This window comes from Xanthomonas sp. MUS 060, assembly GCF_000963215.1.
Lineage (GTDB): Bacteria > Pseudomonadota > Gammaproteobacteria > Xanthomonadales > Xanthomonadaceae > Xanthomonas_A.
Genome location: NZ_JZIM01000019.1, coordinates 1 through 48,366 on the forward strand (window position 1 = coordinate 1; position 48,366 = coordinate 48,366).

At 62.0% G+C, this 48,366-nt stretch carries 32 protein-coding genes and 4 pseudogenes; 26 read left to right on the forward strand and 10 right to left on the reverse strand.

Annotation, left to right across the window (positions count from 1 at the left end; all coding sequences use genetic code 11):
• Window positions 1–494: 494 nt before the first annotated feature.
• The 8 genes and pseudogenes from XANALMUS060_RS14135 to XANALMUS060_RS20615 all read left to right on the forward strand — a co-directional run bounded on the left by XANALMUS060_RS14135 (window position 495) and on the right by XANALMUS060_RS20615 (window position 11,649).
• Window positions 495–2,705 (forward strand): TonB-dependent receptor, encoded by a 2,211-nt coding sequence (locus XANALMUS060_RS14135; RefSeq protein WP_045738981.1) that lies wholly within the window; start codon window positions 495–497, stop codon window positions 2,703–2,705.
• 50 nt (window positions 2,706–2,755) lie between these two features.
• The gene (locus tag XANALMUS060_RS14140) at window positions 2,756–3,757 is read left to right on the forward strand and encodes a nucleoside hydrolase (protein WP_045738982.1); all 1,002 of its coding nucleotides are present in this window, start codon (window positions 2,756–2,758) and stop codon (window positions 3,755–3,757) included.
• Window positions 3,758–3,830: 73 nt separating this feature from the next.
• The gene (locus XANALMUS060_RS14145; protein WP_045738983.1) at window positions 3,831–4,487 is read left to right on the forward strand and encodes an HAD family phosphatase; all 657 of its coding nucleotides are present in this window, start codon (window positions 3,831–3,833) and stop codon (window positions 4,485–4,487) included.
• 192 nt (window positions 4,488–4,679) lie between these two features.
• Complete coding sequence (locus XANALMUS060_RS14150; RefSeq protein WP_045738984.1) at window positions 4,680–7,568, forward strand: TonB-dependent receptor; 2,889 nt, start codon at window positions 4,680–4,682, stop codon at window positions 7,566–7,568.
• 19 nt (window positions 7,569–7,587) lie between these two features.
• A complete protein-coding gene (locus XANALMUS060_RS14155) occupies window positions 7,588–8,532 on the forward strand; it encodes a glycerophosphodiester phosphodiesterase family protein (RefSeq protein WP_045738985.1) in 945 nt (314 codons plus the stop codon).
• A 97-nt stretch (window positions 8,533–8,629) separates the two neighbouring features.
• A pseudogene (locus XANALMUS060_RS22160) lies at window positions 8,630–8,858 on the forward strand (transposase); the annotation flags it as partial.
• Between the two features lie 286 nt (window positions 8,859–9,144).
• Complete coding sequence (locus tag XANALMUS060_RS14165) at window positions 9,145–11,343, forward strand: methyl-accepting chemotaxis protein (protein WP_200894058.1); 2,199 nt, start codon at window positions 9,145–9,147, stop codon at window positions 11,341–11,343.
• A gap of 150 nt (window positions 11,344–11,493) precedes the next feature.
• Window positions 11,494–11,649 carry a hypothetical protein gene (locus tag XANALMUS060_RS20615; RefSeq protein WP_161795427.1) on the forward strand — a complete coding sequence of 52 codons (156 nt, stop codon included), beginning with the start codon at window positions 11,494–11,496 and terminating at the stop codon, window positions 11,647–11,649.
• A 207-nt stretch (window positions 11,650–11,856) separates the two neighbouring features.
• Here XANALMUS060_RS20615 and XANALMUS060_RS14170 read toward each other — a convergent pair whose 3' ends face one another.
• Window positions 11,857–12,339 (reverse strand): peroxiredoxin, encoded by a 483-nt coding sequence (locus XANALMUS060_RS14170; protein WP_045738987.1) that lies wholly within the window; start codon window positions 12,337–12,339, stop codon window positions 11,857–11,859.
• A 169-nt stretch (window positions 12,340–12,508) separates the two neighbouring features.
• Between XANALMUS060_RS14170 and XANALMUS060_RS14175 the strand changes: the two genes are divergently transcribed.
• Window positions 12,509–12,976 (forward strand): Hsp20/alpha crystallin family protein, encoded by a 468-nt coding sequence (locus tag XANALMUS060_RS14175; protein ID WP_045738988.1) that lies wholly within the window; start codon window positions 12,509–12,511, stop codon window positions 12,974–12,976.
• A gap of 134 nt (window positions 12,977–13,110) precedes the next feature.
• Complete coding sequence (locus XANALMUS060_RS14180; RefSeq protein ID WP_045738989.1) at window positions 13,111–13,992, forward strand: DnaJ C-terminal domain-containing protein; 882 nt, start codon at window positions 13,111–13,113, stop codon at window positions 13,990–13,992.
• Window positions 13,993–14,242: 250 nt separating this feature from the next.
• Here XANALMUS060_RS14180 and pilH read toward each other — a convergent pair whose 3' ends face one another.
• Window positions 14,243–14,626, reverse strand: coding sequence for a twitching motility response regulator PilH (gene pilH / locus XANALMUS060_RS14185; RefSeq protein WP_045738990.1), 384 nt, complete (start codon window positions 14,624–14,626; stop codon window positions 14,243–14,245).
• 77 nt (window positions 14,627–14,703) lie between these two features.
• Entirely contained in the window at window positions 14,704–15,708 is a 1,005-nt protein-coding gene (locus XANALMUS060_RS14190) for an acryloyl-CoA reductase (RefSeq protein ID WP_045738991.1), read from the reverse strand.
• Between the two features lie 140 nt (window positions 15,709–15,848).
• Between XANALMUS060_RS14190 and hflK the strand changes: the two genes are divergently transcribed.
• The 5 genes and pseudogenes from hflK (at window position 15,849) to XANALMUS060_RS14215 (ending at window position 23,906) form a co-directional block, all read left to right on the forward strand.
• Window positions 15,849–17,000 carry an FtsH protease activity modulator HflK gene (gene hflK / locus XANALMUS060_RS14195; RefSeq protein ID WP_045738992.1) on the forward strand — a complete coding sequence of 384 codons (1,152 nt, stop codon included), beginning with the start codon at window positions 15,849–15,851 and terminating at the stop codon, window positions 16,998–17,000.
• A complete protein-coding gene (locus XANALMUS060_RS14200) occupies window positions 16,997–17,863 on the forward strand; it encodes a protease modulator HflC (RefSeq protein ID WP_045738993.1) in 867 nt (288 codons plus the stop codon). The genes hflK and XANALMUS060_RS14200 overlap by 4 nt, the downstream gene beginning before the upstream one ends.
• 299 nt (window positions 17,864–18,162) lie before the next feature.
• Entirely contained in the window at window positions 18,163–19,455 is a 1,293-nt protein-coding gene (locus XANALMUS060_RS14205; RefSeq protein WP_045739007.1) for an adenylosuccinate synthase, read from the forward strand.
• A gap of 362 nt (window positions 19,456–19,817) precedes the next feature.
• Window positions 19,818–21,494, forward strand: a pseudogene (locus XANALMUS060_RS14210) (phospholipase C, phosphocholine-specific); the annotation flags it as partial.
• Window positions 21,495–21,800: 306 nt separating this feature from the next.
• Entirely contained in the window at window positions 21,801–23,906 is a 2,106-nt protein-coding gene (locus XANALMUS060_RS14215) for a phospholipase C, phosphocholine-specific (RefSeq protein WP_235430512.1), read from the forward strand.
• A gap of 276 nt (window positions 23,907–24,182) precedes the next feature.
• Here XANALMUS060_RS14215 and XANALMUS060_RS14220 read toward each other — a convergent pair whose 3' ends face one another.
• Complete coding sequence (locus XANALMUS060_RS14220; RefSeq protein WP_045738994.1) at window positions 24,183–26,495, reverse strand: TonB-dependent receptor; 2,313 nt, start codon at window positions 26,493–26,495, stop codon at window positions 24,183–24,185.
• A gap of 272 nt (window positions 26,496–26,767) precedes the next feature.
• On the opposite strand from XANALMUS060_RS14220, the gene rimK reads away from it, so the two are divergent.
• The 5 genes and pseudogenes from rimK to XANALMUS060_RS14250 all read left to right on the forward strand — a co-directional run bounded on the left by rimK (window position 26,768) and on the right by XANALMUS060_RS14250 (window position 31,461).
• A complete protein-coding gene (gene rimK / locus XANALMUS060_RS14225; RefSeq protein WP_045738995.1) occupies window positions 26,768–27,643 on the forward strand; it encodes a 30S ribosomal protein S6--L-glutamate ligase in 876 nt (291 codons plus the stop codon).
• Window positions 27,644–28,177: 534 nt separating this feature from the next.
• Complete coding sequence (locus XANALMUS060_RS14235; protein WP_045728928.1) at window positions 28,178–28,855, forward strand: response regulator transcription factor; 678 nt, start codon at window positions 28,178–28,180, stop codon at window positions 28,853–28,855.
• A pseudogene (locus XANALMUS060_RS14240) lies at window positions 28,848–29,168 on the forward strand (two-component sensor histidine kinase); the annotation flags it as partial. The gene XANALMUS060_RS14235 and the pseudogene XANALMUS060_RS14240, both read left to right, overlap by 8 nt.
• A gap of 288 nt (window positions 29,169–29,456) precedes the next feature.
• Window positions 29,457–30,134: a response regulator transcription factor gene (locus tag XANALMUS060_RS14245; protein ID WP_045728928.1), complete on the forward strand. Its 678-nt coding sequence runs from the start codon at window positions 29,457–29,459 to the stop codon at window positions 30,132–30,134.
• Entirely contained in the window at window positions 30,127–31,461 is a 1,335-nt protein-coding gene (locus tag XANALMUS060_RS14250; RefSeq protein ID WP_045727008.1) for a HAMP domain-containing sensor histidine kinase, read from the forward strand. The genes XANALMUS060_RS14245 and XANALMUS060_RS14250 overlap by 8 nt, the downstream gene beginning before the upstream one ends.
• 66 nt (window positions 31,462–31,527) lie before the next feature.
• Here the strand turns inward: XANALMUS060_RS14250 and coaE are convergent, their stop codons facing one another.
• Genes coaE through XANALMUS060_RS14265 form a run of 3 tightly spaced genes read right to left on the reverse strand, consistent with a single transcriptional unit; the run spans window position 31,528 to window position 34,305 of the window.
• Window positions 31,528–32,151 carry a dephospho-CoA kinase gene (gene coaE, locus XANALMUS060_RS14255; protein ID WP_045738998.1) on the reverse strand — a complete coding sequence of 208 codons (624 nt, stop codon included), beginning with the start codon at window positions 32,149–32,151 and terminating at the stop codon, window positions 31,528–31,530.
• Window positions 32,152–32,163: 12 nt separating this feature from the next.
• A complete protein-coding gene (locus XANALMUS060_RS14260; RefSeq protein WP_045738999.1) occupies window positions 32,164–33,027 on the reverse strand; it encodes an A24 family peptidase in 864 nt (287 codons plus the stop codon).
• Between the two features lie 6 nt (window positions 33,028–33,033).
• Window positions 33,034–34,305 carry a type II secretion system F family protein gene (locus tag XANALMUS060_RS14265; RefSeq protein ID WP_045739000.1) on the reverse strand — a complete coding sequence of 424 codons (1,272 nt, stop codon included), beginning with the start codon at window positions 34,303–34,305 and terminating at the stop codon, window positions 33,034–33,036.
• A gap of 358 nt (window positions 34,306–34,663) precedes the next feature.
• Between XANALMUS060_RS14265 and XANALMUS060_RS18810 the strand changes: the two genes are divergently transcribed.
• Together XANALMUS060_RS18810 and pilB are read left to right on the forward strand one after the other, a co-directional pair.
• Window positions 34,664–35,104, forward strand: coding sequence for a pilin (locus XANALMUS060_RS18810; protein ID WP_045739001.1), 441 nt, complete (start codon window positions 34,664–34,666; stop codon window positions 35,102–35,104).
• Window positions 35,105–35,344: 240 nt separating this feature from the next.
• Window positions 35,345–37,072, forward strand: coding sequence for a type IV-A pilus assembly ATPase PilB (gene pilB / locus XANALMUS060_RS14275; RefSeq protein WP_045739002.1), 1,728 nt, complete (start codon window positions 35,345–35,347; stop codon window positions 37,070–37,072).
• A gap of 147 nt (window positions 37,073–37,219) precedes the next feature.
• Here pilB and XANALMUS060_RS14280 read toward each other — a convergent pair whose 3' ends face one another.
• Window positions 37,220–38,608: a sigma-54 dependent transcriptional regulator gene (locus XANALMUS060_RS14280; RefSeq protein WP_045739003.1), complete on the reverse strand. Its 1,389-nt coding sequence runs from the start codon at window positions 38,606–38,608 to the stop codon at window positions 37,220–37,222.
• Between the two features lie 92 nt (window positions 38,609–38,700).
• The gene (locus XANALMUS060_RS14285) at window positions 38,701–40,314 is read right to left on the reverse strand and encodes an ATP-binding protein (RefSeq protein ID WP_045739004.1); all 1,614 of its coding nucleotides are present in this window, start codon (window positions 40,312–40,314) and stop codon (window positions 38,701–38,703) included.
• 291 nt (window positions 40,315–40,605) lie between these two features.
• On the opposite strand from XANALMUS060_RS14285, the gene sucC reads away from it, so the two are divergent.
• Both sucC and sucD read left to right on the forward strand, forming a co-directional pair.
• On the forward strand, window positions 40,606–41,769 hold the full coding sequence (sucC, locus tag XANALMUS060_RS14290; RefSeq protein WP_045739005.1) for an ADP-forming succinate--CoA ligase subunit beta: 1,164 nt from the start codon (window positions 40,606–40,608) through the stop codon (window positions 41,767–41,769).
• Between the two features lie 26 nt (window positions 41,770–41,795).
• The gene (gene sucD, locus XANALMUS060_RS14295; protein ID WP_045739006.1) at window positions 41,796–42,668 is read left to right on the forward strand and encodes a succinate--CoA ligase subunit alpha; all 873 of its coding nucleotides are present in this window, start codon (window positions 41,796–41,798) and stop codon (window positions 42,666–42,668) included.
• A 263-nt stretch (window positions 42,669–42,931) separates the two neighbouring features.
• On the opposite strand, the pseudogene XANALMUS060_RS14300 reads toward sucD, so the two are convergent.
• Window positions 42,932–43,489, reverse strand: a pseudogene (locus tag XANALMUS060_RS14300) (ABC transporter transmembrane domain-containing protein); the annotation flags it as partial.
• A gap of 575 nt (window positions 43,490–44,064) precedes the next feature.
• On the opposite strand from XANALMUS060_RS14300, the gene XANALMUS060_RS17610 reads away from it, so the two are divergent.
• Window positions 44,065–45,108, forward strand: coding sequence for a condensation domain-containing protein (locus XANALMUS060_RS17610; protein WP_161795428.1), 1,044 nt, complete (start codon window positions 44,065–44,067; stop codon window positions 45,106–45,108).
• A gap of 43 nt (window positions 45,109–45,151) precedes the next feature.
• Window positions 45,152–48,223 carry an amino acid adenylation domain-containing protein gene (locus tag XANALMUS060_RS18820; RefSeq protein ID WP_255352379.1) on the forward strand — a complete coding sequence of 1,024 codons (3,072 nt, stop codon included), beginning with the start codon at window positions 45,152–45,154 and terminating at the stop codon, window positions 48,221–48,223.
• Window positions 48,224–48,366 lie beyond the last annotated feature (143 nt).

The window sequence follows — 48,366 nt, forward strand, 5'->3', positions numbered from 1 at the left end:
GGCCAGGGCGGTTGCGAGGCGGGCCTTCATTCCCATAGTGACGATCCTTTATTCAATCCATTGTGGTGGTTCGCACCATCCGGTTTACAGCGCGGCGCGCTCAATCGGACTATATACGCATCCTGGCCCGACCCATGGTAGTGGGCGCGGAGTTGACTGCTCAAGTCATGACCTGGTTCGGTGAACTTACAGCTGAGCTTGACCTGTTCCGCGTCCAGACACGGTCAAGGCCAACGAAGGTCGCAGTAGCGCATGGGCGCGCGATTGTGTTCAGTGAGGTGTCGCTGCCAGCGGCATAGCGGCGCCGTCGCAGGTGTCTACCGACCAAGCATGGGACAAGGGTGGCTACAGGGGCGTGTGGAGCTGCGGCAATCCTGTTCAATAGCAGGCAGATGCGCATGCGGGCAGATGCGCATCACCTGTGCGTTGTGTTAATTGTTGTGCGGCGCGACCAAGCTCCGCGACGCGCTCCCGTCCCCCACTCCGGAGTTTCCATGTCCGCCAGTCGTTCGCTGCGCGCCAGCGCACTTGTCGTTTCCGCTTTTTCGTTCTCTGCTTCCGCGCAGCAGGCGGACAACAGCGATGGGGTTGCCCGCTTGGATGCGGTCAAGGTCACCGTCGAGCGGCGGACCGAGGATGCCAAGGATGTGCCGGTGTCGGCCAGCGTGTTGCGCCCTGAGTACCTGGATACGATCGCCACCAGTGGCGCGGACGTGCGCGTGTTGGCGGGCAAGGCGCCCAGCCTCAATGTCGAGTCCTCCAATGGCCGCGTGTTCCCACGGTTTTACATCCGTGGCTACGGCAATACCGATTTCAACATCTATGCCTCGCAGCCAGTGTCGCTGATCTACGACGACGTGGTCGCCGAGAACGCATTCTTGAAGGGCTTTCCGATCTTCGATCTGCAGAGCTTGGAAGTGCTGCGCGGTCCCCAGGGTACCCTGTTCGGCCGCAACACGCCTGCGGGTGTGGTGAAGTTCAACTCGGTCAAACCGATCCTCGGTGCCAACGATGGCTATGCCAGTCTGTCTTATGGCACCTACGGCACGATGAACATGGAGACGGGTCTGAGTGTCGCGCTGGGCGAGCGGTGGGCGGCGCGCCTCTCGGCGCTGGGTCAGCGTCGTGGCGACTGGGTCGACAACACGGTCGATGACCGTTCGTTCGAAGGCTACATGGATTCGGCGGTGCGCCTGCAACTGCTGTTTCAGCCGGGCGAAACATTCAGTGCGCTGTTCAATGCACATGCGCGCCATCTCGACGGCACTGCGCGGCTGTTTCGCGCCAATATTTTCCAACCGGGCAGCAATCGGCTGATCGCTGGTTTCGACCCGGACAAGGTCTCCATCGACGGCAAGAACACTCAGCAATTGCAGACCGACGGCGGTAGCGCCAACCTGACCTGGACCTTGGGCGATCTCGTGCTGCATGCGATCACCGGCTACGAGGGCATCGGCAAGTACTACAGCCGTGGCGACATCGACGGCGGCTATGGCGCGGTATTCGCGCCGCCATCCGGCCCAGGGACGATCCCGTTTCCGGTGGAGACCGCTGGCGGCATCAAGCGCCTGGAGCAGTACACCCAGGAGCTGCGTGCCGAGTCGCAGTATGCCGGTCCGCTCAATTGGCAAGCTGGCTTGTACTACTTCCAAGATGCGGTGGAAGGGGAGAACTACAGCTACGACACGCTTGCCGGCGGTTCGTTGTCCAGCTATCAATTGACTCGCCAGCGCAATACCTCGTGGGCGGCGTTCGGCTCGTTGCATGATGCTGTCAGCGAGCGTCTGGATGTGCGTGTCGGCCTGCGCTACACCGACGACAGGAAGCGGTTCGACGTCCTTGCACTGGATCGCGTCGTCCTGCAGCAGCCATCCAGCGGCAGCACCGACAACGCCAAATTCACCGGCGACCTCGGTGCCACCTATAAAATTGATGAGAACGTCAACGTCTATGCGCGTGCAGCGCGTGGTTTTCGCGGTGCCAGTTTCGGCGTGCCATCGGCGACGGCGCCATTGACCGTGGCCGCACCGGAGACCGTGGATTCCTATGAGGTCGGTATCAAGTCCGATCTGTTCGACAAGCGCGCGCGCTTGAGTTTCGATATTTACGATTTCAACGTAAAAAAACAGCAATTGACCGCGGTGGGCGGCACTTCCAACGACATCCGCTTGCTCAACGCCAATACCTCCAAGGCGCGTGGTGCCGAGTTCGATAGCGAGGCGATGTTGGGCCAGAACCTGCGTGTGACTCTGGGCGGAGCTTACAACTGGACACGCATCGAAGATCCGACGCTGTCGGTCGGCGTGTGCCGCACCTGCACCGTCACCGATCCGCTCAATGCTGCCGGGCGTGCGTTGATCAACGGCAACGTGCTGCCACAATCGGCCAAATGGATGGGCAACGCTACCTTGCGCTACGGTATCCCGGTTGGCGATGACGCCGAGGTTTTTTTCTTCACCGACTGGTCCTATCGCAGTGCGATCAACTTTTTTCTGTATGACTCGCGCGAGTTCGTCGGTCAGCCGCTATTGGAGGGCGGCATCAAGGTCGGATATCGCTGGGAGGGTGGTGCCTACGAAGCTTCGGTGTTCTGTCGCAACTGCACCAACCAGATCCGCGCTACCGGTGCGATCGATTTCAATAACCTCACCGGCTTCATCAACGACCCGCGCATCGTCGGCGCACAGTTCCGCGCCAACTTCTGATGTGTGACGTCGTCGTTTTGTGAGCCACTCTTAATTGAGGACAGACGCGTATGCGTGTTATGAAACAATGGGCGGCGCTGGTGCTGCTGAGCGTGGTGGCGTGTGCCATTGCGGTGTCGGTTGCGATGGCCGCGCCGGTGCAGAAAGTGGTCGTGTCCACCGATATCGGCGACGACATCGACGATGCCTTCGCGCTGGCGCTGCTGTTGCGCAGTCCGGAATTGCAAGTGCTCGGCATCGCCTCGGCCTGGGGCGACACCGACTTGCGCGCGCAACTGTTGCAGCGTCTCCTGCGGCAGGCTGGCCGCCGCGATATTCCGCTGGCGATCGGGCAGCGCACCACCAGCACGGTTGCCTTCAGTCAGGCGCGTTGGGCGGCCAAGGGCATGCTACCGCGCGCTGCGGCGGATGCGGTGCAGTTCATCCTGGCGCAGGCGCGGCGCCATCCCGGCGAGGTCACCTTGCTGGTACTCGGGCCGTTGACCGATGCGGCGCGCGCGCTACAGCGCGATCCGGTGGGTTTCGCCCAACTCAAACAGGTGGTGCTGATGGGCGGTTCGGTGCGCGTGGGCTATGGTAAATCGCGCTATCGCCCGTCCAATCCACCGGTGCCCGAATACAACATCGTTTCCGATATCGCGGCGGCGCAGCGTGTATTCGCCGCGGGCGTGCCGATCGTGATGTTTCCGCTGGATGCGACCCAGGTGACGCTGGAAGAGCCGGAGCGGATCGCGTTGTTCGCCCATGGCACGCCGTTGACCGATGCGCTGACCCAGCTTTACTACCAGTGGCGCGATACCGACCAGCCCTGGTCCAGCGCCACACCGACGCTGTTCGACGTGGTGCCGGTGGCGCAGTTGCTGGCGCCTGATCTTTGTCCGACCGTGCCGCTGCGCATCGTCATCGACGATCAGGGCAATACGCGGCAGATGCCGGTGAGCAGCACAACCGCCACCGCCGGATCCGCTGGCGGCACGGCCAATGCGCAGGTGTGTCTGGCACTGGATCGCTCGCGGCTGATCGCGTGGTACATGCAGCGCATGTTGCACTGATTGCATCCGCTGCGCTGGCGTCGCCCGTGCGTCGCCGATGTGTGGGTGTCCTGATTCGTTTTTGGAGTCTGTTATGTCGTTATCTGTTTCGTCCGCTGCGTCCGGTATCGATACGGTCGTGTTCGATCTCGGGGGTGTTCTGATCGATTGGAACCCGCGCTATCTGTATCGGCGTCTGTTCGCGCAGGAGGCGCAGATGGAGCATTTCCTGCGCGAGATCTGCAGCCCGCAGTGGAACGAGCGTCAGGATGCGGGCCGCTCGTGGGCCGAGGCGGTCGCCGAACTCAGCGCGCTGCATCCGGCACATGCGCCGATGATCGCGGCCTACCACGCGCGCTGGCCTGAAATGCTGGGTGGTGCGCTGGAGGAGACGGTGGCGGTGCTGGAAGAGCTGCGTGGCTGCGATGTGCGCTTGTACGCACTGACCAATTGGTCGCACGAGACCTTCCCCATTGCGCGCGAACACTATCCGTTCCTGGATTGGTTCGAGGGTGTGCTGGTGTCCGGCGAGGAGCGGCTGGTGAAGCCCGATCCGGCGATCTTCGCGTTGCTGTGCGAACGCTATGCGATCGAGCCGGCACGCACCGTGTTCATCGACGACGCGCCGCGCAATGTACACGCCGCGACCAAGATCGGGATGCAGGCGCTGCAGTTTCGCGATGCGGCCACGCTGCGTGCTGCGTTGATCGCATTGGGCTTGCCGCTGCGCGCCTGCGACCCGATGGCATGAGCCTGGCGGTGTCGGTGCCGCGACCCGGGAAGATCAGTCACTGACCCCATCGCGTTGTAGATCGCGTGCTTTGGCCTGCGCTTGGCACCGGTCCGTGCGGTTGAGTATGTGACGGTTGATATCAAACTGTCATATTTTTGGAATTAAATGCCCCGTTTTACTCGACCAAATTCAAATTTCCGGGGCTTTGCAATGAAATCACTCCACCACCGGCAACGGGTATTCTTCGTTTGTGTGCTCGCGGCCAGTTGCCATGCCGCGCTTGCGGCGGAGGTGCTCAGTGTTACTCCAGCAGGCTCTGCCTCGGCGGATGCGGCCACCTCCCACGATGCTGCTGACAATACCGCCGCCGCACCCGAGTCCGACGCAACCAAGACCCTGTCCAGCGTCGTGGTGACCGGTGTGCGCAAGGCCAATGCCGCCGCCATCGAAAGCAAGCGCGAGGCCACCAACATCACCGACGTGGTCAGTTCCACCGACGTGCGCGCGTTGCCGGATACCACCATCGTCGAAGCGCTGCGCCGTATTCCCGGCTTGTCGGTGTTGCCGGCGACCGATAACGAGCATCCGCGCGACGAAGCCGCCACGCCGGTGCTGCGCGGTCTCGGTCCGTCCTACAACAACGTCACCATCGATGGCCTGACCGTGGCCTCCCCGGGGACGCCGAATGGAACGCTTGGTTCGATCACCCGCGGCGTGCGCCTGGATATTCTGCCGGCCTCGATGGTCAGCGAATTGCAGGTCGTCAAGACCTTCACTCCCGACCTGGATCCCAACGCCACCGGCGGTGCGATCAACCTCAAGACCCGCAGTGCGTTCGAAAACGGCGGCAAGCCGTTCTTCACTGCCGAGGCTTCGCTGGGGCATGCCAACGACGTGGGCAAGCCGCGCGATCAGGACGATCCGGGGTATCGCCTGCTCGCAACGGGTAGCCGCACCTTCGGCAGCGAAGGGCAGTACGGCCTGACGTTGTCGGGCAACTATCAGACACTGAGCAGCTACACCGAAACCCACATGACCACCGACACGGTGCATTACGGGTTCTACGACAGCAATGGCGTACTGCAAAGCGGCACCAATCTGGGCAATGGCTGGGCCGTGCCGCAGCAGGACAAATACTGGTACGTGATGGACAAGCGCGACCGCTACGGCCTCACCGGCAAGTTCGAGGCGCATGTGAGCGAGTCGCTGCAGGCTTACGCGCTGGCCGGCTATTACTATTTCCGCGACAACATGGAGCGCAACGAGGTCATCATCGACCCGCGCAACCGCAACAACGTGTACAACCAGACCGCCACGTCCGGCACGTATCCGGTGGGTGACGTGGAGGTCGGTTACTCCAATCAGATCACCACCACCCGCACCAAACTCGGCCAGACCGGTTTCGAGTGGCGTCCGGATGATCGACAGGTGCTGTCTGCGCGCGGTTCCTGGTCCGATGCGACCTATGCCGAGCCGATCAGCATGATCAAGTACGTCACCGGCGCTTCGCGTCCGGCCGCCGTGCCCACGGGGCAGACTGGCCCTGGCGTGACGGTGGTGCCGAATGCGGCGTATGGCTTCAACTACGACACCTCGGGCTTGAATCAGCGCTTCCCGATCGCGCCGCAGTCGTACTACAACTACAACAACTACAGCCTGCTGTATTGGCGTCCTGACTACCAGCGCAATGCGCGCGACAAGGTGCTCACCGGGCGTCTGGACTATGCCTTCAATCGCGGTGAGATGGACCGTGGATTCGGTTTCGGTACCGGTGTGAGCTATACCCGCGACGAGCCGGGCTTCAACATCTACCGCGACGAATACCAGCCTAATCGCACAGCGCCGCCGCTGAAGATTTCCGACGTGCTGGCCCCGTCCAACGCGCCGATGCGCTACCTTGGCCTGAATTTGATCACCATCGATCCGGTCAAGGCAAACAGTATCTTGAAATCGACGCCGCTGAGTGCGTTCAACAGCACCGACCAGAGTGCTTTCAGCAACCAGGATAATTTCAGCCATAGCGAAAAGATCTTCGGAACCTACGGCTTGGTGAGTTATCGCGCCGATGCGTTCGACGTGGAAGCGGGCCTGCATTACGACCATACCGACCAAGCCACGGTCGGTCGCGAGCGCGAATTGGATGCGGCCAGCGGCAAGTACGTCTATGTGGATGCGCCGACGAATTCGCACTACGCCTACCTGTTGCCGTCGGCGATCATGACCTACCATCTCAGTGATCGCCTCGATCTGCGTGCCGGCGCCAGCCGCACGCTCGGTCGCCCGCCTTACGACGCCTACGCCGCGCGTACCTCGATCGGCTTCGTCAATAGCAACGACATGGGCAATCCCAATGCCCAGGGCGTGACGGTGACCATCGGTAATCCCAATATCAAACCGCGCATCTCGACCAATCTGGACCTGTCGCTGGAATGGAGCCTGCCTGACGACTACGACGGCATGCTCGCCGCCGCCGTGTTCGACAAACGCATCCAGGACGAGATCTTCACTCTCTCGCGCATCGACCAGTTCAACTTCAACGGCACCACGTATTCCAACGTGCTGATCAGCACGCCGGCCAACGCGTCCAAGGCGCATGTGCGTGGCCTGGAACTGAGCGCAGTGTTGAACACCTTGTTGCCGGGCGTGCCAGCGTTGTCCGGCCTGGGCGCCAGTGCCAACCTGGCATTGCTCAATGGCGGCATGGATGTGCCGTTCAACACCGGCACCGCACCGAACATCCTGCAGAGCACGCGCTCGGTCGATAACATGGTCGGCCAGCCCGACTACACCGCTAACGCCTCGCTGTTCTACACCGTCGGCGGCCTGGAATTGCGCGCAGCCTACAACCGTCAGGGCAAGGCGTTGCGTTCGATCGTCAGCAACATTCCTTGGCAGGATCTGTACTGGGCGCCGCGCTCGCAGTTGGATCTGTCGGCGACGTGGGCGGTCAGCAAGCAACTCAGCGTGGTGGGGCAGGTCAGCAACGTCACCCACAGCCGCCTCACCAGTTTCACAGGTCCAAGCGAAAACCTGTTGAAGGACAGCTATTCGATGCCGACCACGTACTGGATCGGCCTGCGCTTTACCCCATCGTTCTGATGCTGGTCGGAGAGTTTCAATGAAAGCTCATGTTTTTCGTGGCGGTCTGTTGGCCGCCCTGCTGACCGCCGCCGTTCCGGCCGTGGCCGGCGGTATCGCGCCGATCCAGGCGCGCCTGGCCAATCCGGAAGGCGGTATCTTCGTCGTCGCCCATCGGGGGTGCCATAACCCCGCGCCCGAGCACGGCTTCGCCGGCCATGCGCCGGAAAACTCGCTGAGCGGTCTGGAGCGTTGCGTGACGGTGGGCGTGGACATGCTCGAAACCGATATCCGTCGCGCTGGCGATGGCACGTTGGTGATGTTCCATGACGCCACGGTGGATCGGACCACCAACGGGAGCGGCAAGGTCGCCGAGATGACCTGGCCGCAACTGTCGAAGTTACGCTTGCGCGATGACGAAGGCGGTGCCGATGCCGCGCTCACCGATCAGCATCCGGTGACGCTGGAGCAGATGTTGGCTGCAGCCAAAGGCCGGATCATGCTCAATCTCGACGTCAAGGCGCCGATCTATGCCGAGGTCGCCGATGCAGTGCGACGCGCTGGCATGGAGCGCGAGGTGGTGCTCAAGACCGAGGTTGGCGTGCATAGTCAGCCGCTGGCCTCGCTACCGCCGTTTGATCGGGTGAACTTCACCCCGGTGCTGCTCAATCCACCTGGTACCGACGATCTACTGCAGACCATGCGCACCCAGATCGGTGGCAAGGTGCGTCCGGTGGCGATTGAGCTGCCGCGCATGTCGGTCGAGCAATTGACGCCGCTGGCGGCGCTGGCCAAGCAGCAGCGCGTGCGCTTGCTGGTCAATAGCTTGTGGGACGGCTTTGTGGCCGGCGTCGGCGGCGATGCCGATGCGTTGCGCGATCCCGATGCTGTCTGGGGACGGCTGTACCGCGCCGGCGTGGGTGCGCTGCAAACCGACGAGCCGGAAGCGTTGCTGCGTTATCGCGCCTCGCTCAAGCCGCACTGAGCATTCGCGACATTGACCGCCGCGGGATATCTCGCGGCGGTGCTTTCAGCGCGGAGAGCCTGTTCAACGTTTCCCTGCGAACGATGAGCATGCGTGGATGAGAAAGCGCTATCGGAGCGACATCAGCCGCGCACAATTGGCGATCATCCAAGCATTGCTGGAGAGCGCTCGCCGGTAGACAAGTCCACAATGAGTGGACGTGTAAGTGGTGTTGTGTGGAATGTTGTATCTGCTCAATAGCGGCTGCCATTGGCGCATGCTGCCCGAGGCGTTCGGCAAGTGGCGCGTTGCATTCGCACTTTGCCATCTGGAGCGAGCCGTGTGAGTGAACAGCCTGCTGGAGCAGGCTCAGAAAATCAGGTTGGCGAGGCCCTGAAGCAACAGATGCAGGGTCGCTCACCCGTGACAGGCGTCGCCTGACATCGATTGTGACGGCATACCGTTCGGTTCATCGTCTCTGCCGCTGCAGAAGTTCGTAATTGCAGACCCGATCACGGTTAACTTGCGCTTTCGGCGTCGCACGGGAGTCAAGTTTGAAGCGCTCGCGGTCGATATTAAGTCTGCATGCACATTGGCATCGCTATCAGGACCGCTATGAATCCCGTCGGTTTCTTGCGTCTTCGCATCGCCAATTTGTCGATGGCGCGCAAGTTCGTGGTGTTATGCACGCTGCTGGCAATCGGCGTGATCCTGCTTGCGGTCGCTGCCGCACGTCTGCAGTACCTGGATCTGGTGGAAGCGCGCAAGCAGACTGTCAAGACGGAGGTCGACATGGGCGTGAGCGTCATCGCGCACTATGCCGACAGGGCCAAGCGCGGCGAAATGACCGAGGCGCAGGCGCAGACTGCGGCCAAGAACACGCTTGCCGATATCAAGACCAACGGTGGCACATACTCATTTTTAATCATCGATCCGCAGATGCGCATCGTGATGCATCCAAGGCGCAAGGTCGGCACCGACATGAGCGGCTATAAGAGCGATGCCGGTGAATATGTGTACCGCGATATCAGGGCATCGGTCGCTCAGGGCAACGGCTTTACCTATTACAGCGCGTCCAAACCTGGCCAGAAGCAGCAATTGCCGAAGATCAGCTACGCCAAGCTCTACCCGCAGTGGAACTGGATATTGGTGATGGGCGTATACGCCGAAGATATCCAGCTAGAGGCGCTGGGCTTCACCAAGATCCTCACGATCATCGGTGCTGCGCTGGTTGTGCTGATGGTGGGGCTGTGCTGGCTGATCGCCAGCGCCATCGTCACCCCGTTACGCGCGGCCACGCGCACCGCCGAGGCCATCGCTTCTGGCCGTTTCGACAACGCCATCAAGGTGGAGTCGCGCGACGAGACCGGGCAGCTGATGACCAGCATGCAGCAGATGCAGACTCAGTTGCAGCGCTTCAACGGCGAGATGCAGACCCTGGTGCACCTGCAGCAGGGCGAGGACATCGGCCACCGGATGCCGGAGGATTTCCCCGGTGACTACGGCACGCTGGCGCGGGGCATCAATACCGCGTTGTTCGAACACTTGGATGCGATCATCGAGGCGATGGCGATCATGGGCGAGTACGGCCGCGGCGACTTGCGCCGCGACATGCGCCGCCTACCTGGCCAGCGCGCCGCGCTGAACGAGGCACTGGATGCGGTGAAGGCCAACTTGTCGGCGATCAACGGCGACATCGCGCGCCTGGCCGATGCGGCCGCGCGGGGCGATTTCTCCGCACGAGGCGAAGAAGGGCATTACCAGTTCGCGTTCGCGGAAATGGTGGGAGCGCTGAACCGGCTGATGCGGCAGGCCGAGAGCGGTCTGGCCGATGTGGGCCGGATCATGGGCGCTATCGCTGACGGGGACCTGTCGCAGCGAGTGGATGCACGCTACGAGGGCGCGTTCGGTCAGCTGGCCGATGCCGCCAACCGCACCGCCGCGCAGCTGACAACCATCGTACACGGCATCCAGCGCTCGGCTGAGTCGATCAATACCGCCGCTGGCGAGATCGCCAGCGGCAATAGCGATCTGTCGGTGCGCACCGAGCATCAGGCTGCGAGCCTGGAAGAAACTGCCGCATCGATGGGAGAGCTGACCTCCACGGTCAAGCAGAACGCCGACAATGCGCGCCAGGCCAACCAGCTGGTGCTGGGCGCCGGCGAAGTGGCCCAGAGCGGCGGCCGCGTGGTCGAGGATGTAGTCACCACGATGGCCTCGATCAGCGCGGCCTCCTCGCGCATCGCCGATATTATCGGGGTCATCGATGGCATCGCGTTCCAGACCAATATCCTGGCGCTCAATGCTGCGGTGGAAGCGGCGCGTGCTGGCGAGCAGGGTCGCGGCTTCGCGGTGGTGGCCTCGGAAGTGCGCTCGCTGGCGCAGCGTTCGGCGGCCGCGGCCAAGGAGATCAAGACCCTGATCTCCGACTCGGTGCAGGAAGTGGCACATGGCTCCACCCTGGTCGCGCGCGCCGGCAACACCATGGCCGAGGTAGTGGCCTCGGTGAAGCGGGTCACCGACATCATGGGCGATATTTCTGCGGCCAGCGTCGAACAGAGTTCGGGCATCGAGCAGGTCAGCAAGACGGTGATCCAGTTGGACGAAAGCACGCAGCAGAACGCAGCGCTGGTGGAGGAAGCCACCGCAGCGGCGAAGAGCCTGGAAGACCAAGCCATGGACCTGACCCGTGCGGTAGCGGTGTTCCGCCTCGCCGATGGCACGCAGCCGTTCGCCACGGCCTTGTCGTTGAATGCGTCGGTAGGTCCGATCGCCGCCGCGCGTGCGCCGCTCAAGAAAGCGCCCGCGTCAGTGGCGTCGTCGACCGTGTAGCCACTGCCGCGCAGCAAGTCCGGCACGCTCGCGGAAAGCTCGGGCTGGAAAGCGTTCTGGGCCTGCTCCACGGCAGCCGCACAGTCACTGGCCAGCAACGAAGTCGATGCGGCAACGCATCGGCTTCGTCGTTTCTGCACGAGGGATCACTTGCGCTGCGGCATTGTCACCAGCACGCTGATGCTGGTGGTGATGGCAGCGGCAAAGCGTCAGGATCGGTTGGCTGAGTTCATCGGCCGTCACGTGATGGGACCACGGCGGCTGATCATCGACGAGATCGCTTACCTGCCGCTGCGCCACGATTAGCCAAACCTGTTTTCCAGGTCGTCGCTAAACACTATGAAAAAGACGCGTTGTTGCTGATCGGCAAGCTTGCCGTTTGGAGCGTGTGACCAGGCGTTTGCGGGTGACACCATCAAGTCGAGTCAGGTTGAAATTGCTGTCGACACGCTGCGAAGCGACGGCATGCTCGCGCAGGGTTGGCTGGCGCGTGTTATGCGCTAGCAGAAGGGGTCAGTCAGGAAGATGCTGCAGCACGTAGTCCGCAGCGGAGACTTTGAACTCGCCCGGTGCCTCGACGAACAGCGCGCGCACCACGCCGTTTTCGGCATACAAGGCGAAGCGGCGCGCGCGCATGCCCATGCCGTAGTGGCTGGCGTCCAATTCCAGGCCCAGCGCCTTGCTGAAGTCACCGTTGCCATCGGAGAGCATCTGCAGCCCGTCCGGGACCAATTGGTTCTTGCCCCAGGCCTGCATCACGAACGGATCGTTGACCGCCATGCAGTAGACCTCGATGCCGCGTTTGTGGAACTCTTCGAAATGCTCCACATAGCCGGGCAGATGCTTTTCCGAGCAGGTTGGAGTGAAAGCACCGAGGACGGCGAACAACAGCACGCGGCGTCCATCGAAGAGTGTGCGGGTATCGACCTGTTCGACGCCATCGTGGATGCGCTGTAGTACTGCGTCGGGAATGCGTTCTCCAGTTTGTATGGTCATGGCAGCCTCCTTAAGATGAACCGAGTCTAGAAATGCAGATGGGAAAGCGGTGTCAACGGCTTGAAAAACCGTCACGCACACTTACCTGAGGTGCATGGGCGGCGGGCCTGTCCCGTCTCCCCTAACCGCCCCCTTGGGGTGTGCCTTATTCACGTTTCAGGAGACCACGATGAGCATTGTCCGTTATCGCCAGTGGCCGGCCCAGGCCGCATTCCAAAACGAGATCAAGCAGGTATTCGACCGTTTCTTCGATCCTAATGGCGGTACCGACGAATCGGCCGTCGTCACCGCGCAGTGGGTGCCGCGCGTGGACATCAAGGAGGAGCCGGAGCGCTTTGTGCTGTACGCCGATTTGCCAGGCATGGACCCGTCGGAGATCGAGGTGTCGATGGACAAGGGCATCCTTTCCATCAAGGGCGAGCGCAAGAGCGAATCGTCTGCCGACAGCGAGCATTTCTCGCGGATCGAGCGCCGCTATGGCAGCTTCCACCGTCGCTTCGCACTGCCGGACAGTGCCGATCCCGACGGCATCTCGGCCAGCGGCTACCATGGTGTGCTGGAAGTGCGGATTCCCAAGCGTCCGGCGAGTACGCCGCGCCGTATCCAGGTCGATACCGGGGCCACGATCATGCAGTAAGCGCACGCGCACGTTGGCGTCGCTACGGCGTCGCCGCGCTGCTGCGCTCGGCCAGTAGAATGGCCGGGCGATGACGCAACGTATGCAACCGGCCCGTTGCCGCAAGGCGGCGGGCCGACTCTTTGAGGTGATAGATGCAATTCAAGGATTACTACGCGACTCTGGGCGTTGAGCCCAGCGCGGGCGATGCCGAGATCAAGACCGCATACCGGCGGCTGGCACGCAAATATCATCCCGACGTCAGCAAGGAGCCCGGAGCGGAGGAAAAGTTCAAGGCGATCAACGAAGCCTTCGAGGCCTTGCGCGATCCGCCCAAACGCGCCGCCTACGACCAGTTGCGTGCGCAGGGCTACCGGCCGGGCCAGGAATTCCATGCGCCACCTCACTACGGTGGCGGTGCCGGCTTCGATGTCGAGGAAGTATTCGGCAATGGCGGAGCAGCTGGCGGTTTCAGTGATTTCTTCGAGAGTCTATTTGCTCGCCAACAGCGCGCACGCCAGGGCGGCGCTGGGCCAGGTCCGGGCGCACCGCGTGGCGATACCCGCGCCAAACTGGCGGTGCCGCTGGAGGCCGTGCATGCCGGCGATAGCGTGCGTATCACCATCAACGGCAAGCAATTGGACGTGCGCGTGCCCAAGGGTGTGCGCCCTGGTCAGGTGATCCGCTTGAGCGGGCAGGGTAACGGCGGCAGCAACCTGTTGCTGGAGATCGAGTATGCAGCGCATCCGCAGTTCGAGGTGGATGGGCGCAATATCCTGCACACCTTGCAGGTGACGCCGTGGCAGGCGGCGCTGGGGACCAGCATCAGCGTGCCGACGCTCGGCGGCGCGGTGGAGTTGAAAATTCCGCCGGACTCCGATGCGGGCCGCAAGCTGCGCCTGCGCGGTCGCGGTCTGCCAGGGACGCCGCCGGGCGACCAGATCGTCGAATTGGAAGTGTCCGCGCCGACGCCGGAAACCGAAGCGCAGCGCAAGGCCTATCGCGCGTTGGCCAAGGCGTTCGGCGAGAAGGCGTAATCGCCGGCACACGCGATTGGGTTGTGCGTGCGTGTGCATGCCTGATGCTGACGATTCGGGATGTTCACCGAGTGCGCGACCCGCTCGCGTTTTTCTTCTCGCATGCGGCAACGCTGCTGTTGCAAGATACAGAAGGGCGGATAACCGCAGGCAGTGCCGTGTTGCCTTTGTTCAAAAATCAGGCGCGGAAATTTTCGCCAGCTCGCGCGACAGCCCTGCTATCCATTGGTGACGTAATCGGTGCGTGCGCTCACCGCTGGGGTGCATCATCGCCGCTGAAGACCTGTTCGATCACGTCATGCAGCTCGTGCTCGGAGAACGGTTTGGTGATGTAGCCGCGCGCACCTTGGCGCATCCCCCACAGGCGGTCGGTATCTTGGTCTTTGGTAGTGACCAGGATGACCGGGATGTTCTGCGTGGTCGGCTCGCGACGTAACATGCGGGTGGCCTGGAAGCCGTTGAGGTTGGGCATCACCACGTCCATCAGCACCAAGTCTGGCAGTGTCGCTTTGGCCACTTCCACTCCGGCGGCGCCGTCGGGAGCTGTGATCGTCTCGTGGCCCAATTTTTCGACGATGCGCTGAATGCCCAACAACTGCGATGGCGAGTCGTCGACGATCAAAATACGTGCCATGTTGCTCCCCCTTGGATGCTCCGAGTGTAGTGGTGGCGGCGCGGATGCGGAAAGCCTGCTTCGTCACAAACCTGCGCTCACGCTGTTGGATCCAGCCGTACCACCGTGCGCCCGAACGACTGGCCGGCGAGCATCGACGCGAATACTTCCGGCAGCTCGGCCAGCTCCACCTCGCGGGTGCAGATGGCATCCAGGTGGCGCGGCTTCCAGTCGCTGCCCAGGTGCTGCCAGATGCGCTCGCGCAGGTCACGCGCGGTACCTGCCGAGCCGATGCCCAGCAGCGAGACGCCACGCAGGATGAAGGGCATCACCGTCATGTTTAGCTCCGCAGCCGCTGCCAAGCCGGCGCAGGCGACATTGCCGTAGGGTGCGGTTTGCGCCAGCAGGCTGGTCAGCATCGCTCCGCCGACGTTGTCCAGGCCGCCGCCGAAGCGTGTCGATTCCAGCGGGCGGGTGGTCTGCAGGACATCGCGGTCGAGCACTTGGGTGGCGCCGAGGGCTTTCAGCGCATCGGCGCGCTCGGCTTTGCCGCTGACCGCGTGCACCTCGAAGCCGGCGCGGCTGAAGATGTCGATTGCCAGCGAGCCGACCCCACCGCTGGCGCCGGTCACGCACAGCGGGCCGTGCGCCGGGGTCTGCCGGTTGTCGAGCAGGCGCAGCAGCGCCAGCGCCGCGGTGAAGCCTGCGGTTCCCAGCACCATGCTTTCGCGCAGGCTCAGTCCCGCCGGCAGCGGCACCACCCACTTGGACTCCAGGCGTGCATATTCGCTGTAGCCACCGTCGCGGGTTTCGCTCAGGCCGCAGCCGGTGACCAACACCGCATCGCCCTCTTTGAACGCCGGGTCGTTGGAAGCAACCACGTATCCGGCCACGTCGATGCCGCCGACCAGTGGAAAGCGCCGCAGGATCTTGCCCTGGCCGGTGCCGGCGAGCGCGTCCTTGAAGTTCACCGAGGACCAGGCGGTGCGGATCACCACATCGCCGGGGTTGAGCTGGTCCAGTGCGAGCGAGGCAATGCCGGCGCGGTGGCCGGCCGCGTCCTGGTGGATGCGGAAGGCGGAGAACTGAGTGGGAATGGGCATGAAGCACCTCGGTCGGTCCGCAGGAATGCACCAAGATACCTTCTGGTAATGCCGGTTCTGCCGCATCTTGTAGAATCAACGCCTGATCACCGGTGAGCGGCGCGGACCGACCCGCCGGCACCTTCCTTTTTGGAGCATGCATGGCCTGGAATACACCTGGCGGCAATGGCGGAGACGGCCCGGACAATCGTGGGCGCGGTCCCTGGGCACCGCGTGGCGGCAATGGCGGGCGTAAGTGGGGTGGGTTGCCCGGTCCGTTGAAGGAGCTGTTCGGCGACGGCGGGGGTATCGGTATCGGCCGTTGGGTGCTGGGTGTGGCGGTGGTGGCGCTGTTGTTCAGCAGCTTCCAGTTGATTGGCGAGCAGCAGCGCGGCGTGGTGCTGCGCTTCGGTCAGTTCTCGCGGATCCTGATGCCTGGCCCCAACTTCAAGCTGCCCTGGCCAATCGAGAGCGTGCGCAAGGTCGATGCGACCCGGATCAAGACCTTCGACAGCCAGTTGCCGGTGCTGACCGGTGACGAGAACATCGTCAATGTGTCGCTCAACGTGCAGTATCGGGTCGAGGATCCACGTACCTATGTGTTCGGCGCGCGCGATGCCGATCAGGTGCTGCAGCAGGCCGCGCAGAGCGCCGTACGCGAGCAGGTTGGACATTCGGACCTCAATACCGTACTCAACAACCGTGGGCCGATGGCCGTCGCCGCGCGTGATCGCCTGCAGTTGGCGCTGAAGGCCTATCATACTGGCCTGATCGTGACCGGCCTGACCATGCCCGATGCGCGTCCGCCGGAAGCGGTGAAGCCGGCCTTCGACGAGGTCAACGGCGCCCAGCAGGTGAAGGAGCGGCTCATCAACGAAGCCCAGGCCTACGCCGCCAAGGTAGTGCCGGAGGCGCGGGGCTTGGCCGCGCGCACTCGGACCGTGGCCGAAGGCGACAAGGACGCGGCGATTGCCCGCGCACAGGGCGATGCTGATCGCTTCACCCTGTTGCAGAAGCAGTATCAGAATGCTCCCGAGGTCACCCGCAAGCGGTTGTGGCTGGAAACGGTGCAGCAGGTGCTGGCGGAGAACCGCAAGGTCATCGGTGGCGATGTTCGCCCGATGGTCTACCTGCCGATGCCAGCCGAAGCTGGCAAGGCGGCATCGGCCACGGCGGCGCCGGCAGCCCAGCCGACCACGCTACCGCAGGAATTCCTGATGCCGACGTTGAACACTCGTTCGGCCGAGAGCATCCGCGATCCGGAGCGCACGCCGCGTCCGGCTGGCCGTGAGGATGGGGAGATGCAGCAATGAAAAGCTCCGTGTGGGCGGGTGTCGCCGTGATCGCGCTGTTCGCGTTGTTCAGCGCGGTGTTCGTGGTGCCAGAAGATAAGACCGCGATGGTGTTGAACCTGGGCCGGGTGGTTCGCTCCGACCTCACGCCGGGGTTGCACTTCAAGCTGCCGCTGGTGGAATCGGTGCGCATGTTCGATCGCCGTTTCCAGGTGCTCGATACCACGCCGGCGCGTTATTTCACCGCCGAGCAGAAGGATGTCAGCGTCAGCTTCTTCGCCATCGGCTATATCTCCGACGTGCGTGCGTTCTACCGCGCCACCACCGGTGGCGACGAAAAAGTGGCCAACACCTTGCTGGCGCCGATCATCACCGATTCGCTGCGCAATCAGATCAACTCGCGCACCTTGCAGCAATTGGTGTCGGGTGATCGTAGCGAACTGATCGCCAAGCAACTGGTGGCGATCAACGCGGCGAGCAAAACGCTGGGTATGCAGATTGTCGACCTGCGCATCAAGCAGATCGATTTGCCGACCGATAGCCGGGTCATCAACGATGTCTACGAGCGCATGCGCGCGCAGCGCAAGCAGGAAGCGGCGAAGTTGCGTGCCGAAGGCGAAGAACAAGCGCTGACCATTCGTGCTCAGGCCGACCGCGAGAGCACGGTGTTGGTTGCCGAAGCCGAGCGCGACGCGCAGAAATTGCGTGGCGAGGGCGATGCGCAGGCCGCTAACCTTTATGGCAAGGCCGGCGCGGCCGATCCGGCGTTCTATGCCTTCTACCGCAGCCTGGAGGCGTACCGTGGCGCCATGGCCGACGGGAATGGGGTGATTGTGTTGGACAAGAACGATCCCTTCCTGCAGTACTTCAAGAGCGATCACTGAGCGACGCAATCCCGCCTCGGCTAGTGCAGCGCGGATTGAACGTTTTGATCGCGTCTGCGTTGGGGCTGAATGTCCCGGGCGAGGGGCTGGTGAGCGTCACCCGAAACCCGGATAATGCACAAAAGCCGGCCGGGCTCGCTCCATGACGAGCGCCTCGACCGGCTTTTTCCGTGTGTGGGTCAGTCGTTGCCGGATCGCTTCCCGATGGAGCGATCGTGCCGGTGGCGGTCACTGCCCCGTGCGGCCACTACATTCGCGCGGCCCCGCTGGCCGTGCCGCAAACCAGGAGTTACCCAGCCATGGGTCAGTCAGTTGTCGTGCTCGGCGCCCAGTGGGGCGATGAAGGCAAAGGCAAGATCGTCGATCTTCTCACCGAGGAAATCGGCGCCGTCGTCCGTTTCCAAGGCGGCCACAATGCCGGCCATACCCTGGTCATCAACGGCAAGAAGACCGTTCTGCACCTGATTCCGTCCGGCATCCTGCGCGAAGACGCGCTGTGTCTGATCGGCAACGGCGTGGTGATCTCCCCGGCGGCGTTGCGCAAGGAGATCGAAGAGCTGGAGACCTCTGGCGTGGAAGTGCGGTCGCGGTTGAAGATATCCCCGGCCGCGCCGCTGATCATGCCCTATCACATCGCCCTGGATCAGGCCCGCGAGAAGGCCGCTGGCGGCAAGGCTATCGGCACCACCGGGCGTGGTATCGGTCCGGCCTACGAAGATAAGGTGGCGCGTCGCGGCATTCGCATCGCCGACCTGCATTACACGCCGCAACTGGAGGAATTGCTGCGCACCGCGCTGGATTACCACAACTTCGTGCTGACCAAGTACCTGGGTGTGGAAGCGGTCGATTTCCAGAAGACCCTCGACGAAGCTTTGGCCTTTGGCGAGTACGTGCAGCCGATGAAGTCCGACGTCGCCGGCATCCTCCACGACCTGCGCAAACAGGGCAAGCGCGTGTTGTTCGAGGGTGCGCAGGGCGCGCTGCTGGATATCGACCACGGCACCTACCCCTACGTCACCAGCTCCAACACCACGGTGGGCGGTGCGCTGGCCGGCACTGGTGTGGGCGCGCAGGACATCGACTACGTGTTGGGGATCGCCAAGGCCTACGCCACGCGCGTCGGTGGTGGTCCATTCCCGACCGAACTGGACGACGCAATCGGCCAGGGGATCCGCGACCGTGGTGCCGAGTACGGCGCCTCCACCGGCCGTCCGCGCCGTTGCGGCTGGATGGACATCGTCGCGCTGAAGCGTGCCGTGGCCATCAACGGAATCTCCGGCCTGTGCATCACCAAGCTCGATGTGCTCGACGGCATGGACAAGCTCAAGATGTGCATCGCCTACGAATATCACGGCAAGCGCACCGAGTATGCGCCGTTGGACGCTCAGGGCTGGGAAGAGTGCACTCCGGTGTATCTGGAGTTCCCAGGCTGGAACGAGAACACCCACGGCATCACCGTGTGGGAAGAACTGCCGCCTGCCGCCCGTGCCTATCTGCGCGCGCTGGAAGAACTGGCGGGCTGCCCGATCTCAATCGTCTCCACCGGCCCGGATCGCGACCACACGATGGTATTGCAGGATCCGTTCGCCTGATCTGTTCGGCTGATCCGCGTGCGCGGATCAGCGCGACACCACGCGCCCCGCGTCTGCGGGGCTGCGCTGCATCGACCGCGCCGCAGATGCGCAGCGCGGTGTGAGTGGCGATCCCTCTGTGCGCAAAGCGCGAGGATGCGGGCGACGCGTCGCGCGGGTTTGCCCATGCCGGCCACGCTCTTCGGCGGTCGATGCGGTCGTTCCACTGTTCGTCTGCTCACTGTCAACGTTATTTCATCCGCCGCCACTAGGCTGGCCGATGCCTGAGCGTTTGCTCGTTGTCGGTATGGGTTGCCGTGGTCGAATACAGCCGTCGTCGTTTCCTTGCGCGTGCGTCCCTGGCCCTGGGGGCCGGAGCGGCCATGCCGCTGTTGCCTGGAGCCATCCGCAGTGCGTTGGCGGTGCCGCCAGCGCGGGTCACCGGCACGTTGCAGGACGTGCAGCATGTGGTGATCCTCATGCAGGAGAACCGCTCCTTCGACCATTACTTCGGCTGCTTGCGCGGAGTGCGTGGTTATGGCGATCCACGGCCGTTGCGCCTGCCCAGTGGCCGGCCGGTCTGGTACCAACCCGAGCCGGGTGCTGCAGACCGCCACGTGCTGCCGTTTCGTCTCAACAGCCAGACCACCAGCGCACAGTGGATGAAGGATCTCAACCACGACTGGAAGGGCGCGCACGACACCTGGAAACATCACGATGCCTGGATCGCGCAGAAGAGCGCGATGAGCATGGGCCATTTCCAGCGCGAGGACTTGCCGTTCTACTACGCGCTGGCCGACGCCTTCACCATTTGCGACGGCTACCACGCCTCTTTGTTTGGTCCGACCAATCCCAACCGCATGTACATGTTCACCGGCACCAGCGGCCTGAGCGTCGGCAACGATGGCGAGCAGGCGGTGAACAATCGCGACGATGGCAACTGGACCGCGGATATGGCGCGCGACAATCCGCGCTTTCCCGGCTACACCTGGACCACCTACGCCGAACGCTTGCAGCAGGCCGGCATCCGTTGGCAGGTGTATCAGGAGTTCGACAACTACGGCGACAACAGTCACGCGTATTTCGCCAGCTTCCGCAACCTGGATCGTGCTTCGTCGTTGTACCGTCGCGGGCGTGCCTGGGCGCCGGGTTCCAGTGCCGACAACGCCAAGGCGTCGCGTGGCGAGCATCTGCTCGCCGCGTTCGCACGCGATGTGCGCGCCGGCACTTTGCCGCAGGTGTCCTGGATCGTCGCGCCGTACCTGCTCAGTGAGCATCCAGAATCCACGCCGGCGTATGGCCAATCGTTGAGCGCGCGTCTGCTGGAGATTCTGGCCGGATCGCCCGAGGTCTGGTCCAAGACGGTCTTCCTGATCAACTACGACGAGAACGATGGCTTCTTCGACCACGTGCCGCCGGCATTGCCGGCGATCCGTGCCGAGCTTGGGGCCAGCAATGTGGACCTGCACGGCGAGGACTATCACGGTGTTCCGGTTGGACTGGGGCCGCGCGTGCCGATGTTGGTGGTGTCGCCGTGGAGCCGCGGTGGCTGGGTGAATTCGCAGGTATTCGACCACACCTCGGTGATCCGCTTCCTGGAGCGTCGTTTCGGTGTCATGGAACCCAACATCAATCCCTGGCGTCGCGCGGTCGCTGGCGATCTGACTTCGACGTTGGACTTTGCCGGTCACGATGCGGCACCGGTCGCGTTGCCGCAAACCCGCGACTTCATCGCCCGCATCGATGCCACTGCGACGCTGCCGCCGCCGCAACGTCCTGCGCAGCAGGCGCTGCCGGTGCAGGAGCCGGGGCAGCGCCCGGCGCGCGCGCTGCCCTACGATGTCGATGTGCGCTTGCAGGTACAAGCGCATGCTCAGGTGTTACGCATGCGCAACCGGGGTGCCGCCGGCGTGGCGCTCAATGTCTATGCCGATGACGGTGTTGCCGGCCCCTGGTTCTACACCTTGGCCGCCGCTAGCGAGCTGCAGGACACGCGCGCGTGGCGCGGCGATGTCGCCGATGCCGGGTATGCGCTGCGCGTCCATGGCCCGAACGGTTTCGATGGTATTGCAGGATCCGTTCGCCTGATCTGTTCGGCTGATCCGCGTGCGCGGATCAGCGCGACACCACGCGCCCCGCGTCTGCGGGGCTGCGCTGCATCGACCGCGCCGCAGATGCGCAGCGCGGTGTGAGTGGCGATCCCTCTGTGCGCAAAGCGCGAGGATGCGGGCGACGCGTCGCGCGGGTTTGCCCATGCCGGCCACGCTCTTCGGCGGTCGATGCGGTCGTTCCACTGTTCGTCTGCTCACTGTCAACGTTATTTCATCCGCCGCCACTAGGCTGGCCGATGCCTGAGCGTTTGCTCGTTGTCGGTATGGGTTGCCGTGGTCGAATACAGCCGTCGTCGTTTCCTTGCGCGTGCGTCCCTGGCCCTGGGGGCCGGAGCGGCCATGCCGCTGTTGCCTGGAGCCATCCGCAGTGCGTTGGCGGTGCCGCCAGCGCGGGTCACCGGCACGTTGCAGGACGTGCAGCATGTGGTGATCCTCATGCAGGAGAACCGCTCCTTCGACCATTACTTCGGCTGCTTGCGCGGAGTGCGTGGTTATGGCGATCCACGGCCGTTGCGCCTGCCCAGTGGCCGGCCGGTCTGGTACCAACCCGAGCCGGGTGCTGCAGACCGCCACGTGCTGCCGTTTCGTCTCAACAGCCAGACCACCAGCGCACAGTGGATGAAGGATCTCAACCACGACTGGAAGGGCGCGCACGACACCTGGAAACATCACGATGCCTGGATCGCGCAGAAGAGCGCGATGAGCATGGGCCATTTCCAGCGCGAGGACTTGCCGTTCTACTACGCGCTGGCCGACGCCTTCACCATTTGCGACGGCTACCACGCCTCTTTGTTTGGTCCGACCAATCCCAACCGCATGTACATGTTCACCGGCACCAGCGGCCTGAGCGTCGGCAACGATGGCGAGCAGGCGGTGAACAATCGCGACGATGGCAACTGGACCGCGGATATGGCGCGCGACAATCCGCGCTTTCCCGGCTACACCTGGACCACCTACGCCGAACGCTTGCAGCAGGCCGGCATCCGTTGGCAGGTGTATCAGGAGTTCGACAACTACGGCGACAACAGTCACGCGTATTTCGCCAGCTTCCGCAACCTGGATCGTGCTTCGTCGTTGTACCGTCGCGGGCGTGCCTGGGCGCCGGGTTCCAGTGCCGACAACGCCAAGGCGTCGCGTGGCGAGCATCTGCTCGCCGCGTTCGCACGCGATGTGCGCGCCGGCACTTTGCCGCAGGTGTCCTGGATCGTCGCGCCGTACCTGCTCAGTGAGCATCCAGAATCCACGCCGGCGTATGGCCAATCGTTGAGCGCGCGTCTGCTGGAGATTCTGGCCGGATCGCCCGAGGTCTGGTCCAAGACGGTCTTCCTGATCAACTACGACGAGAACGATGGCTTCTTCGACCACGTGCCGCCGGCATTGCCGGCGATCCGTGCCGAGCTTGGGGCCAGCAATGTGGACCTGCACGGCGAGGACTATCACGGTGTTCCGGTTGGACTGGGGCCGCGCGTGCCGATGTTGGTGGTGTCGCCGTGGAGCCGCGGTGGCTGGGTGAATTCGCAGGTATTCGACCACACCTCGGTGATCCGCTTCCTGGAGCGTCGTTTCGGTGTCATGGAACCCAACATCAATCCCTGGCGTCGCGCGGTCGCTGGCGATCTGACTTCGACGTTGGACTTTGCCGGTCACGATGCGGCACCGGTCGCGTTGCCGCAAACCCGCGACTTCATCGCCCGCATCGATGCCACTGCGACGCTGCCGCCGCCGCAACGTCCTGCGCAGCAGGCGCTGCCGGTGCAGGAGCCGGGGCAGCGCCCGGCGCGCGCGCTGCCCTACGATGTCGATGTGCGCTTGCAGGTACAAGCGCATGCTCAGGTGTTACGCATGCGCAACCGGGGTGCCGCCGGCGTGGCGCTCAATGTCTATGCCGATGACGGTGTTGCCGGCCCCTGGTTCTACACCTTGGCCGCCGCTAGCGAGCTGCAGGACACGCGCGCGTGGCGCGGCGATGTCGCCGATGCCGGGTATGCGCTGCGCGTCCATGGCCCGAACGGTTTTCTGCGCGAGTTCCATGGCGACGGCCTCACCGATGCCGGTTTGCATGCCGAGATCGATTACGACGTCGCGGCACAATGTCTGCTGTTGGAGTTGGGCAATGCGGGCGCGCAGTCGAGCACGTTGCGGGTTCGTGATGGCTATCGGGATGGTGCGCAGCAAACCCATGTGCTGGCTCCGGGTGAGCGCCGCGTGCTGCGTTTCCCGTTGCAGGCGCAGCACCATTGGTACGACCTGCTGGTCACCAGCGAGGTCATGCCAGCGTGGCGGCGACGTTTGGCCGGACATATCGAAACCGGACATCCGAGCATGAGCGATCCGGCCATCGGGCGCGTTGCCGTCGCCTGACGCGTCGCTGGTGCGCGTGCGGCGTGGGCAGGGATGTCATGGCCGAGTTGTTTGCAATGTGTCAGTGCGTCTGCGTAAAAGCCTGGACGATGGACGATGATGCGGTGCCCGTGGTGGGCGTGGTGATCGTGTCGGTGCGTGTCGTGATTCGCAGGGCGATCGACATCGCGCAGTTGCAGTCGCATGTGTGCCGTCATCCGTCCCCATGCAAACGAAACGCCGCCGCTGCTTGCGCAACGGCGGCGGTATCGCCTTCCTTGGCGTTGTGCGTATCGCTTAGAACTTGCCGTTGAAGGTGACGAAGAGCTGCCTCGGTGCGCCGGCCATCAAGGTCTGGTTATAGCCATTGGGGTCGGAGACCACGTAGCCGTTGGTGCCGACGGTGGCGAAGTAGCGCTTGTCCAACAGATTGGTGACGTTGGCGCTCAGCCCCAGGTTCTGGAACATGCCGACTTGGCCGAAGTCGTAACCGACGCTCATGTCGAAGCGCCAGTAGCTGGGGACCGACGAATCGTTGAGGTAGCTGATGTAGCGGCGGCTGGTGTATTTGCCGTCCAGCGACGCATGCCAGCCGGCGTTCTCGTAGGCCAGGCTGCTGGAGAACATCCATTCGGGGATGCCGACCACGTGCTTGCCGGAGGTCGCCACCACGCCACCGTTGAGGTAGTCGTCCTGATAAGTGGAGTTGTCGTAAGACAGCGAGTTCAGCCAACGCAATTGCTCGATCGGACGCCAGATCACCGCCAGGTCAGCGCCCTGGCTGCGTACCGAACCGACGTTGTTGAGCGTGGCCGAGCAGGTCTGGATCGCGCTGCACGGCGAGGTCACCAGCAAGCGGTTGTCGAACATGGTGCGATACAGCGCCAGCGATGCTTCGACGCCGCCACCGCGCACGCGGTAGCCCATTTCATAGGTCTGCGCGGTTTCCGGTTTCAGCGATCCCTTGATGGCATTGAACGCGTTCTGCGATTCCTGGAACGGGGTGAAGCCGAAGCCGGCCATGTTCTTGTTGTAGGAGGCGTAGACCTCCTGGTGATCGTCGATCTTGAAGTTCGCGCCGACTTGCGGCAGCAAGTTCGAGTCTGCCTTGATCTGGCCAGCGGCGTTGGCCGTGGACGGCACCAACGAATGCGCGGTGGTGTCCACGATCAGTTTCTTGGCGCCGAAGTTCAGAGTCAGGCGTTCGTCGAGCAGGTGCAGCGTATCCTGCGCGTAGACCATGCGAGTGTCGGTGTCGTAGTGCTGGTCGAAGCCGCGCGCAAACGGCGTGCCGTGCTGGTTGAAGTAATACAGGTCGGTGAATGGACCATTGAGCAGGAAGTAATTGCGTTCCTGCACGGTCTTGGCGTTTTGGTACCAGCCGCCGATCTCGATCTCGTTGCCGCTCACGGTGAAGTTGAGCGAGCCGGTGACACCGCGTCGGTTGAGATGGTAGTCGGTGGTGCGCATCGATAGCGGGATGGTCGCCGAGGACGCCGCGTACGGCGTGGTCCATTGGCCTTCGCCATTGTTGTTATGCGTATAGCCGGTGAGGTTTAGCGTGGCGCTGCCGCCCAGGTTGAAACTACCGCTGAGCGCGGCCAGGTTGTCGCGGCGCAGGCCGGCGCCGGAGTAATAGGACGCATCGGCCTTGTCGTAGTCGGCAGGCAGGCCATTGAGTGAAGCCGGGTAGCTGCCCTGGCCGTTGAGCGCGTTGGCGATCTGCACGGCGCTGTTCCAGTCCGGCATCAGGTAGTCCCAGTTCCAGCCAAGCACTTTTTGCGAGGTCAGCGACAAATCCATGATGTCGTATTCCTTGCGGTGCGAGCTGTCCAGGAACAGGCTGACCCGGTTGCCGTCGCCCCACTGGTACAGCGCCTTGGCGTTGGCCTGGTTGTATTCGTTATTGCCGTAGCCTTTCCATTTGTCTGCTTCGCCGTGTACCACCGAGGTGTACAGCGAGAACCCATGGAGGTCGCCGGTGTCGCCACGCAGGTAGGTGCGGCGGGTACTGTCCGAGCCGATGGTCTGGCTGAAGCGGATGCCGGCCTCGGCGTCTGGATCGGCGGAGAAGTAACGCACGGTGCCGCCGAGATTACTGCTCGACGCGGTGCCCAGCGCGCCAGCGCCCTGCGCCAGTTCCACCGATGCCACGTTTTCGGAGATGATCGCGCGAGTCACTTGCAGGCCGTCGGTGACCCCGTAGCTCATGTTGCCCAGCGGTAACCCGTCCAGGGTGAAGCCCAGGCGGCTCTGGTCGAAACCGTGCAGGCTGATCGCGGTGGACCACTCGTAGGCACCCCAGGCGTCGGCCGACTGGAACTGCACGCCGGGGAGCTTGTCCAGCACCTTCAGTGCGCTGGTGCCGGGCGTGGAAATTTGGATGTCCTGGCGGGTGATGCGCTGCACCTGGCGGGTGGTGCCGGTGGAGGCGACCGTGATCGCATCGAGCATCTTCGCATCGCTGCCGCTGTCCACGTTGGTGGAGGCATCTGCGGTGGCGGTGGCTGGTGCTGGCGCGGTATCTGCAAGCGCGGCGAAAGCCGGCAGAGCGGACGCGACGGCGAGCACCAGCGCATGCGGGCGCAAGGATCGGGAAGTGGACAGCATCGAGAGTCACCAATCATGTAGGGAAAGACGTGCCGGACTTGTTGCGTGATGCGCGGGCAGCCCGTGCCATGCCGACATACGGCTGGCAGCTTACGGTGAACGGATTCTGTGAACGTTTCGGGACCGTTCTGTGTCGCCTTCAGGACAGCGGGCGAAGGTCAGTGGACGAGGGCGGCCGATGCTGCGTGTCCTGGCTGCGCCCTGGTTGCGGCGGTCACAGTGTTGTCGGCGCGACGTTATGATGCCCGGCCTGCCACTGTCACCGCGCCTCGATGAAGCTCGCCATTCTGTCCCGCAACAGTAAGCTGTACTCGACGCGGCGTCTGGTCGAGGCTGGGCGCGAGCGCGGGCACACGGTGCGGGTGTTGGATCCATTACGTTGCTACATGCGTATCGCGCCGGGCGCCTTCACCATGCACTACAAAGGCAAGCCGATCACCGGCTACGACGCGGTGATCCCGCGCCTGGGCAATTCCGTGACCCGCTATGGCACCGCCGTGTTGCGGCAACTGGAAATGATGGGGGTGCGTACTCCCAATCCATCCGATGCGATCTTGCGCGCACGCGACAAGTTGCGTGCGCACCAGTTGTTGGCTGCCAAGGGCATCGACATGCCGATGACCGTGTTTGGCGACAACCCCGACGACACCGGCGATCTGCTCTCCATGCTGGGGCCCCCGCCGCACGTGGTGAAGTTGAACGAAGGTACCCAGGGCACCGGGGTGATCCTGACCGAAAAGGCCAGCGCCTCGCGGGGGGTGGTCGAGGCGTTGCGCGGGTTGTACGCCAATTTCCTGGTGCAGGAATTCATCGCCGAGGCCGAGGGTGCCGATCTGCGCTGTTTCGTGGTGGGCGATCAGGTCGTGGCCGCGATGCGTCGGACCGCGCCGGAAGGCGACTTCCGTTCCAACCTGCATCTAGGCGGCACGGCCGAGCGCTACAGTCCCAGCCGCAGCGAACAGGAGGTCGCGGTCCGCTCGGCCAAGGCACTGGGGCTTGGGGTGGCCGGGGTCGATCTGATCCGCTCGCAGCGGGGGCCGCTGGTTCTTGAGATCAATTCCACGCCGGGCCTGGAGGGCATCGAATCGGTGTGCGGACGGGATATCGCCGACAAGATCATCGCGCATCTCGAAGTTGAAATTAGTTAATAGAATCAATAATTTATCTTGATTTGTGATCATCATTTCTGACTTAACGCCGGTTTAATTCCGTGCTGCGTATGCTTCCCCTTACCGCAGCTCTGCCCTCCTCAGCAGGAACGGTAATCGGGATAGATACTTTTGGCCCAGGTGGCATCGTCCCCTGGGCCTTTTTCTTGGGCGCGATCGGCGTGTAGTGGCATTGGGTGCGGTCATGCCTGCGGCGCGCGACGACAGTGCGACCGGACTGGAGGCATTTGAGGTGCCTGGAGAGGGTGGTTCGGCAGGCGAGGCCAGTGCCCGTGGAGCGATGCCGGAGATGAAAGGTGAGGCGCTCATGAACGTGAACGAAGCGTTCGCGCGGGAACTCCGTACAATCGGGCTGAGTGTTTGAGCGCGACCAATGTGGTGTGCGCTGCGGCTTCGTTGCGCCTCACCACGCAATGCACAGGCTGCGGCGCAACGCCGTCGCGAGAACGAGGGTGCGCCGGACGTGATGTAGCGCAATCCAAATGGCAAGTACGACTGACGGGGTAAATGTTGGTGCGAATTTTAGTGATCGAAGACAACAGCGACATCGCCGCCAATCTGGGCGATTACCTCGAAGACCGTGGCCACACCGTCGATTTCGCCGCCGACGGCGTCACCGGCCTGCATCTGGCAGTGGTACACGAGTTCGATGCGATCGTGCTCGACCTCAATCTGCCCGGCATGGATGGCATCGAAGTCTGCCGCAAGCTGCGCAACGAAGCGCGCAAGCAAACCCCGGTGCTGATGCTCACCGCCCGCGATTCGCTGGACAACAAGCTCGCCGGTTTCGATTCCGGTGCCGACGACTACCTGATCAAGCCGTTCGCGCTGCAGGAAGTGGAAGTACGGCTCAATGCGCTGTCGCGGCGTGGAAAAGGGGTACACACCCGAGTCCTGGTGACAGGCGATCTGGAGTACAACCTGGACACGTTGGAAGTGCGACGCCAGAGCAAGCTGTTGCAGCTCAATCCCACCGCGTTGAAGATCCTGCAGGCATTGATGGAAGCTTCTCCCGCCGTGGTCACCCGGCAGGAGCTGGAAACCCGGGTGTGGGGCGAGGAACTGCCGGATTCTGACTCCTTGCGTGTGCACATCCACGGCCTGCGTGCGGTAGTGGACAAGCCGTTCGGCGTGCCGATGATCCAGACCCGTCACGGCATCGGCTACCGCATCGCCGCGCCCGATGCCTGAAGCCGGTGTGTTGCCTCGGGTGATGCGGCGGCACGGGCGTTACCGTCGCCGCCTCCGCAGCCGCATCATTCTGTCCTTCGTCCTGTTGGGTTTCTGCCTGACGGCGCTGTTCGCGTTCGCCACCATTTGGGCGCGTGAGCGGGTGGAGAATCAACTGGTCGAAGTGGTGTTGAACCGCAATATCGACGAATATTCGCACCGTTTCTTCTCCGACCCGTCCAAAAATCCCGATCTGCCGGTGCAGCAGATGGTCGGCCGGGTGGTCAAGAGCGACCGTTTCGAGGCGCTCAGGCGCGAGCAGCCGGAGTGGTACAACTGAGGTGCCTGGAGAGGGTGGTTCGGCAGGCGAGGCCAGTGCCCGTGGAGCGATGCCGGAGATGAAAGGTGAGGCGCTCATGAACGTGAACGAAGCGTTCGCGCGGGAACTCCGTACAATCGGGCTGAGTGTTTGAGCGCGACCAATGTGGTGTGCGCTGCGGCTTCGTTGCGCCTCACCACGCAATGCACAGGCTGCGGCGCAACGCCGTCGCGAGAACGAGGGTGCGCCGGACGTGATGTAGCGCAATCCAAATGGCAAGTACGACTGACGGGGTAAATGTTGGTGCGAATTTTAGTGATCGAAGACAACAGCGACATCGCCGCCAATCTGGGCGATTACCTCGAAGACCGTGGCCACACCGTCGATTTCGCCGCCGACGGCGTCACCGGCCTGCATCTGGCAGTGGTACACGAGTTCGATGCGATCGTGCTCGACCTCAATCTGCCCGGCATGGATGGCATCGAAGTCTGCCGCAAGCTGCGCAACGAAGCGCGCAAGCAAACCCCGGTGCTGATGCTCACCGCCCGCGATTCGCTGGACAACAAGCTCGCCGGTTTCGATTCCGGTGCCGACGACTACCTGATCAAGCCGTTCGCGCTGCAGGAAGTGGAAGTACGGCTCAATGCGCTGTCGCGGCGTGGAAAAGGGGTACACACCCGAGTCCTGGTGACAGGCGATCTGGAGTACAACCTGGACACGTTGGAAGTGCGACGCCAGAGCAAGCTGTTGCAGCTCAATCCCACCGCGTTGAAGATCCTGCAGGCATTGATGGAAGCTTCTCCCGCCGTGGTCACCCGGCAGGAGCTGGAAACCCGGGTGTGGGGCGAGGAACTGCCGGATTCTGACTCCTTGCGTGTGCACATCCACGGCCTGCGTGCGGTAGTGGACAAGCCGTTCGGCGTGCCGATGATCCAGACCCGTCACGGCATCGGCTACCGCATCGCCGCGCCCGATGCCTGAAGCCGGTGTGTTGCCTCGGGTGATGCGGCGGCACGGGCGTTACCGTCGCCGCCTCCGCAGCCGCATCATTCTGTCCTTCGTCCTGTTGGGTTTCTGCCTGACGGCGCTGTTCGCGTTCGCCACCATTTGGGCGCGTGAGCGGGTGGAGAATCAACTGGTCGAAGTGGTGTTGAACCGCAATATCGACGAATATTCGCACCGTTTCTTCTCCGACCCGTCCAAAAATCCCGATCTGCCGGTGCAGCAGATGGTCGGCCGGGTGGTCAAGAGCGACCGTTTCGAGGCGCTCAGGCGCGAGCAGCCGGAGTGGTACAACTTCTCTGACGGCATCCATCCTGTGTCCGGTCGCGACGAGACCGGCAAAGCGTTCGCCTACAAAGTGGCAGTGCGCAAGACGCCGAACGTGTGGTTCTTCCTCGCCTACGATATGACCCAGACGATCCAGGGCGAGGTGCAGCTCAAGCGCACCCTGATCCTGTCCGTGCTGGTGTTCAGCGCGCTGTCGCTGGTGATCGGCTGGTGGTCGGCGTCGCGGGTGATGCGTCCGGTGTCGGATCTGGCCGCACGCTTGCGCGCCTATCGCGGTAGCAGCGATCCCAAGCCGTTGGCGCCGCACTTCCCCGACGACGAGGTCGGCCAGTTGGCCGAGGCGCTGGACAATTACTCGGCGCGCTTGACTGAAGTGGTGCAGCGCGACCGTGAGTTCAACGCCGACGTCAGCCATGAACTGCGGACTCCGTTGGCGGTGATCCGTGGCGCCACGGAGCTGCTGTTGACCCGTCCCAATCTCGACGACAAGGTGTTGCAACGGCTGCAGCGTATCCAGCGTGCCGAACAGCAGTGCAGCGACTTGATCGGTTCGTTGTTGCTGTTGTCGCGCAACGAACGCGGGCAGGGGCATAGCAACGTCGCCAAGGTCGCCGAGCAACTGATCGAGTCGCATCGGGCTCAATTGGGCGGTAAACCACTGCAGTTGCTGCTGGAGGGCGAGCGTGGGTTGACCATCGATGCGCCCGAGTCGGCGCTCTCGGTGGCGCTGGGCAATCTGATCGGCAACGCGGTCAAGTACACCCAGGAAGGCCAGGTGCTGGTGCGGGTGTTGAGCGATGCGGTGCAGGTGATCGACTCCGGTCCCGGTCTCAGCGAGGAGGACGCCGCCAAGTTATTCCAGCGCGGCTATCGCGGCACTCACGCGGGTCATTCGCAGGGCGGCGGCATCGGCCTGTCGATCGTCAGCCGTTTGTGCGATCTGTATGGCTGGCAGGTCAATGTGCGCCCGGGCGCCGTCAAGGGCGTGGTCGCGACGTTGTGGTTCAAGCCGGCGTAACACGGTGATAGGCCGGTGGCTGCTGTTGCAGTCACGAACGGCCATATAGCGCAGCGCGGGCTGCTTCTATCGTGCCGCCTTGATCGCCGCCAATGCCCGGTATCGCCGATCCAGTGCGTCCACGGCCTCCTGCAACTGTGCCGCCGCGCCGTCGTTGACCACCACGTCGTCGGCAATCGCCAGCCGCGCCGCGCGGGTAGCCTGCGCGGCCAGCATCCGTTGGGCCAGATCGGCGGTGATGCCATCGCGCTGGGTCAGCCGCGTGTGCTGTAACGCTTCGGGCGCATCCACCAGCAGGATCCGGTCCAGCCAGGGGTAGGCCGTGCGCGCGCCCACCTCGGTCAGCAAGGGAATGGCGGCGATGGCATATGGGCCATCGGCTTCGCGACAGGTTTGCTGCAACAGCAGGCGAATGGCCGGATGGGTGATCGCTTCGAGGTCGCGCCGCGCGGCCGCATCGGCGAAGATCCGTTCGCGCAAGGCGGCGCGGTCGAGTTGCCCATCCTCGCGCAGAAGCTGCGGGCCGAACCGCGCCACGATCTGCGCCAGCGCCGGCTGACCGGGGGCGACCACGGCGCGCGCGGCCACGTCGGCGTCGGCGACGACAATGCCCTTGGCTTCGAAGTGGCGGCCGAGTTCGCTCTTGCCCGAGGCGACGCCACCGGTCAGGCCGACGATGAACTCAGTCAAGCCGCCGCCCCGTCAACGCAGCCCGGACCAGTGCAGGTAGGTGTCCACAATCTGCCTTCCCCAGAAGAAGGTGATCCACCCGGCGATCGCCAGATAGGGGCCGAACGGGATCGGCGTCGCCCGGTCGCGGCCCTTGGCCGCGAGCCAGGCCGAGCCCAGGATCGCGCCCACCAGCGAGGAGATCATGATGACCGGCAGGATGCCCTTCAGCCCGCACCAGGCGCCGATGGCGGCCAGCAGCTTGAAGTCGCCATGGCCCATGCCCTCCTTGCCGGTGATCTGCTTGAACAGCCACCACACTGACCACAGCGACACATAGCCGACCGCCGCGCCGAGCAGAGCTGGTTTGGCCGGCATGTACAGATTGTCCATACTGCCGATCAGGCCCAGCCACATCAGCGGCAAGGTCAGTTGGTCCGGCAGCAGGCGGGTGCGCAGATCGATCCCCGACAACGCGACCAGGAAGCAACTGAGCACGATGGCGCCGAAGCCCTGCCAGCCGAAGCCGAAGCGCCACACGCTGGCGACCACCAGCAGGCTGGTCAACAACTCCACCAGCGGATACTGGACCGAAATCGGGGTATGGCAATGCCGGCATTTGCCGCGCAGGGCCAGCCAACTGAACAGCGGAATGTTCTCGAACCAAGCCAGCCGGTGCTTGCACTGCGGGCAGTGCGACGGTTCCACCACGATGCCGGGGGGCGGTGGATCGTAGAGGTCCGGCAGCTCCAGGATTTCGCGCGAATCGCGCTTCCATTGCCACTCCATGCGCTTGGGCAGGCGCAGGATCACCACGTTGAGAAAACTGCCCAGCAGCAGGCCCAGCCCCGCCGCGGCCGGGTAGCCCAGGCCGGGGTGTTGATCGAGAAATGCCATTGCGCCTTATCCCACCACCGAGGCCAGCTTGAAGATCGGTAGATACATGCCGATAACCATGCCGCCGACGATGGTGCCGATGAACACCATGATCAGCGGTTCCATCAGGCTGCTCAGGGCATCGACCGCATTGTTGACCTCCTGTTCGAAGTATTCGGCTACCTTGAACAGCATCGCGTCCAGCGCGCCGGCTTCCTCGCCGATGCCGGTCATCTGGATCACCATGTGCGGAAACAGATTGGTCTGTTTCATCGCCACGTTCACCGGGTAGCCGACCGAGACGTCGTCGCGCATGCGCAGCACCGACTTTTCGTAGACGCTGTTGCCGGTGGCACCGGCGACGATATCCAGCGCTTCCACCAGCGGCACGCCGGCGCGGAAGGTCACCGCCAGGGTGCGCGAGAAGCGCGCCACCGAACTGTTATGCATGATCTGGCCGATGATCGGCACCTTCAGTATCAGCCGGTCCATGCCATGTTGCATCGCCGGCGAGCGTTTGTAGGCGAAGGTGAAGCCAACGATGCTGCCGATCACCACGATCAGCATCATCCACCAATACGCCACCATGAAGCGCGAGGCCGTCACGATCATCTGGGTGAAGGCTGGCAGTTCCGCGCCGAAGCCCTTGAACACGTCCTCGAACTGCGGCACCACCCACACCAGTAGGATCGAACTGACGATCAGCGCGACGGCCATCACCATCGCTGGATAGAACAGCGCCTTCTTGATTTTGCCCTTCAGCGCTTCGATGTTCTCTTTGTAAGTGGCTACCGTTTCCAGCACGGTTTCGAGCACGCCGGCGCCTTCGCCAGCCTTGACCAGGTTGCGATACAGCTCGTCGAATTGCACCGGATGCCGGCTGATCGCTTCGTAGAGCGAGGAGCCGCCTTCGATATCGGTGCGGATCTGCTCGACCATCTTTTTCATGCGCGGGTTCTTATGCCCGCTGCCGATGATCTCCAGTGACCCCACGATGGGCACGCCCGACTTCATCATCGTTGCCATTTGCCGGCTGAAGAAAGCGATGTCCTTGGGAGAGACCTTGCTGCCCGCCGCGCCGAACAAGGGCTTGGGCTTGGGTTTGACCACGGTGGGGGTGATCCCCTGGCGACGCAGTTCCGCGCGCAACAGGTTGGCGTTCTTGGCCGTCTGCTCGCCCTTCATCTTGACGCCGCGCTTGTCTTTACCCTCCCAGACGAACTGCACTTGCTGGCTGGTAGCGCGCGCGACCGGTTGTTTTTTGACTGCGCTCTTGACTGCGCTGCGAGTTGCGGACATCAGGTCGTCTCCCCCGTCCGGCCATCCCCGGGCGGACATGAGCCGCATGGTATCGGTTTCCGTGGCGTCTGGCATCCGTGTGCTGCTGGACGTCGCTATTTATTGCCAAGTGACGCAGCGCGTCAGTTCTTGCCCCTGTGCGGCGTCCTGCCCATCCTGTCGCGGATCGCGATCTTGGCTACTTCCCGTTTGCCCTAATAGGGCATCATAGTGTCCGGGGAGTCATGCGGCGAAGTGCGAAAAGTTGGCACGCAGTCTGCTTGGATCCTTGTACGTGGCGCTTCGCCGCGGCGCTCGGGGAGAACGCTCCGCGGGCGAGTGCCTACACACTAATTACGCCATACTCTAGGGGTTTGTTATGAAGAAGCAGCAGGGCTTTACCCTGATCGAATTGATGATCGTGATCGCGATCATTGCCATTTTGGCTGCCATTGCATTGCCGGCTTATCAAAATTATGTTGTTAAGGCTCGTGTTAGTGAAGCACTTGTCGCTGCGGACGGACTCAAGCCTGTGGTAAGCGAAAACGCGGCTGCTGGTGCAGCGACTTTAAATAATAATTGGACTGCTCCTACTAAAGCTACTCCTAATGTTGCAGCTGTGGCTATCGACCCCAATACTGGAGCTATAACTGTTACTACAACTGCCGCAGCAGGTGGTGGCAATGTCATACTGACTCCTTCTTCTGCTGGTGCAGCTCTGGCGGCTGGTACGATGCCAGCTGAGAGTATTGTCTGGACTTGCACTAGCACAATTGCAGCCAAGTACCTGCCTGCTAATTGTACTAGTACTGCAAAGTAATAGTTGTAAATATATGTTTCAATAAAGGCCCTTGACTACAAGGGCCTTTATTATTTCTGGAATTGACGGATGTTTGTGAGGTGTTGGGGTTTCAAGCTTTACATGGAAATTAATGGGGTTAATTTAATTCCGGATTAATATTGGAATTTTCTCTTGGGGGTGTATTTGGGGTTGCTATGGTGGCATTTGGTTGATGGTGTACATTTACCTTGGTTAGTGACTTGATAGATGGGGCCCAATATGAGTGCTTTGACTTCCGCCAATCTCGTCGGCATCACCGGCATCGCCCGCCGTCTCGTTCAGGATGGGGTCCTGGAAGAGGCCGCGGCACGGACCGCCATGGCCCAGGCGAGCGAGGCCCGGGTCCCGCTGCCGCAATGGTTCGCCGAGAAGAAGCTGGTCACCGCCGCGCAGTTGGCCGCCGCCAATGCGGTGGAATTCGGTGTGCCGTTGCTGGATGCCTCGGTGTTCGACGCCAGCCAGAACGCGATGAAGCTGGTCAGCGAGGAACTGCTGCACAAGCACCAGGTACTGCCGCTGTTCAAGCGCGGTAGCCGTCTGTTCGTGGGCATCAGCAATCCCACCCAGACCCGCGCGCTGGACGACATCAAGTTCCATACCAATCTCACGGTGGAGCCGATCCTGGTCGACGAGGACCAGATCCGCCGCACGCTGGAGCAGTGGCATTCCAGCAACGATGTGCTCGGCAGTGCGTTGGGTGGCGACGACGAGGGCATGGACAACCTCGATGTGGGCGGCGACGAGGACGGCAACGGCGACACCACCATGGACGCCAAGAGCGAAGACACACCGGTGGTGAAGTTCGTCAACAAGGTGCTTGTCGATGCGATCCGCCGCGGTGCTTCTGATATCCATTTCGAGCCCTACGAGGACGATTACCGGGTGCGCCTGCGCATCGATGGCCTGCTCAAGAACGTGGCCAAGGCGCCGGTCAAGCTCAATCAGCGCATCGCCGCACGCTTGAAGGTGATGGCGCAGTTGGACATCGCCGAGAAGCGCGTGCCGCAGGACGGACGCATCAAGCTCAACCTGTCCAAGAACAAGCAGATCGACTTCCGCGTCAGCACGCTGCCGACCTTGTTCGGTGAGAAGATCGTGCTGCGTATTCTCGACGGCAGTGCGGCCAAGTTGGGCATCGACAAGCTCGGCTACGAGCCGGAACAGCAGCAGTTGTTCCTGGACGCGATCCACAAGCCCTACGGCATGGTGCTGGTGACCGGCCCAACCGGCTCGGGCAAGACAGTCTCGCTGTATACCGCGCTGGGCATTCTCAATGACGAAACCCGCAACATCTCCACTGCCGAGGACCCGGTGGAAATCCGTCTGCCTGGCGTCAACCAGGTACAGCAGAACAACAAGCGCGGCATGACCTTCGCCGCGGCCTTGCGCTCGTTCCTGCGCCAGGACCCGGACATCATCATGGTCGGCGAAATCCGCGACCTGGAGACCGCCGAGATCGCGATCAAGGCCGCGCAGACCGGTCACATGGTGCTGTCCACCTTGCACACCAACGATGCGCCGCAGACCATCGCGCGTCTGATGAACATGGGCATCGCGCCCTACAACATCACCAGTTCGGTGACCCTGGTGATCGCGCAGCGCCTGGCGCGGCGGCTGTGCAACAACTGCAAACGCCCGGTCAAATTGCCGGAGAAGGCGTTGCTGGCCGAAGGCTTCACCGAAGCGGACATCGCCGCGGGTGTTCAGTTGTACGAGCCGGTCGGTTGCGAAGAATGCACCGAAGGCTACAAGGGCCGCACCGGCATCTATCAGGTGATGCCGATGAACGACGAGATCGCCGCGATCGTGCTGCAGGGCGGCAACGCGATGGATATCGCCACTGCCGCGCAGAAGATCGGAGTCAAGGATCTGCGCCAATCGGCCTTGCTCAAAGCGCGCAACGGCATCACCAGTCTGGCCGAGATCAATCGCGTCACCAAGGATTGATGCGCAGTGGGGCGGTGCGCGACAGTGCGCCGCTCCGACCTCTTATTTGCCCAACATGGGTTGCACGTCTGTGATGCCTGATGGCGTCGATGACAACGCGCGGCGTCGTGTCGATGCTGTTGTGTTGCGAGGATCGGCTCGCTGGGTCTATTCCATGCCCAGCTTTTTCAGTTTGTAGCGCAGCGCGCGGAAGGTGATGCCGAGTTGCGCGGCAGTGCGGGTCTTGTTCCAGCGGTTTTCTTCCAGCGCTTTTTGGATCGCCGCACGTTCGAGTTGCTCGATATAGGAGGGCAGCGCCGAGGAACCGGGGTCGATGTCGACCACGCCGGGCGGCAGTGCTGGGGCGGCTTCGGCCGCCGCCCGGGCGCTGTTGCCGGGCTGTGGCAAGCGCAGGTCGGCGACATCGATCTGATCGTCGTCGGCCATTGCCAGGGCGCGTTCGAGGATGTTCTCCAATTCGCGCACATTGCCGGGGAAGGCATAGCCGCTCAGGGCATCCAGTGCTGGGGATGAGAGTAACGGGGGCGGGCGGCCATGGCTCTTGGCCAGCCGCGACAGGATCGCTGCGGCCAGGTGCGGCAGGTCGTCGGCGCGCTCGCGCAGCGGTGGCACGCGTAGTTCGATCACGTTGATGCGGTAGTACAGGTCGTGGCGGAAGCGGCCCTCGGCGACCAAGTCGGCCAGATCCCGATGTGTGGCCGAGAGGATGCGCACGTCCACAGGCACTTCGGTGGCGGCACCGACCGGGCGCACCGATTTTTCCTGGATCGCGCGCAGCAACTTGACCTGCATCGGCAATGGCAACTCGGCCACTTCGTCCAGGAACAAGGTGCCGCCGTGCGCGGCTTGGAACAGGCCGGCTTGGTCGGCATGCGCGCCGGTGAAACTGCCTTTTTTATGGCCGAAGAACTCGCTTTCCATCAATTCGGCCGGGATCGCGCCGCAGTTCACCGGGACGAACGGGCCGGCCGCGCGCCCGCCTTGTTCGTGGATGGTGCGGGCCACCAGCTCCTTCCCCACGCCCGATTCGCCAAGGATATAGACCGGCGCCTGGTTGCGCGCCACCTTGGCGATGGTGGTACGCAGCGCCTCCATCGCCGCCGATGCGCCGAGCAGGCGGTTGGCATGTTCGGGCGCCGGGGCGGGTGCGGCGACGCGCGTTGCGTTGTTGAGCTCCAGCGCGTGCTTGACCAGGCCGCGCAGAATCTGGATATCGACTGGCTTGCTGACGAAGTCGAACGCGCCGGCCTTCAGCGCCTCCACCGCCAGATCCATGCTGCCGAAGGCGGTGATCATCGCCACCGGTGTGCGCGGGTGATGCTTGGCAATCTCGCTGACCAGTTCGATGCCGTTGCCGTCGGGCAGGCGCATATCGGTGATGCACAGGTCGTAGCGATTGCTCGCCAGTAATTCGCGCGCCTCGGCCAAATTGGCGGCGGTGCTGATGCGCAGGCCCATCCTGCCCAGGGTCAGGACCAGTAGCTCGCGGATGTCGCGCTCGTCGTCGACGATCAGGGCGCTTCGTGTTTCGTTCATGCGTAAAAAGAGTGTTGATGGTGGAGGTAGAGCGAGTCCGCCAATTTAGCGGCGTTGGTGGTGTGCTGGCGAAGCGATTCTCACCTTTCCTTTCACCGTGCCAGCATCGCGTGCGGTCCTGGCAGTGCGACGCGAAAGCAGGCACCTCCGGCTGGGACCGGAACGTACTCCAGGCGCGCTTGGTTGGCCCGGCACAGTTCGCGGGCGATATACAGGCCCAGTCCAGTGCCGTGCTCGCTGGTGGTGAAGAACGGGCGGAACAGTTGTGCCGCCACTGTCTCGGGAATGCCGGGGCCTCGGTCCATCACGTCGACGATGGCATTGCGTTCCTGCATGCACACGCGCAGCCGCACCCGTGCCGGTTCCTCCATCACCCGGCCGTATTTGAGCGCGTTGTGTACCAGCGCACTGAGGATTTGATGCAGATGCTTGGGGTCGACCAACGCATGCACGGGTTGCTGCGGGAGGATCGCCTCGATGCTGTCGGTTTCGATGGACAGGCTTTGTTGATAGTCCAGCACGAAGCGGCGCAAGAATGCGCCCAGGTCAAGATTCTCCGGATTGGAGCGCTCGCGTCGGGCCAAGCCCAACACACTCTCGACAATGCCGTTGGTGCGCTGGCACTGCTGATGGATGATCTGCAGCAGGCGGCGGTCGGCATCGTCGATTGCCGTGGATTCCTCCAATAACTGCGAGGCGTAGTTGATGGCCGCCAGTGGATTACGGATTTCGTGGGCCAGGCTCGCCGAGAAGCGGCCCATGGCCGACAGGGTCAGCGATTCGGCGCGTCGCGAGACCACTGTGGCGTCGTCGAGAAACACCAGTGTGAGTTCGCCTTCGGCCAACAACCGGGCGAAGCGTGGCTGTACTTCCGGCTGGTCCGGGGAGAGTTGTAGTGGACTTTCCTCGTGGTTGGAGCCATTGCGCCAGCGTTGCAGGCGACGCGCCAACTCCGGCGCGGCACTGAGCAGGTTGAGTCGGCCGTTATCGCTGTGACTGTCGTGATCACCGAGCAGGAACGAGGCTGCCTCGTTAACTAGCGTGACGCGATTCTGGCCGTCGACCACCAATACGCCTGTGCGCATGCGGCGGATGATCAGCTCGTTGATTTCGTAGAGGTTCGCCACCTCCGCACCGCGCTGTTCTGCCAGACTCTGATTGATGCGCGCGCGTCGCCCGATGCGATTGCAGAAGTAGGCCACCGCAAGGTAGCTGGTGGCGAACATCGCCAATTCGGCCAGGCTGCGGCTGTTGTTGCCGCTATCCAGGATGGTCCACAGATATTCCGCCAGTAGCGCCACAGAGGCGGTCAGCGCGATCGCCATGCTCCAGCGCAAGCGCAACATCATGGCGGCGGCGGCGATATTGAACAGCAGCATCATGGCGATGCCGGCGCTGGCGCTGGGCAGCGCATGCGCGGCCACGGTCGCCGCGACGATATCGATGAAGGTGCTGAAACAAACGATTCGGGTCAGATAGCGTTCGTTACGTCCCCATAGCAACAGCGCCATTGCCACGACGACATAGAGCGTGGCCAGTTCCTCGGCCAGTTGCGGGAAACGCGGCTCGCCGATCAGTGTGCTGAGTGGGCTGAACACCAATGCCGCGATCAACCCCGACACCAGGGTCCGGTACAACGCAAAAAAATACAGTTCGCGGCGGGGGATGGACTTGATGCGATCGATGAGCGAGGCGCTGGTGGCCAAGCTGGACTCCAGACGGGCGGTGGACGGCGCGAGTATAGGGTGTCGCTGCCGTGGCCGATGGCAGAGGGCGCAGGCTTCGGGATGGCGATCCCGTCGTCGTGGTGCGGGCGGGCCAGCCCGACGGATGGCGCAATCGCATGCGTGGCGCTAGGCCGGTGGGCGGCGGCGCACTGGCGCTTTTGCGCCGCCGCCCAGGGTCGGCGACAATAGGCGTCCCGTCCGTACCGTCTCCGGCTGCCATTCAGGCTCCGGGTCGCTGCGGGACGGTCGTTCCTTCTCCCACGGTGACGCATGAATTTCCACGAATACCAGGCGAAACAACTGTTTGCCAACTACGGCATCCCGGTTCCGGCCGGACGCATCGCGTCCACGCCCGAAGAAGCCGTCGAAGCGGCCAATGCCTTGGGCGATGGCCCCTGGATGGTCAAGGCTCAGATCCATGCGGGCGGCCGCGGCAAAGCCGGCGGCGTGAAGTTCTGCAAGACCACCGACGATGTCAAAGCCGCTGCGGCCAAGATGCTCGGCACCAAGATGGCCACCTACCAGTCTGCGGGCGTGGCGCTGCCGGTCAATCTGGTGCTGGTGACCACCGCTGGCGAGATTGTCAAGGAACTGTACCTGTCGCTGCTGGTTGATCGCGATCAGAAGTCGATCACGTATATCGTCTCCAGCGAAGGCGGCGTGGACATCGAGGAAGTCGCCGCCACCACGCCCGAGAAGATCCACACCCTCGTGGTCGACTACGCCGAAGGCGTGCAGCCCTACCAGGGCCGCGAAATCGGCTTCAAGATGGGGTTGACCGCCAAGCAGGCCAATCAGTTGGCCAACATCATGGGCGGGCTGTACGCGCTGTTCAACGACAAGGATCTGTCGCTGGTGGAACTGAACCCGCTGGCGATTCTGGACGACCAGAACCTCTACGCGCTGGATGGCAAGGTCAACTCCGATGACAACGCCACCTTCCGCCGCAAGGACCTTGCCGCCATGCGCGACACAACGCAGGAAGACGAGACCGAGGTGAAGGCCAGCGAGCACGACCTCAACTACGTCACCATGGACGGCAACATCGGCTGCATGGTCAACGGCGCGGGTCTGGCGATGGCCACGATGGATGTGATCGCGCTCAACGGCGGTGCGCCGGCCAACTTCCTCGACGTGGGCGGCGGTGCCACCAAGGAACGCGTGACCGAGGCGTTCAAGCTCATTCTGTCCAGCGACAAGGTCAAGGCCATTTTCGTCAACATCTTCGGCGGCATCGTCCGCTGCGACATGATTGCCGAGGGCATCATCGCGGCGGTCAAGGAAGTGGACGTCAAGGTGCCGGTGGTGGTGCGTCTGGAAGGCACCAATGTGGAAGCGGGCAAGAAGCTGCTGGCCGACTCCGGCCTGGCCATCACTCCCGCCGACGACATCAACGACGGTGCCAAGAAGGCCGTCGCTGCGGTCGCCGCCTGAACCCTCCACGAGACTTAGGAAGAATCATGTCTGTTTTGATCAACAAGAAGACGAAGGTCATCGTGCAGGGCTTCACCGGCCAGCAGGGCACCTTCCACGCCACCCAGATGGTGGAATACGGCACCCAGGTCGTCGGCGGCGTGACCCCCGGCAAGGGTGGCAGCACCCACATTGGCCTGCCGGTGTTCAACACCGTGCGCGAAGCGGTCCAGAGCACCGGCGCCGACGCCTCGGTGATCTACGTGCCGCCGCCGTTCGCGGCCGACGCGATCTTGGAAGCCGCAGCGGCCGGCATCAAGGTCATCGTCTGCATCACCGAGGGCATCCCGGTGCTGGACATGCTGCGGGTCAAGAACGTGCTGAAGCAGCATCCGGACGTTGTGCTGGTCGGCCCGAACTGCCCTGGCATCATCACTCCGGGCGAGTGCAAGATCGGCATCATGCCCGGCCATATTCACCAGAAGGGCAAGATCGGCATCGTCTCGCGTTCTGGCACGCTGACCTATGAAGCGGTCAAGCAGACCACCGCTGCCGGCCTGGGCCAGTCCACCGTCATCGGCATCGGCGGCGACCCGATCAACGGCCTGAACTTCGTCGACTGCCTCAAGCTGTTCAACGAAGATCCGCAGACCGAAGGCATCATCATGGTCGGCGAAATCGGCGGTGCCGCCGAGGAAGCTGGTGCCGCGTACATCAAGCAGTACGTCAACAAGCCGGTGGTCGGTTTCATCGCCGGTGCTTCCGCACCGAAGGGCAAGCGCATGGGCCATGCCGGCGCGATTGCCTCCGGCGGTTCGGGTACGGCTGAAGGCAAGTTCGCGGCGATGGAAGCCGCTGGCGTCAAGACCGTGCGTTCTCCTGGTGATCTGGGCGCTGCGATTGCTTCGCTGGTGAAATAAGTCGCCACTGCTGTGTCGTCGTCGCAAACCGATTGCGGCGACGGTGCGGTAACGATTTCGGAAAGGCCTCGCGTATGCGAGGCCTTTTTCGTTTGTGTGACCCCTCCTGAATTGGGTTGACACCTTTTCCCTTTGGAAGAGGAATGTTCAATGAAATCAGCAATCAGGCGGAGGGGTTCGTACCTGAAGGCACTGACGCAGTTGTGCATCGTGCACCTGGTGCGAGCCAGCCTACGCTACGTCAACGCCAAGGACAGCAAGGCGATGATGGCCACCGATTCCCCTGGCGCAATTGTGAAACAGCAGTCCTTGACCACCCATGGCTCGCCGTCGGCGTAGCAAAACGACAGCCCTTCCACTTCGATGCGTGGCTTGGCGGGTGGTAGTGCGTGCGATTGTGCATGATGCTCCTCCGGTGGAGTCAACACGATATCGGCCAGCCGCTCGCCATGCAGGCGCAACATGCGGAACTCGATCCATTTATCGATCAACCCGCTCACGCGTATCGCGAACTGGCCCTTGTAGGCCAGGTAGGCTAGGTAGGCCAGGTAGGCGAGCAGCATGCCGACCGAAAATACGTTATCCAGTGCTAACCGGGTGCCGATCCAGATCACCGCGATGCGCTCCAGGCCGAACACCAACTGGCTGGCCGTGCTGGAGCCCAGGGACATCCGCGCCAGTTTCACGTCCTGATTGACGGTGTCGTTGAGCAAGTTCTCGTAAGTGGAACGGCGCACCGATTCTTCACCGGCCACTTTCAAGCTTTGCATGCCGCGCAGCGATTCCAGCAAATGCGTCTGTTGCTTGGCCGCGGCCACTAAGGAAGTTCTGATCAACGCGGCCGGAAGATGAAGCAAGCCACATCGACTGAGCTGAGGGCGCTCAGATCCTCGGTTTTTCGCTGTTTCCTGCGTATTTCAGGCGTATTGCCTGGGTGACAGGCACATCTTCCCTGCAACAGGCATTAACTGTTTGCACTCTTTATCCTCCGGCCGCGTTTCCTTAGCGATGGTGGTTCGAACATGGCTAGCTTGCATTCCAGGGCAATGCCGCTGGAGCAAGCACCTGCAAGCAGCGTAACTGATGATCCAGTATCTATAGTCGGGGACATCGATTGGGTCTTTGCCTGCCAAAAGGTACGCAAAGCGATGCGCTGAATGCCATCGGCATTGCCGCTGGTTAGAAAAATTCCTAACTATGTGCAAGTTAACATTTTTATATTCGTGAATTTGCCTCGTTACTCTGGTGCAGGTAGGGGGGCTGCGGTATCTTAGTTTCTTTGTCTGCCAAAATGGGCTATTAAAAAATTATTAAAAGGTGGCTTTGGCCATCGATAGAAGTTCGTATTTTAAAAGAAATTCAACTTTACGAGCATGGAATGGAAGGAGTCGAACTGATGGCTACGATGACTGATTGCAAAACTAATCATGATGGTGAAAATGATGACGCCTGGTTTCCATTGTCTGCAAATCAGCGCGCTTTATGGTTTTTGTACAAGCTGCAACCGGAGTTGCAGGGGAATTACAACATCAGTTTTTTCGCGCGTCTTTTGGGTGAAGTTGATCTTGATCTATTCGATCAGGCGATTGCGGAGCTGACAAGGCGTCATGCGATGTTACGCACGCGTTTTCGTGAGGTAGGTCAAGAGCCAGAGCAAAAAAGCGAGCCTTTTGCTCGGACGCAAATTCAAGTGATAGATGTGTCTGAACTTGATCCATCGGCTCTTGATGTTATGGTAAAAAAAGATGCCATTCGGCCTTTCGATCTCACGCTTGCTCCATTATTTAGAGTCGGTATTTATCGCATAAATGCGCAGGAAAGCGTTATTTTGATGGCGTTCAATCATCTTGTGGTGGATGGTTGGTCGTTTTGGCGTTTGATTGAAGAGCTTGGCGTTATTATGAGGGGGTATGTAAATATTGCGCCATCGCATCCGGTGGCCTTCTGTGAGAGTGTCCCGGAATTGTGTTATTTCGATTATGTTCTCTGGCAACGTGAATGGCTGAATGGGGATGGAGGGAGAGGGCAGTTTTCTTATTGGGAGAATCTTCTTTCTGATGAAATTCCATCCTTGAATTTTACAGCAAGTAAACCGCGTGCGTTGTTTCATGTGAAGCAGCGCGATGCTATTTACTTGGCTTTAGACATGGAGTTGTCTAGGAAGTTGAATGACCTTTCAGGTCGATGTCATGTCTCGATTTACGTGGTTTTGTTGGCAGCGTATTTCATTTTTCTGCGTCGGATTACGGGTCAGGATAATTTCCATGTTGGATCGCCGATGCCGGCTCGTGGTAGAAAGAAATGGTCTGATGTTGTCGGGCCTTTCTTTAATCAGGTCGTCTTGCGGGCTGATTTCGATACTGGCCTTACCGTCGTGGAGCTACTGCGCAGAGTGCGTAGTCGTGTCAGACGTGCAATGGAGAATCAAGATTTTCTTTAATCAGGTCGTCTTGCGGGCTGATTTCGATACTGGCCTTACCGTCGTGGAGCTACTGCGCAGAGTGCGTAGTCGTGTCAGACGTGCAATGGAGAATCAAGATTTTCCGTTTTGTGAGCTTGTCGAACGGCTTAATCCTCATCGTGAGGAAAGTCGTTCGCCGTTTTTTCAGGCTATGTTCGTATTTCAAAATCCACGTGAATTTGGCGATGCCTTGAATGTTTTGGTTGGCGATGATGAGATCGCGCCTGTTTCTTGGGGTGGTTTGCATCTCGCTCACTTTTGTCATCCTCCGATTGCTGGTGCTGCAGCACTTGACCTTGTACTAGAAGCTGTGAAATGTGAGGGGAAGATAGGTTTTGTTCTGGATTTTGATTCATCACTTTTCGAGCGTTCGACGCTGGAGCGGTGGATGGGGCATTGGCGCCATCTATTGAATGCAATGGTGGCCGAGGGTGCTGAATATCAGGCGGTGGATCGTTTGCCGTTGCTGGACGAGGTCGAGCGCCATCAGATGCTGAGGCAGTGGAATGCGACAGCAACGGATTATCCGCGTAATGCCTGTGTGCATGAGTTATTCGAGGCCCAAGTGGCGCGCGATCCAGCGGCCATCGCGGTAGTACAGGACGAGCTGTCGCTGACGTATGGCGAGTTGAATCAACGTGCCAACCGGTTGGCGCATTACCTGCGCGGGCTGGGCGTTGGCCCGGACGAGCGCGTGGCGATCTGCGTGCAGCGTAGTGTGGAGATGGTGGTCGCGTTGCTCGCGGTACTGAAGGCCGGCGGTGCGTATGTGCCGCTTGATCCAGCTTATCCACCAGAGCGACTGGCCTACATGCTCGCCGATTGCGGCGCGATGGCGGTGCTGACGCAGACCGCAAGTCGTCGCTTGATCGAGGAGCGTGCCGCCTTGGCCGTTATTGTCGATTTGCAGGCCGATAGCGAGCGCTGGGCACACTTGCCCGATAGTAATCCGGACCGCAATGCCATTAGTCTCACTGCGCGGCATCTAGCCTATGTGATCTATACATCGGGATCGACCGGAACGCCTAAAGGTGTGATGATCGAGCATCGCGGGTGTGTCAACTTATATCATCACTATGCCATTGGCTATTTAAGGCGTGGCGATAAGGTGTTGGTTGTTTCTTCTTTTTCTTTTGATTTGACGCTTAAGAATATTATTTCGCCATTATTTGTTGGCTGTACTGTCGTGTTGGCACCGCCAGGTGTGATGGTCGGATCCAGTATTCTCGACCTTCTTCAGACGACTGGCGCTGCATTGATAAATTGTGCGCCAAGTCAGTTGTATGGTGTCTTGGAGGGTGGGGAGTCGATAAGTGAGAAATTTTCGCTGGATAAGCTTCGTTATATCGTACTTGGTGGGGAAAAAATAAAAGGAAATCGTCTTTCTTCTTGGATTTCAGGAGGAGAGAAGTATGTATTTGTAAATAGCTATGGGCCAGCCGAAATTACAGACGTTGCTGTCGATGGCGTTATCAAGGATATTTTTGCATCGGAGGGGATGCCAATCGGTCGTCCGATACCCAATGCGCGCATTTACATTCTCGATGCACACGGTGCCCCGGTTCCTGTTGGAGTGGTGGGTGAGTTGTATATCGGAGGCGATGGTGTGGGGCGCGGGTATCTCAATCGCGACGATTTGACTGCCGAGCGCTTCCTGGCGGATCCGTTTAGTGAGGAGCCGATGGCGCGGATGTATCGCAGTGGCGATCTGGGTTGCTGGCGTGCCGACGGCACGATCGATTTTGTCGAACGTAACGATGACCAAGTTAAAATCCGTGGTGTCCGCATCGAATTGGGCGAGATCGAGGCACGCTTGAGCGCGCATGCGGATGTGCGCGAGTGCGTGGTGGTGGCGCTGGAGGATGCCACGGGCAGCGATAAGCGTCTGGTGGCGTATTGGGTCGGTGCCGAGTGTGCGACGTCCGAACATCTGAGCGTGGAGGTATTGCGTAGCTGGCTGTCCGCCGCGCTGCCGGACTACATGGTGCCGGCGGCGTATGTGCAGTTGGATCGTCTGCCGCTGACCCCGAACGGCAAGCTGGATCGGAAGGCGTTACCCGCACCGGATGCCGCAGCCTATGCGGCGCGTGCGTATGAAGCGCCACAGGGCGCGATTGAACAAACCATCGCCGCGGGCGATCTGGTGCGATCTATTGGGTCTAGAGAGCATCTGGTGCGATCTATTGGGTCTAGAGAGCATCGCGGGCGGCAGGACAACTTCTTCGCGCTCGGTGGACATTCGCTGCTGGCGGTGCGGGTCGGCAGGACAACTTCTTCGCGCTCGGTGGACATTCGCTGCTGGCGGTGCGGGTCGCAATCGCGTGTGCGCAAGGAATTGGGTGTCGAGATTGGCGTGGCCGAGCTGTTTACGCATGCGACGTTGCAAGACCTTGCCGCTTGTGTGGCGTCCTCGTCCAGCGCGATCTTGCCGCCGATCGTGCCGCTGGAGCCGGATGCACCGCGGGTGCTGTCGCGTGTGCGCAAGGAATTGGGTGTCGAGATTGGCGTGGCCGAGCTGTTTACGCATGCGACGTTGCAAGACCTTGCCGCTTGTGTGGCGTCCTCGTCCAGCGCGATCTTGCCGCCGATCGTGCCGCTGGAGCCGGATGCACCGCGGGTGCTGTCGTTTGCGCAGCAACGGCTCTGGTTCCTGTCGGTCGCAGTTCGAGGGCGTCAGCCAAGCGTATCACGTCAGTGGTGGCCTGCGCTTGCGTGGGGCATTGGATACGCAGGCGTTGCAGCGTGCATTGGACCGTATCGTGGCCCGACATGCGTCGCTGCGCACGACTATCACGTCAGTGGTGGCCTGCGCTTGCGTGGGGCATTGGATACGCAGGCGTTGCAGCGTGCATTGGACCGTATCGTGGCCCGACATGCGTCGCTGCGCACGACCTTCGTGCTGGTCGATGGGCAGACGTTGCAGCACATTTCTGCTGAGGACATTGGCTTCCATCGGATCGATCACGATCTGCGCGATGTATCCGAACGCGAGACGATGCTGCAGCAACTATCTATTGGCCGAGGAGGCACAGGCACCATTTACGCTGGAGCATGGCCCGCTCATCCGTGGTCGGCTGATACGCCTTGCCGATGACGAGTCCGTCCTCTTCGTCACGATGCACCACATCGTGTCGGACGGGTGGTCGATGGGGGTTTTGATCAACGAGTTGAGTGCGCTGTATCGGGCGTTCGCACGTGGCGAAGCCGATCCGCTGGCACCGTTGCCGATCCAGTACG

What these genes read in the sequence shown, in the direction of transcription:
- XANALMUS060_RS14280 (WP_045739003.1), bottom strand. Translation starts at nt 38,608, where the DNA reads ATGAACGAAACACGAAGCGCCCTGATCGTCGACGACGAGCGCGACATC.
- pilB (WP_045739002.1), top strand. Translation starts at nt 35,345, where the DNA reads ATGAGTGCTTTGACTTCCGCCAATCTCGTCGGCATCACCGGCATCGCC.
- XANALMUS060_RS14175 (WP_045738988.1), top strand. Translation starts at nt 12,509, where the DNA reads ATGAGCATTGTCCGTTATCGCCAGTGGCCGGCCCAGGCCGCATTCCAA.
- XANALMUS060_RS14180 (WP_045738989.1), top strand. Translation starts at nt 13,111, where the DNA reads ATGCAATTCAAGGATTACTACGCGACTCTGGGCGTTGAGCCCAGCGCG.
- XANALMUS060_RS14155 (WP_045738985.1), top strand. Translation starts at nt 7,588, where the DNA reads ATGAAAGCTCATGTTTTTCGTGGCGGTCTGTTGGCCGCCCTGCTGACC.
- XANALMUS060_RS14265 (WP_045739000.1), bottom strand. Translation starts at nt 34,305, where the DNA reads ATGTCCGCAACTCGCAGCGCAGTCAAGAGCGCAGTCAAAAAACAACCG.
- XANALMUS060_RS14170 (WP_045738987.1), bottom strand. Translation starts at nt 12,339, where the DNA reads ATGACCATACAAACTGGAGAACGCATTCCCGACGCAGTACTACAGCGC.
- XANALMUS060_RS14220 (WP_045738994.1), bottom strand. Translation starts at nt 26,495, where the DNA reads ATGCTGTCCACTTCCCGATCCTTGCGCCCGCATGCGCTGGTGCTCGCC.
- XANALMUS060_RS14135 (WP_045738981.1), top strand. Translation starts at nt 495, where the DNA reads ATGTCCGCCAGTCGTTCGCTGCGCGCCAGCGCACTTGTCGTTTCCGCT.
- XANALMUS060_RS14250 (WP_045727008.1), top strand. Translation starts at nt 30,127, where the DNA reads ATGCCTGAAGCCGGTGTGTTGCCTCGGGTGATGCGGCGGCACGGGCGT.
- XANALMUS060_RS14260 (WP_045738999.1), bottom strand. Translation starts at nt 33,027, where the DNA reads ATGGCATTTCTCGATCAACACCCCGGCCTGGGCTACCCGGCCGCGGCG.
- XANALMUS060_RS18810 (WP_045739001.1), top strand. Translation starts at nt 34,664, where the DNA reads ATGAAGAAGCAGCAGGGCTTTACCCTGATCGAATTGATGATCGTGATC.
- sucC (WP_045739005.1), top strand. Translation starts at nt 40,606, where the DNA reads ATGAATTTCCACGAATACCAGGCGAAACAACTGTTTGCCAACTACGGC.
- XANALMUS060_RS14190 (WP_045738991.1), bottom strand. Translation starts at nt 15,708, where the DNA reads ATGCCCATTCCCACTCAGTTCTCCGCCTTCCGCATCCACCAGGACGCG.
- pilH (WP_045738990.1), bottom strand. Translation starts at nt 14,626, where the DNA reads ATGGCACGTATTTTGATCGTCGACGACTCGCCATCGCAGTTGTTGGGC.
- XANALMUS060_RS14150 (WP_045738984.1), top strand. Translation starts at nt 4,680, where the DNA reads ATGAAATCACTCCACCACCGGCAACGGGTATTCTTCGTTTGTGTGCTC.
- rimK (WP_045738995.1), top strand. Translation starts at nt 26,768, where the DNA reads ATGAAGCTCGCCATTCTGTCCCGCAACAGTAAGCTGTACTCGACGCGG.
- XANALMUS060_RS14140 (WP_045738982.1), top strand. Translation starts at nt 2,756, where the DNA reads ATGCGTGTTATGAAACAATGGGCGGCGCTGGTGCTGCTGAGCGTGGTG.
- hflK (WP_045738992.1), top strand. Translation starts at nt 15,849, where the DNA reads ATGGCCTGGAATACACCTGGCGGCAATGGCGGAGACGGCCCGGACAAT.
- XANALMUS060_RS14145 (WP_045738983.1), top strand. Translation starts at nt 3,831, where the DNA reads ATGTCGTTATCTGTTTCGTCCGCTGCGTCCGGTATCGATACGGTCGTG.
- XANALMUS060_RS17610 (WP_161795428.1), top strand. Translation starts at nt 44,065, where the DNA reads ATGGCTACGATGACTGATTGCAAAACTAATCATGATGGTGAAAATGAT.
- sucD (WP_045739006.1), top strand. Translation starts at nt 41,796, where the DNA reads ATGTCTGTTTTGATCAACAAGAAGACGAAGGTCATCGTGCAGGGCTTC.
- XANALMUS060_RS14200 (WP_045738993.1), top strand. Translation starts at nt 16,997, where the DNA reads ATGAAAAGCTCCGTGTGGGCGGGTGTCGCCGTGATCGCGCTGTTCGCG.
- XANALMUS060_RS14205 (WP_045739007.1), top strand. Translation starts at nt 18,163, where the DNA reads ATGGGTCAGTCAGTTGTCGTGCTCGGCGCCCAGTGGGGCGATGAAGGC.